At 45.3% G+C, this 47,472-nt stretch carries 55 protein-coding genes, 4 tRNA genes and 1 pseudogene; 19 read left to right on the forward strand and 41 right to left on the reverse strand.

All coding sequences use genetic code 11. The features are described 5' to 3' along the window. Nucleotides 1-174: 174 nt before the first annotated feature. Nucleotides 175-465, forward strand: a complete 291-nt coding sequence (locus HA494_03260) for a Retroviral aspartyl protease (protein NHV96791.1) — start codon at nucleotides 175-177, stop codon at nucleotides 463-465. Here HA494_03260 and HA494_03265 read toward each other — a convergent pair whose 3' ends face one another. From HA494_03265 to HA494_03290, 6 genes are all read right to left on the reverse strand, one after another. Next, nucleotides 466-2,289 carry an aldehyde ferredoxin oxidoreductase family protein gene (locus tag HA494_03265; GenBank protein NHV96792.1) on the reverse strand — a complete coding sequence of 608 codons (1,824 nt, stop codon included), beginning with the start codon at nucleotides 2,287-2,289 and terminating at the stop codon, nucleotides 466-468. Nucleotides 2,290-2,448: 159 nt separating this feature from the next. Next, nucleotides 2,449-3,477 carry a zinc-dependent alcohol dehydrogenase family protein gene (locus HA494_03270; protein ID NHV96793.1) on the reverse strand — a complete coding sequence of 343 codons (1,029 nt, stop codon included), beginning with the start codon at nucleotides 3,475-3,477 and terminating at the stop codon, nucleotides 2,449-2,451. Nucleotides 3,478-3,513: 36 nt separating this feature from the next. Beyond that, nucleotides 3,514-5,010 carry an ABC transporter ATP-binding protein gene (locus HA494_03275; GenBank protein ID NHV96794.1) on the reverse strand — a complete coding sequence of 499 codons (1,497 nt, stop codon included), beginning with the start codon at nucleotides 5,008-5,010 and terminating at the stop codon, nucleotides 3,514-3,516. 23 nt (nucleotides 5,011-5,033) lie between these two features. After that, nucleotides 5,034-5,978, reverse strand: coding sequence for an ABC transporter permease (locus tag HA494_03280; protein NHV96795.1), 945 nt, complete (start codon nucleotides 5,976-5,978; stop codon nucleotides 5,034-5,036). Nucleotides 5,979-5,985: 7 nt separating this feature from the next. Continuing rightward, nucleotides 5,986-7,062 carry an ABC transporter permease gene (locus HA494_03285; GenBank protein ID NHV96796.1) on the reverse strand — a complete coding sequence of 359 codons (1,077 nt, stop codon included), beginning with the start codon at nucleotides 7,060-7,062 and terminating at the stop codon, nucleotides 5,986-5,988. 88 nt (nucleotides 7,063-7,150) lie between these two features. Next, on the reverse strand, nucleotides 7,151-8,362 hold the full coding sequence (locus tag HA494_03290) for a BMP family ABC transporter substrate-binding protein (protein NHV96797.1): 1,212 nt from the start codon (nucleotides 8,360-8,362) through the stop codon (nucleotides 7,151-7,153). Between the two features lie 187 nt (nucleotides 8,363-8,549). Here HA494_03290 and HA494_03295 point away from each other — a divergent pair, with 187 nt between their 5' ends. Further along, nucleotides 8,550-9,290, forward strand: a complete 741-nt coding sequence (locus HA494_03295; protein NHV96798.1) for an amidohydrolase family protein — start codon at nucleotides 8,550-8,552, stop codon at nucleotides 9,288-9,290. A gap of 2 nt (nucleotides 9,291-9,292) precedes the next feature. Here HA494_03295 and HA494_03300 read toward each other — a convergent pair whose 3' ends face one another. Continuing rightward, nucleotides 9,293-10,375, reverse strand: a complete 1,083-nt coding sequence (locus HA494_03300; protein ID NHV96799.1) for an alanine--glyoxylate aminotransferase family protein — start codon at nucleotides 10,373-10,375, stop codon at nucleotides 9,293-9,295. Nucleotides 10,376-10,695: 320 nt separating this feature from the next. On the opposite strand from HA494_03300, the gene HA494_03305 reads away from it, so the two are divergent. Next, the gene (locus tag HA494_03305) at nucleotides 10,696-11,256 is read left to right on the forward strand and encodes a cysteine hydrolase (GenBank protein ID NHV96800.1); all 561 of its coding nucleotides are present in this window, start codon (nucleotides 10,696-10,698) and stop codon (nucleotides 11,254-11,256) included. Between the two features lie 334 nt (nucleotides 11,257-11,590). After that, nucleotides 11,591-12,658 (forward strand): ABC transporter substrate-binding protein, encoded by a 1,068-nt coding sequence (locus HA494_03310; protein ID NHV96801.1) that lies wholly within the window; start codon nucleotides 11,591-11,593, stop codon nucleotides 12,656-12,658. Nucleotides 12,659-12,695: 37 nt separating this feature from the next. On the opposite strand, the gene HA494_03315 is transcribed toward HA494_03310, so the two are convergent. The 6 genes from HA494_03315 to HA494_03340 form a co-directional block, all read right to left on the reverse strand. Beyond that, nucleotides 12,696-13,484, reverse strand: a complete 789-nt coding sequence (locus HA494_03315) for an ABC transporter permease subunit (GenBank protein NHV96802.1) — start codon at nucleotides 13,482-13,484, stop codon at nucleotides 12,696-12,698. Next, nucleotides 13,471-14,250 (reverse strand): ABC transporter permease, encoded by a 780-nt coding sequence (locus tag HA494_03320; protein NHV96803.1) that lies wholly within the window; start codon nucleotides 14,248-14,250, stop codon nucleotides 13,471-13,473. Before HA494_03320 ends, HA494_03315 begins: the two co-directional genes overlap by 14 nt. After that, complete coding sequence (locus tag HA494_03325) at nucleotides 14,251-15,003, reverse strand: ABC transporter ATP-binding protein (protein ID NHV96804.1); 753 nt, start codon at nucleotides 15,001-15,003, stop codon at nucleotides 14,251-14,253. It lies immediately after the preceding gene. Between the two features lie 95 nt (nucleotides 15,004-15,098). Then, nucleotides 15,099-15,239, reverse strand: a complete 141-nt coding sequence (locus tag HA494_03330; GenBank protein ID NHV96805.1) for a hypothetical protein — start codon at nucleotides 15,237-15,239, stop codon at nucleotides 15,099-15,101. 4 nt (nucleotides 15,240-15,243) lie between these two features. Continuing rightward, on the reverse strand, nucleotides 15,244-15,810 hold the full coding sequence (locus HA494_03335) for a hypothetical protein (GenBank protein ID NHV96806.1): 567 nt from the start codon (nucleotides 15,808-15,810) through the stop codon (nucleotides 15,244-15,246). Further along, nucleotides 15,807-16,340 (reverse strand): hypothetical protein, encoded by a 534-nt coding sequence (locus HA494_03340; GenBank protein NHV96807.1) that lies wholly within the window; start codon nucleotides 16,338-16,340, stop codon nucleotides 15,807-15,809. The genes HA494_03335 and HA494_03340 overlap by 4 nt, the downstream gene beginning before the upstream one ends. On the opposite strand from HA494_03340, the gene HA494_03345 reads away from it, so the two are divergent. Then, nucleotides 16,328-17,038, forward strand: coding sequence for a hypothetical protein (locus HA494_03345; GenBank protein NHV96808.1), 711 nt, complete (start codon nucleotides 16,328-16,330; stop codon nucleotides 17,036-17,038). The genes HA494_03340 and HA494_03345 overlap by 13 nt on opposite strands. A 12-nt stretch (nucleotides 17,039-17,050) precedes the next feature. Beyond that, the gene (locus HA494_03350; GenBank protein NHV96809.1) at nucleotides 17,051-17,452 is read left to right on the forward strand and encodes a hypothetical protein; all 402 of its coding nucleotides are present in this window, start codon (nucleotides 17,051-17,053) and stop codon (nucleotides 17,450-17,452) included. Nucleotides 17,453-17,637: 185 nt separating this feature from the next. Here HA494_03350 and HA494_03355 read toward each other — a convergent pair whose 3' ends face one another. The 7 genes from HA494_03355 to HA494_03385 all read right to left on the reverse strand — a co-directional run bounded on the left by HA494_03355 (nucleotide 17,638) and on the right by HA494_03385 (nucleotide 22,110). Continuing rightward, nucleotides 17,638-17,841 carry a hypothetical protein gene (locus tag HA494_03355; GenBank protein ID NHV96810.1) on the reverse strand — a complete coding sequence of 68 codons (204 nt, stop codon included), beginning with the start codon at nucleotides 17,839-17,841 and terminating at the stop codon, nucleotides 17,638-17,640. Nucleotides 17,842-18,059: 218 nt separating this feature from the next. Then, nucleotides 18,060-18,587 (reverse strand): metal-dependent hydrolase, encoded by a 528-nt coding sequence (locus HA494_03360; protein ID NHV96811.1) that lies wholly within the window; start codon nucleotides 18,585-18,587, stop codon nucleotides 18,060-18,062. 95 nt (nucleotides 18,588-18,682) lie between these two features. Continuing rightward, a complete protein-coding gene (locus HA494_03365; protein NHV96812.1) occupies nucleotides 18,683-19,300 on the reverse strand; it encodes a hypothetical protein in 618 nt (205 codons plus the stop codon). A 148-nt stretch (nucleotides 19,301-19,448) separates the two neighbouring features. Continuing rightward, nucleotides 19,449-19,558, reverse strand: a tRNA-Arg gene (locus HA494_03370). A 103-nt stretch (nucleotides 19,559-19,661) separates the two neighbouring features. Continuing rightward, nucleotides 19,662-20,471, reverse strand: a complete 810-nt coding sequence (locus HA494_03375) for a metal ABC transporter permease (GenBank protein NHV96813.1) — start codon at nucleotides 20,469-20,471, stop codon at nucleotides 19,662-19,664. Between the two features lie 6 nt (nucleotides 20,472-20,477). Next, complete coding sequence (locus HA494_03380) at nucleotides 20,478-21,230, reverse strand: ABC transporter ATP-binding protein (GenBank protein ID NHV96814.1); 753 nt, start codon at nucleotides 21,228-21,230, stop codon at nucleotides 20,478-20,480. A gap of 1 nt (nucleotide 21,231) precedes the next feature. Further along, nucleotides 21,232-22,110 (reverse strand): zinc ABC transporter solute-binding protein, encoded by an 879-nt coding sequence (locus HA494_03385; protein ID NHV96815.1) that lies wholly within the window; start codon nucleotides 22,108-22,110, stop codon nucleotides 21,232-21,234. 90 nt (nucleotides 22,111-22,200) lie between these two features. Between HA494_03385 and HA494_03390 the strand changes: the two genes are divergently transcribed. Both HA494_03390 and HA494_03395 read left to right on the forward strand, forming a co-directional pair. Continuing rightward, the gene (locus HA494_03390; GenBank protein NHV96816.1) at nucleotides 22,201-22,584 is read left to right on the forward strand and encodes a CopG family ribbon-helix-helix protein; all 384 of its coding nucleotides are present in this window, start codon (nucleotides 22,201-22,203) and stop codon (nucleotides 22,582-22,584) included. A gap of 110 nt (nucleotides 22,585-22,694) precedes the next feature. Next, nucleotides 22,695-23,822 (forward strand): MFS transporter, encoded by a 1,128-nt coding sequence (locus HA494_03395; GenBank protein ID NHV96817.1) that lies wholly within the window; start codon nucleotides 22,695-22,697, stop codon nucleotides 23,820-23,822. Between the two features lie 168 nt (nucleotides 23,823-23,990). On the opposite strand, the gene HA494_03400 is transcribed toward HA494_03395, so the two are convergent. The 4 genes from HA494_03400 to HA494_03415 are packed head-to-tail and all read right to left on the reverse strand — an operon-like array spanning nucleotide 23,991 to nucleotide 26,548. Next, on the reverse strand, nucleotides 23,991-24,854 hold the full coding sequence (locus tag HA494_03400; GenBank protein ID NHV96818.1) for an ABC transporter ATP-binding protein: 864 nt from the start codon (nucleotides 24,852-24,854) through the stop codon (nucleotides 23,991-23,993). Further along, nucleotides 24,851-25,645 carry a hypothetical protein gene (locus tag HA494_03405; protein NHV96819.1) on the reverse strand — a complete coding sequence of 265 codons (795 nt, stop codon included), beginning with the start codon at nucleotides 25,643-25,645 and terminating at the stop codon, nucleotides 24,851-24,853. The genes HA494_03400 and HA494_03405 overlap by 4 nt, the downstream gene beginning before the upstream one ends. A gap of 4 nt (nucleotides 25,646-25,649) precedes the next feature. Beyond that, nucleotides 25,650-25,916, reverse strand: coding sequence for a metal transporter (locus HA494_03410; protein ID NHV96820.1), 267 nt, complete (start codon nucleotides 25,914-25,916; stop codon nucleotides 25,650-25,652). After that, entirely contained in the window at nucleotides 25,913-26,548 is a 636-nt protein-coding gene (locus HA494_03415) for an energy-coupling factor ABC transporter permease (protein NHV96821.1), read from the reverse strand. Before HA494_03415 ends, HA494_03410 begins: the two co-directional genes overlap by 4 nt. A gap of 101 nt (nucleotides 26,549-26,649) precedes the next feature. Here HA494_03415 and HA494_03420 point away from each other — a divergent pair. Beyond that, a tRNA-Leu gene (locus HA494_03420) sits at nucleotides 26,650-26,810 on the forward strand. A 19-nt stretch (nucleotides 26,811-26,829) separates the two neighbouring features. Here the strand turns inward: HA494_03420 and HA494_03425 are convergent. The 9 genes from HA494_03425 to HA494_03465 all read right to left on the reverse strand — a co-directional run bounded on the left by HA494_03425 (nucleotide 26,830) and on the right by HA494_03465 (nucleotide 33,150). Then, complete coding sequence (locus HA494_03425; protein NHV96822.1) at nucleotides 26,830-28,134, reverse strand: nodulation protein NfeD; 1,305 nt, start codon at nucleotides 28,132-28,134, stop codon at nucleotides 26,830-26,832. 18 nt (nucleotides 28,135-28,152) lie between these two features. After that, nucleotides 28,153-28,935: a slipin family protein gene (locus tag HA494_03430; GenBank protein ID NHV96823.1), complete on the reverse strand. Its 783-nt coding sequence runs from the start codon at nucleotides 28,933-28,935 to the stop codon at nucleotides 28,153-28,155. A 59-nt stretch (nucleotides 28,936-28,994) separates the two neighbouring features. Further along, entirely contained in the window at nucleotides 28,995-30,056 is a 1,062-nt protein-coding gene (locus HA494_03435) for a bis-aminopropyl spermidine synthase family protein (GenBank protein NHV96824.1), read from the reverse strand. Further along, on the reverse strand, nucleotides 30,007-30,390 hold the full coding sequence (speD, locus tag HA494_03440; GenBank protein ID NHV96825.1) for an adenosylmethionine decarboxylase: 384 nt from the start codon (nucleotides 30,388-30,390) through the stop codon (nucleotides 30,007-30,009). The genes HA494_03435 and speD overlap by 50 nt, the downstream gene beginning before the upstream one ends. Before the next feature lie 280 nt (nucleotides 30,391-30,670). Then, a tRNA-Cys gene (locus HA494_03445) sits at nucleotides 30,671-30,742 on the reverse strand. Between the two features lie 50 nt (nucleotides 30,743-30,792). Next, nucleotides 30,793-31,152 carry a hypothetical protein gene (locus HA494_03450; GenBank protein ID NHV96826.1) on the reverse strand — a complete coding sequence of 120 codons (360 nt, stop codon included), beginning with the start codon at nucleotides 31,150-31,152 and terminating at the stop codon, nucleotides 30,793-30,795. Between the two features lie 45 nt (nucleotides 31,153-31,197). Continuing rightward, nucleotides 31,198-32,313, reverse strand: coding sequence for a mechanosensitive ion channel family protein (locus HA494_03455; protein ID NHV96827.1), 1,116 nt, complete (start codon nucleotides 32,311-32,313; stop codon nucleotides 31,198-31,200). Nucleotides 32,314-32,383: 70 nt separating this feature from the next. Further along, complete coding sequence (locus HA494_03460) at nucleotides 32,384-32,830, reverse strand: gamma-glutamylcyclotransferase (GenBank protein NHV96828.1); 447 nt, start codon at nucleotides 32,828-32,830, stop codon at nucleotides 32,384-32,386. A gap of 29 nt (nucleotides 32,831-32,859) precedes the next feature. Next, a complete protein-coding gene (locus HA494_03465) occupies nucleotides 32,860-33,150 on the reverse strand; it encodes an RNA-binding protein (GenBank protein ID NHV96829.1) in 291 nt (96 codons plus the stop codon). Nucleotides 33,151-33,346: 196 nt separating this feature from the next. On the opposite strand from HA494_03465, the gene HA494_03470 reads away from it, so the two are divergent. Genes HA494_03470 through HA494_03480 form a run of 3 tightly spaced genes read left to right on the forward strand, consistent with a single transcriptional unit; the run spans nucleotide 33,347 to nucleotide 34,110 of the window. Continuing rightward, nucleotides 33,347-33,487: a hypothetical protein gene (locus tag HA494_03470; GenBank protein ID NHV96830.1), complete on the forward strand. Its 141-nt coding sequence runs from the start codon at nucleotides 33,347-33,349 to the stop codon at nucleotides 33,485-33,487. Beyond that, nucleotides 33,477-33,899 carry a hypothetical protein gene (locus tag HA494_03475; GenBank protein NHV96831.1) on the forward strand — a complete coding sequence of 141 codons (423 nt, stop codon included), beginning with the start codon at nucleotides 33,477-33,479 and terminating at the stop codon, nucleotides 33,897-33,899. The genes HA494_03470 and HA494_03475 overlap by 11 nt, the downstream gene beginning before the upstream one ends. Nucleotides 33,900-33,939: 40 nt before the next feature. Continuing rightward, nucleotides 33,940-34,110, forward strand: a complete 171-nt coding sequence (locus tag HA494_03480; GenBank protein ID NHV96832.1) for a hypothetical protein — start codon at nucleotides 33,940-33,942, stop codon at nucleotides 34,108-34,110. A 244-nt stretch (nucleotides 34,111-34,354) separates the two neighbouring features. Here HA494_03480 and HA494_03485 read toward each other — a convergent pair whose 3' ends face one another. The 4 genes from HA494_03485 to lysS all read right to left on the reverse strand — a co-directional run bounded on the left by HA494_03485 (nucleotide 34,355) and on the right by lysS (nucleotide 38,240). Beyond that, entirely contained in the window at nucleotides 34,355-35,500 is a 1,146-nt protein-coding gene (locus HA494_03485; GenBank protein NHV96833.1) for a hypothetical protein, read from the reverse strand. A 3-nt stretch (nucleotides 35,501-35,503) separates the two neighbouring features. Further along, nucleotides 35,504-36,334, reverse strand: a complete 831-nt coding sequence (locus tag HA494_03490; protein ID NHV96834.1) for a site-specific DNA-methyltransferase — start codon at nucleotides 36,332-36,334, stop codon at nucleotides 35,504-35,506. 190 nt (nucleotides 36,335-36,524) lie between these two features. After that, nucleotides 36,525-36,599, reverse strand: a tRNA-Arg gene (locus tag HA494_03495). A 27-nt stretch (nucleotides 36,600-36,626) separates the two neighbouring features. Beyond that, nucleotides 36,627-38,240 (reverse strand): lysine--tRNA ligase, encoded by a 1,614-nt coding sequence (gene lysS / locus HA494_03500; protein NHV96835.1) that lies wholly within the window; start codon nucleotides 38,238-38,240, stop codon nucleotides 36,627-36,629. A gap of 157 nt (nucleotides 38,241-38,397) precedes the next feature. Here lysS and HA494_03505 point away from each other — a divergent pair, with 157 nt between their 5' ends. After that, nucleotides 38,398-39,156 carry a sulfide/dihydroorotate dehydrogenase-like FAD/NAD-binding protein gene (locus HA494_03505; protein NHV96836.1) on the forward strand — a complete coding sequence of 253 codons (759 nt, stop codon included), beginning with the start codon at nucleotides 38,398-38,400 and terminating at the stop codon, nucleotides 39,154-39,156. Nucleotides 39,157-39,188: 32 nt separating this feature from the next. Beyond that, nucleotides 39,189-40,550, forward strand: a complete 1,362-nt coding sequence (gltA, locus tag HA494_03510) for an NADPH-dependent glutamate synthase (protein NHV96837.1) — start codon at nucleotides 39,189-39,191, stop codon at nucleotides 40,548-40,550. On the opposite strand, the gene HA494_03515 is transcribed toward gltA, so the two are convergent. Continuing rightward, entirely contained in the window at nucleotides 40,529-42,154 is a 1,626-nt protein-coding gene (locus tag HA494_03515; GenBank protein NHV96838.1) for a tRNA uridine(34) 5-carboxymethylaminomethyl modification radical SAM/GNAT enzyme Elp3, read from the reverse strand. The genes gltA and HA494_03515 overlap by 22 nt on opposite strands. 96 nt (nucleotides 42,155-42,250) lie before the next feature. On the opposite strand from HA494_03515, the gene HA494_03520 reads away from it, so the two are divergent. From HA494_03520 to glyS, 4 genes and pseudogenes are all read left to right on the forward strand, one after another. After that, nucleotides 42,251-42,532 (forward strand): hypothetical protein, encoded by a 282-nt coding sequence (locus HA494_03520; protein NHV96839.1) that lies wholly within the window; start codon nucleotides 42,251-42,253, stop codon nucleotides 42,530-42,532. Nucleotides 42,533-42,608: 76 nt separating this feature from the next. Beyond that, nucleotides 42,609-42,686 (forward strand): annotated as a pseudogene (locus tag HA494_03525) (dUTPase). A 101-nt stretch (nucleotides 42,687-42,787) separates the two neighbouring features. Beyond that, on the forward strand, nucleotides 42,788-43,009 hold the full coding sequence (locus HA494_03530) for a hypothetical protein (protein NHV96840.1): 222 nt from the start codon (nucleotides 42,788-42,790) through the stop codon (nucleotides 43,007-43,009). Nucleotides 43,010-43,045: 36 nt separating this feature from the next. Continuing rightward, the gene (gene glyS, locus HA494_03535) at nucleotides 43,046-44,506 is read left to right on the forward strand and encodes a glycine--tRNA ligase (GenBank protein ID NHV96841.1); all 1,461 of its coding nucleotides are present in this window, start codon (nucleotides 43,046-43,048) and stop codon (nucleotides 44,504-44,506) included. On the opposite strand, the gene HA494_03540 is transcribed toward glyS, so the two are convergent. The 3 genes from HA494_03540 to HA494_03550 all read right to left on the reverse strand — a co-directional run bounded on the left by HA494_03540 (nucleotide 44,503) and on the right by HA494_03550 (nucleotide 46,793). After that, nucleotides 44,503-45,318, reverse strand: a complete 816-nt coding sequence (locus HA494_03540; GenBank protein ID NHV96842.1) for a DUF92 domain-containing protein — start codon at nucleotides 45,316-45,318, stop codon at nucleotides 44,503-44,505. The two genes, glyS and HA494_03540, sit on opposite strands and share 4 nt — an antisense overlap. A 152-nt stretch (nucleotides 45,319-45,470) precedes the next feature. Further along, nucleotides 45,471-45,917 carry a hypothetical protein gene (locus HA494_03545; protein NHV96843.1) on the reverse strand — a complete coding sequence of 149 codons (447 nt, stop codon included), beginning with the start codon at nucleotides 45,915-45,917 and terminating at the stop codon, nucleotides 45,471-45,473. 6 nt (nucleotides 45,918-45,923) lie between these two features. Then, complete coding sequence (locus HA494_03550; GenBank protein ID NHV96844.1) at nucleotides 45,924-46,793, reverse strand: molybdopterin-dependent oxidoreductase; 870 nt, start codon at nucleotides 46,791-46,793, stop codon at nucleotides 45,924-45,926. 53 nt (nucleotides 46,794-46,846) lie between these two features. Here HA494_03550 and HA494_03555 point away from each other — a divergent pair. Continuing rightward, a partial coding sequence (locus HA494_03555) for an urea transporter (GenBank protein NHV96845.1) occupies nucleotides 46,847-47,472 on the forward strand: 626 nt, incomplete at its 3' end.

Consider the following 47,472-nt stretch of genomic DNA (forward strand, 5'->3'; position numbering starts at 1 on the left):
CGATATGAGGCGGCTATTGACGCTTCTTCCACCCCTTGACCCTTCGTTGAGGTGAGATAGTTAACCTTAAGTTTAGGTGCAGCAACATATACGCTGAAGCCGAAGTTGGGTGTATTTGCTGTTAAAGGAGTTGTGTGGAACCCTCAGAACCCATTAAAGAAGATTGAGGTAGATATGCTTGTTGACACAGGGTCGACATACACGGTGCTGCCTGAGAACCTCTTGCGTAGTCTTGCTGTTACCCCTTTGAGAACCGCCAAGCTTAGATTAGCCGACGGTCGGCTCATCGAAAGACCGTTGGGAGAGGTTGGGGTAGAGTTAGAGGGTCTTAGAGCTACATCAACTCCAGTTGTCTTTGGGGAAGGAGAGGTAGCCCTACTAGGCTCGGTCACACTAGAGCAGCTAGGTTTAGCGCCAGATCCTGTGGCAAAGCGCTTAAAGACTGTTGAAGCTCTCCTTATGTAGCTAAGATTTGGCTTCCTGGTCTCTTGGAACGCCTTGGTCACTCCAGCCTCTAAGCCTATAGTACTCCTTCAGCATCTCTTTAAGCTTCTCTTCACTAACTAATTCGCCCTCAGCCCCCCTCCTTTTAAGAGGTTGAGTTAACCACACCCTTGGATACTCGGTGTCTGGTGGTACACCTTCTCTGAGGTTATAGAGGCGGATAAGGTTGTTTATCCTCACCGCGCACTCCCTAAAGGCATCCATCTCCAAGTTTAGACCAGTAACACCATTAAAGGCTTCGAGCATCTCATCCCAGAGTATAGGTCCAGCGATAGGTAGGCAGAGGAAGTGGCAGTAGATCATCGAATCAACCAGCGTGTAGAAGTCCTCCTGCTCCTTAACTATCTGCGGCTGATCCATATACGAAAACCTATTCACTTTAATTTCTGGTCTAAATGGATGCTTGCCTACGAGGTTAGGTCTATATGCCATATGCCTCAGGTGGCAAGCACCTCTACTACTAACAGCATACGCTAAAGCCATACCCTTAAGCGCCCTAGGATCGTAGCCAGGCGGCTCAAGACCTTTAACGTGAACAGCAAATTCTTCAGCCCCCCTACCTATTACACGCGCAGCCGCTCTCACACCCTCAGCTAGCACCGCACCAACCCCCTTTCTGTAAGCTATCTTAACTATGAGATTCAAAGCGGATTGAGCGTCGCCGAATTTAGGCTCCAAGCCGTCAAAATCCTCTCTGCCTAAAACGCCTCGTCTAAAGCACTCCATAGCGAAACCTACCAAATTACCAGCTGTAATGGTATCCAACCCAAGTTTGTCGCAAACATCACCAAGCTTAATTACCCAGTTAAGCTCAGTGATGCCACATAGTGAGCCAAAGGCGTATAGCGTCTCATACTCTGGTCCCTCGCTCTTCAGATGAGTCTCATCTTGCAGTTCAGAGGTCTGGCAGCAGGCTATAGAGCAGCCGTAGCAAGACCTCCTACTCTTATAAAACTTGCTCTTCAAGAGCTCTGGAGAAATCTTCTCATAATCGTCGAAAGGCTTCTCGCTCCAGTAGTAGGTTGGTAACGCACCAGCCTCATTTACGATAGGTAGAATTCCAGGCGTCCCATATGTCGATAGTGATTTATGCTTCTCCTTAACCTCAGCAAGAACCCTACTTCTAACCCTTTCCACGGCCTTAATGTCTGCAGGCTCATACTTTCTACTACCTCGAACCGCCATAGCCTTCAGCTTCTTAGAACCCATAACAGCACCCAAGCCACACCTCCCAAACTGCCTACCCTTCGAATGGTCTACGCAAGCGAACTTCACAAGGTTCTCACCAGCAGGCCCTATGGCTGCCACTTGAAGATCACTACCGTGATCCTTTATGATGATGTCTTGGGTTTCGAAGGAATCCTTGCCCCATAAATGATCTGCCTTCTTGATAGAAACTTTGCCATCATCGATAAGGAGGTAGATTGGTTCATCGCTTCTACCTGTTATCACTACGGCATCAAAGCCTGCTCTTTTGAACTGTGTAGCGATCTGCCCACCACAGTACGACTCACCCCAGATGCCTGTTAAAGGAGACTTAAAGAACGCACCCAACCTATTCGAACCAGGAACTAAGCTTGCATTCATAGGTCCAACAGCAAAGATCAGCAGACTCTCCTCACCTAGAGGATCAACACCTTTCTCGCTCCTTTGTAGGAGAATCTTCGCCGCAAAACCCTTACCGCCTACATAGCTCTTGCACCACGCTGCTTCCAATTCCTCTTCTACGATCTTCCTACTCTGAAGATTTATCGTCAGGATTCTGCCAGCATATCCCTGTACCATAGGATTTCATAATGTTTATCTACAATTCTAAAATTAAAGTTTTCCATTGACCACCACCATCCAAGTATTTGAAAGTGTTTTTGAGTCTTAGGAAGTTGTCAGCTTTTTGTAATAATAATAACCAAATTTTTCAAAACCATGTAAAAACAGACGACATTTTTAACGTGGTACTACCATTACTTTTATGCATTCTCCTTTTCTCATCAGATCCATTCCTTGGTGAATTTCTGGAAGGTTTATCCGGTGCGTTATAAAGTTTTCTACGTCGAACCTACCAGCATTGAGTAGTTGCAAAGCTGCGTGGAAGGTGTAGTTCGAAATGAAGCTGCCCACTATCTCTATTTGCCTAAACGTTATATCGAATGGTTCAATCGGAACCTCTTGTCCTTGTGGATTTATTCCAAATAGGACTACTCTACCTCCTCTTCCTATCAAGGAAAGAGCCTGCTTTGTGGCGGTGGGGGTACCAGCCGCTTCTATTACTACATCAGCTCCTCTCCCATCCGTTAAACTCTTAACCACTTCAGAAGGTTCCTCTTTTTTTACATCGATTACTATCTTCGCGCCGAATCGTTTGGCATCCTCGATACGCTTATCCTTAACTTCACATACAATAACTTTGGCTGCTTCACTCTCTTTGAGGAGCTGAAGGTAGAGTAAACCCATAGGACCAGCGCCGATTATGACAACCGTATCTCCGGGTTTTATCTGAGCTCTTTTCACCCCATTAATTACACAAGATATCGGACCAGCTAATATACCTGCTTCAAACGACATATTATCAGGAATCTTATAGAGCGTTGATGCTGGTGAAAGATTGTATTCTGCGTATCCGCCGTCCAAGTGTTCACCTAGTGTCTTAATATTCTGACATAAGTTCTCTCGCCCTGTTTTACAGTAGTAACATTCGCCACATTTAATATCCACGTCGACTGTTACACGGTCTCCTGGCTTAACATTTTTCACTTTTTCCCCTACTTTTAAGACTGTACCCACGTATTCGTGGCCAAGGATTACTCCAGGAACAACAGGATGCTCTCCAGCTATTATTTTTGGATCCGTCCCACATATACCACAACCATAGATTTCTAATAGCACATCAGTCGGATTTTTTATCTCTGGTACGGGTCTGTCCTCAACTACTAGATTATTTACTCCTCTAAAGACAGCAGCCTTCATGCTACGCAACTCTATCAAACTCTATGCCATACTTCTATTTAACTTCTAATCTCTCTTTACACCAATCATAAGATAGGCTATGTCTTCTCTTGTAGCACTTTGCCTATCTAAGATGCCAAGGATTTTACCCTCATATATTACAGCGATTGTGTTGGCGCAACTGAAGATTTCGTCTAAATCGTTGGAGATTAGTAGCACTGCAGCGCCTTTAGAAGCTTTTTCAACGAGCTTCTTTCTAATATATGCTGTTGTCTTAGCATCAACACCATGTGTAGGCTGGTTAGCTATTATAAGCGAGGCTTCTCCTCCTATTTCCCTAGCTACCAACAGCTTCTGTTGCGTTCCGCCTGAGAGTGTCTGAACTAGCGAATTTGGTTTAGCAGCAGCCAACTCATATTCCTTTATAACTTCCTTTGCTATCTTAGAAGCTTTCTTCCAATCTAGAAATAAGCTTCTCTTCATGTCGTTCTTTCTAAAGTCTTTCAACGTAATGTTCTCAGCCAAAGTAAAGTCTTGGATCAGGCCTTCACTTATTCTATCATCTGTTATATATGATATGCCTCTAACGTGAAGATCTCCTGCGCCAAGCCTTGTAACGTCCTCTCCTTTAAAGTATATTTTTCCAGATTTTATGCTTCTTATTCCAGATAGCGCCTCAGCTAACTCCTTCTGTCCGTTTCCATCTATACCCGCTAACCCCAAGATTTCGCCTTCTCTTATCGAGAAAGAAACACCTTTTACAGCGTCGACTCCCCTATCGCTCTGCACCACAAGATTCTCTACTTTTAGAACCTCCTTACCAAATGTTCTAGGAACTTCTGCTGCAAGGGCCGGCTCAGCTTCTACACCAAACATCATCCTGACAATTTCAAGCGTTGAAGTAATTTCACTTTTATCTAATGTGCCTATCTTCCTACCTGCTCTGAGTACCGTTATTCTATCACAAAGTTCCATCGCTTCGTTAAGCTTATGTGTGATGAAAACTATCGACTTACCTTGAGAGACGAGCTGCTTTAACACGTTGAATAAGCCAGCAACCTCTACTGGAGCTAAGACGGATGTAGGTTCATCCAAGATTATCACCTTTGCTCCGCGTAGTAAAACCTTTAAGATCTCTACGCGTTGCTGCTCGCCCAAAGAAAGATCAGCAACTTTACTCCAAGGGTTCACTGTAAAACCGAGCTGCTTTGCTTGCTCCTCTATCAGAGAAGCTGTTGCCTTTAGACCGATCTTTTGGCCTACTATATCCATGCCAAGCATCACATTCTCAACCACTTTGAATTCAGGCACAAGTGTGAAGTGTTGGTAAACCATGCCTATACCAAGCTTAAGAGCGTCTTTTGGTGAGCGCATCTTTACCCGCTTCCCCTCAATATATATTTCGCCTTCGTCTGGTCGGTAGAATCCGTATAGGATGTTCATGAGGGTTGTTTTACCGGCTCCGTTTTCACCCAGAAGCCCATGTATCTCCCCTTTTTTTAAATCAAAATCGACGTTTTTATTTGCAACCACTCCTGGAAAGCTCTTCGTTATACCTATCATTTGCACAACATAGTTTTTTTCACTCACCTCATTTCCCTCCTATATGGTCTGGCAAAAGCTGGTGGAAAACGTGCACGCCTAGCTAGTACAACTAACCCAAGAATAGTTATAATATAAGGCAGCATAAGAATAATCTCAGCAGGTACTGTGCGCAAGTAACCTAATGCTTGTATAGCGCCAGCAAAGGCTTCTGCTACACCATAAAGCAACGCTCCGCCTAAGATCTTTAGAGGGTTCCATCTTGCAAACATCACAATAGCTATAGCTACATAGCCTCTCCCTTGGATCAAGTTATCTTGGAAGAGCGAGACTTGGTAGAGTGATAGGTAAGCCCCACCTAACCCAGCTAGAAGCCCGCCTATTAACATAACTATGTAGCGATAAAGGAAGACGTTTACACCAGCTGTGTCTGCAACCATAGGATTCTCACCAAGTGTTCTGATCTTTAGTCCGAAGCGTGTCTTGTAAAGAACGTAGTAGAAAAAGGGTACCAGCGCTATGCTCACGTATACTAAGAAGGGCTGATTAAAGAACATTCTGCCTATGATCGGTATAGCGGCGAGTTCAGGTATGTTAATAACCCACTCTTTAACTGGAAGCTTTGGTAGCGTTGTACCATAGAGTAACCTAAAGTATAAGCTTGTGAAACCTATTGCTGATAATGAGAACGCTATTCCAACGACTATTTGATCAGATTTAAGAGTGACATATAAAACGGCTAAGAGGAAGCCTAAGAGTAGACCTGTACCCAATCCTGCGAGAAGCCCTATAAGGCTTGAATTCGTCGCTACGGCTGCTAGGAAGCCTGTAAAGGCTGAGAATAGCATTATTCCTTCTATGCCAAGGTTAAGTATTCCTGCGTTCTGAACATAGCATTCTCCTAAAGCCGCTAGTAAGATCGGTGTGGCAACTCTCAACATGCTAGCGGAGATAAATGTTATAAACATAGTTAGTATGGAGTCTATCAATTTAAATTTACACCTCCTTTCGCTTCCTCAGTCTAACATATCTAATAGATTCAGACGCAGCAAAGAGTATGAGCATCAATCCAAAGATTACGTCAACAAAGAACACTGGAAGCCCAACGATTCTATGCATCAGATCCCCACCTATAAGCAGTGATGCAAAGAAGAATGAAAATGGTATAAGCGCTAGAGCGTTCAACCTGGCTAAAAAGACTAAAGGCACAGCTTGAAATCCATACCAAGGCACCCAATCTGGATCAAGAAAACGCATTGTGCCAGCTAGCTGCACCCCACCAGCCAAGCCGCATAACGCACCGCTAATAACAAGTGAGTAAAAGATGAGCCAAGGTATACGAAGCCCAGCGTATCTCGCAGCCTTCAAGTTGCTACCTATAATTCTGAACTGAAAGCCTAGCATAGTTTTCGTAAAGAACACGTATGTAAATATGCTAAGTGCTAAGCCAATTATCAAACCTGTGTGAATAGGTGTTCCAGGAAGCATAGGAAGTTCTGCCGAAGGGTAGATTGGTTGTGTAATAGGGTGGTACTCTTTTGGGTATCTAAGCGGGCTCTTCACAAGATACATCAATAGATATATCCCAAGAAAGTTGAAAAGCATAGTCGTGACAACCTCGTTTATACCCCACTTGGCCTTCATCACCGCAGCAGGAAGAATCCAGATGACACCACCAACTATACTCGCTAATAATACAATCGGGATAAGAATAGGCGCAGGTAAAGGCCCAAAAGCGTAGCCAGCTATATTGGCGAAGAGGGCACCTATTATCATCTGCCCCTGAGCCCCTATATTCCAAGTTCCTGCTTTGAAGCAGAAAAGAAGCCCAACACCTATTATCAGAAGGGGCATCATCGTAATAGACATTTTACCTACACCGAAAGACGTACCCCACGCCTCCGCAAAGATTGTGTAATAGACATAGACTGGATCAAACCCAGTTAACCAAAGAACTATAGAACCAGCCACCATCCCGCCAACTATGCCTATGATCGTCGAGAGAGCATGTTTGGTCGAAGATATTAACAAGTTGATCAAACCGGATTTGCCCACTAACTTCTCTGCATCCAATCTGACTGACGATTTTTTAACCCCCTGTTATAAACTTTAATCACTTGTCCTCTAGACGCTATGTCGGATAAAAAATTTGGGTTCTCGGCTATTCGTAGCCGAGTTCCCTAAATATGGCGTGAAGGTCCTCGATACTATTTGGAACCTTCACTTTAATTTCTCCTGCTTGAACCTTCTTGCTGATTTCATTTACTTTTGCTGCTATGTCAGCAGGCACCTTGGGGTTTAGGGTTAAGAGGTAAATAGCTTGATTCGCGTGCGACATATAGTAGTTATGCTTACCGAACTCTCCGTTGTAAATGTCGATCACAGCCTGCTCATATGCCTTTGAGAAGTCCCATAGTACTGAGGTTAGGAGTATTCCTTTTTCATCTATGGCTCTTTTGTCGCCTATGACGTCAATAAACCATACCCCTGCGTCTCTGCAAGCATCCATTATACCGAATGAGGTGCCGTCGCCTTGGCCAAATATGACATCAGCCCCAAGCCCAATTTGGGCGGCAGTGTATTCTTTGCCTTTAGCAGGGTCTTCGTAGGAGCCTACAACCGTAAATAGCAGTTTAGCCCTAGGATTAGCCGCCTTAAGCCCTTGCGCGAACGCTGCACTCTGTCTTATCCAGTTTATATCTGTCTCAACAGACTGAACTATACCAACGATGTTAGATTTTGTCATAAGACCCGCAAGATATCCTGCTGGATATGACGCAGCCGTAACGACGAAAGAGTATGTTCCAAGCTTACCTGGTACGACATCTCGCTCCTCCATCCCTTCTTGAGCCTCACTTACAATAAGTACCTTGCTCTGACCTATCCTCCCAGTTCTGACGAGCTCAAGACAGAACTCTCTGTAGCCGCCTGCATGACCGACCACCAGATCATAGCCTTTTCTTATGTAGTCCTCAAGTGCCCTGAGAGGTGGTTCACCGTAACCTAGCCCCTCACTGAAAGAGAATTCTGCCCCGAACTTAGCAGCGACCTTTCTTAAGCCCTCAACACCCTCCTGATTCCAACCGTAATCGTTAGCTCTACCTGGAACTATTATCGCCACCTTAAGTTTCTTACCTAGTACTCCTTCACCAGCTACCGTTTGTGTTACTGTTTGAGTTACTGTTTGTACAGCAGCTGTTTGTGTAATAGTGGAAGTAATTGTGTGGTGCTCTGTTATTGTAGTTGTGGTAGCTTGAGAAGCACCCCCGAAGTAGCCTGCCACACCAGCTATAATCGCAATAATGACTATTGCCGCAACGGCTACAGTTGTAGAAACACCTCTCTTTTTCCCATGAAATCTTTCCGCCCGCATATCCAGATAATAAAAAATGGAGGAACTTAAACTTTATGCTTTAGGAAGCCTTTTGTTTGGGCATACATAATATCTCTTGATTTTTTACAAAAATATGAATTCTATTTCAGATGGTATTAGAATCGGGTTGTCAAAGTGACGGTATCTCAGTAAAGGTTAATTAATAATCGGATACTATAACGCTTGCTTGAAGATCGAAAGCATAACTAAAAGGTTCACAGTTATTGATATTCACAGTCATATAGGCAGCTACCCGCTCTTTAATGTTAAACTAAGTGCTGACGAACTAGTAAAACTTCTTAAGAAACATGGTATCAGCAGAGCTATCGTCTTCGCATATGACAATGAGAGTGTTAAGAACGCCATTGCTCTCCATAATGAGCTATATGGCATGATCTGGGTGAACCCCAAAGATCCTACAACAATAAGTTTTCTTAAGAAGCATATACATAATCCGAAGTTTCTAGGTGTCAAACTTCATCCACTACTTGATGGCTATCTTCCTACGCCAGAAGTGTTAGAAGAGATTATGTGTTTAGTAAAGGACGCAGGTTGGAGGGTTTTGGTTCACTGTGGTCATCCACCTTTTACGTTACCTTGGAGCTATGAACCCCTTGCAGAAAAGTTTAGTGATGTTCCTATTGTGCTAGGGCATATGGGGCACGGCAACATAGTATATATCAATGGTTGCTTTGAAGTCGCAGCTAGAAGAAAGAACATTTACCTTGAACCATCTGGTATGCCTATGCATGCTAAAATCCTTGAAGCTGTTAGAACATTAGGTGCTGAACGAGTCCTCTGGGGCTCTGATGTACCTTTCCACCATTATGCCGTAGAGCTCACTAAACTTGCTGTAGCTGGTTTATCAGAAAAAGAGTTAGAACTCGTAATAGGATTAAATGCTTTGAAGCTCTTTAATCTAGTGTAGATCTAGCGCAGCTCTTTTAGGGTTAGACGAAGTGTCTCCATTGTAGCAATGATGTTTGCTATTGTAGCTTGATACCCCATGTGCCCTATTCGCAGAACCTTACCCTTAGTTTCACCATAGCCCCCACCTATAAGCACACCGTACTTTTCAGCCATATGTTCAACTATGGTTTTGTCAGAATAGCTTGCTGGTACTTCCACAGCTGTGACCGTATTAGAAGCATATTCATCTTTCTTAGGCCAGAGAGTCAACCCCATCTCCTTGACATATTTTCTGCAAAGCTCGGCGACTGCACGGTGCCTGTTGAATGAATGCTCAAGTCCCTCTTCTAAAAGCTCGGATACAGCTTCGTTCAAAGCGTAGACTTCTGCTACGAAAGGTGTGAAGGGGAACCTCTTCTGCTTAAGCCATGTATCCTTATAATCTAGGATGCTGAGATAAGAATTTCTTAACGGCTTCTTCTTGGCTTCCATAGCTTTCCAAGCGTCTTCGCTTACGCTCATCAAGGTGAGACCAGCCGTCGAAGAGACACATTTCTGTGAAGCTGAAATGCAGATATCAACCCCCCACTCGTCAGGTCTAACATCAACTCCACCTAGAGATGCGACCGCATCTACGATAGTTATTAGCCCACGCTTTTTAGCTTCTTTGCATATTTCTCCGATTGGGTTTAGTGTGCCGCAAGGTGTTTCGCAGTGAACAATAGTTAGTGCTCTAAGATCTCTATGTTCGTCCATTACCTTCTTAACCAACTCAACATTCATCACTTCGCGTGGATCTACAGAAGCTTCGATCGCGACCCCGTCATAATTCTCTACGTATACACGGAACCACTTGCCGAAAGGTCCTGAATCACAGACTAAGACCTTATCTCCCGGGTTAAGTATGTTTGCTATTGCCGCCTCTAAGCCCAGCACACCCTCACCCTGCATCAATATAACATCGTGCTTTGTCTGAAATACCCGTTTAACCTTCTCTATAGTGTCCTGAAAGAACTCTATGAAACCGGGGTAGTAGTGGTAGATCTGTGGGGTAGCTAAAGCTGTTAACACGCGAGGAGAGACCTCTACCGGACCAGGCGTCATCAAAAGATTAATTTTATCTCTGGCACGATACGCCAACTCGATCACTACAACTACTTTTCTTATCTCTTACACTTAAATGTATACTTACTTGATTTCGTTAACTCTATAAACAAACTGGGTATAAGCTACGCTCACAATTTGAATCGAACATAAATAGGCCGCATGATCAAGATCTAACTACTATCAAATTAAAAGGTCTTAGGTCGAAAAGCTTTATAATCTACGTCTCTAGCAAGATTAAAAGTATGGGACAGTCTTCGCAAAAAACTTTGTTAACTCTTCCAGCGGTGACAAGTGTAAAGGTAGAGGCGCAGAAAACTTTGTTACAAATCACCGATATGCAGGATGACTTTGGAAACCCTAATAGTCCATTTTATTTGCCTATGTTTAAAAGCATCGTCCCTAACATAAAGATGCTCCTTGATAAGGCTAGAGAGCTTGATATGGTTGTAATACACACAAATTCATTTGCTTATCCAACACCAGGTGAACGAAGGTGGAAGTCGTTAAGAGGTAGTTTCAATGGTTGGTTTGGACCAGAGGTCGACGAACTTAAGCCTTTGGATAGAGCCAGAGAGTATGTCGTCCCTAAAACAACGCACGACCCCTTCTTCCGAACGTTTATGGACAAACTACTTGACACGTTCCCAATGATTGATACTGTTATAGTAACAGGGGTTGCCACTAATGTATGTGTAATGTATTCAATCGCTGGATATTGCATAAGAGGATTTAGGGTCATCGTACCAATCGATTGCGTAGGCGCTAGCACAGAAGAAATGCAGATAGCAGCCTTGAATGTAATCAAGGCAATCTGTCCAGCTTTTCCAGTTACTATAACTACATCATATACGCTAACACTCGAAAACTACTCTTTCTGATTTCCCTCCAATTTAGCTCGGACATTCTCCATTTCTTTTCAGCTGATAACTCCCTAACGTACAAGAATGTGCAAGAACTTTTCTGCTATGATTATAGTGAAGATACGAGAGGCTGTGGCAAAGTTATCTCACGAGCAAACATTTCAACTCCCACCGCACCCTTATGATGGCAGATCTTTAGGTTATTGAAACAGCAAGATAGGAAGCTCGCACCATGAATCAAACTTTTCTGCCACAGCCGATACGGAAGCAAGATTTAAATATATTCCAAGCCAAAATAAGTTCTATGTTAAGAAAAAAGGTGGGTGTATCTACAACATTAGCTGTAGGAGCGATGGTAATAATAGCCATAATTGCTGGTATAGTAGGCTATTATAGCGGTATTCAATCTATAGGTGAAGTTCGACCAACTACTGTAACCATCACAACTAAAGTGACTTTTACTGCAACTACCACTACAACTGCTACTACAACAAGTACTACTACAGCTATTCTTGCCTTTCAACCTGTTTTGGATAGATTTAAACTAGGATCAGCTCAGCCAAACACACCAGACTTTATAGTATGGCATATAGCGAAGGAAAGAGGTATATTTCAAAAATATTTACCTAATGTTGAGCTGGTTGAATTTGCAGGTGGAACGGGGGAATTAGTAAAAGCTTTATCTGATAATAGCATACAAGTAGGCTGGGGACTTACTGAAGGCATTCTGCTTGGCGTAGTGAAAGGTGCTAAGATTGGTATAGCGGCGACGATAATGGAATCTCCATTGAGATGGGTAATAGTTGTGAAACCAGACGCACCCTATAAGTCAATACAAGATCTTAAAGGGAAGACAGTTGCTACAAGTAGACCCGGAGGTGGTTCAAATATAGTTACACTGAAGACCTTTGCAGATCTTGGTTGGGTGGAGGGAAGAGATTATTATATTAATCCAATAGGTGACTTGAACGCTATGATAGCTGGGGTTAAAGCAGGCACACTTGATGCTTTAACATTTAGCAGAGGCGTATTAACAAGCCTCATAGAAAAGGGAGAGCTCAGAATATTAGCTGAAGTAAATTATCAGTGGCCCGAATTCAGTCTAGGAGTAACTAGAGACTTTGCATCAAAGAACCCAGAAGCGGTGAGAGCTGTGATCTTGGCGCTTAATGAGGCTATGAAGATCTTTAATCAAGAAAAGGACTATGCGAAAGGGCTCTTAAAGTCAATGTTTGGACTTTCTGATGCCGCTGCAGAAGAATTTTACACATTCGTTAGATACTCTCTAGATGGCGTGATTTTCATTTCACCGCTAGACAAAGCGCAAGACTTTATGATCCTAGGCGGAGTAATGAGTGAGAAAGAAAGAATTAAGCCTATAGAAGCAGTTATACCAGGTTTCGCTCCAATTAAACCATAAACGCAAGCCAATGAACGCTCTATCTAGCCAATCCTTTCTACAAGACTCTAACTGCTGTACGTAGGCCACGTCTAGTGATTATACGTCTCTCAAAACCTAGCAAAATAATATTAATTGATACACTAAAGGAAGCTAACAAATAAATTATTGCATAGAACTCCGGGATCTTAAAAGTGCTTGCGTATTGACGAAGAGCAAATCCTAGACCCGTTGTTCCTACGAACATTTCAGCTATTATCACACCTATTAAGCAGAGATTTAATGCCAATCTCAAAGAAGATAGTAAACCAAAAGTTATGGATGGCAGTATTATCTTTTGATATAGTTGTAAACGTGAGGCGCCATATAGTTTAGCTACCTTCAAATGGCTTTCTTCTGTCAAAGTTGTCATAGCTATCACATTAAGCAAGATTGGGGGTAAGCCATGTATAAATGAGTAGGCGACCTTGTACTCGAAGCTGAAGCCAAAGATGGACCAAAAAATAGGAATGAGAAGAACTTTTGGAATGCTAAAGAAGACTGCCACAAGTGGCTCCATCCCTTCTTTGAGTATTTTAACAGAACCTATGATCATACCGAAATAAACACCTATCACTATAGAAAGTACAAACGCTATGAATAGAGCTGATAATGTGCTCAAAAACAGTTGTGTTACGACCCCTCTACTAAATAAATTAAACAAAGTGACAATAGCGTCTGATGGCTTACTGAGGAAAATCGGGGATATCAGACCCAATCTAACACTCAGTTCAGCCGCTACAACGATTGCGATTACACTAGAAAATTGTACTAACAATATTAACAAAGTCTGTTTATCGAACTTCATTTTTAAACACCAATCTCTCAATGAACCTTATGGCCTCAACTATAACATAGGCGATGCTCAATGAGATTATTATCGCTGCGTATTCTGTTGGCGCATCTAGTTTATAGGTTGCGGTCGTTATTACAAAGCCTAGACCCATCGAAGAGGCTACTATCTCCCCAAAAATTACACCTATTATATTAAAACCTAAAGCTAGTCTTATACCTGAAATAATAAGCGGAAGAGAAGCCGGAAGTATAACTTTCAATAACAATTGTGTTGCTGTGCAACCAAATGAATGGGAGACTAGAACGTATGTAGGACGAACACTTCTTAATGCGGCTATAGTATTAAGTATCAAAGGAAAGAGTCCGAGAAAGAAACCAAATAATATTTTGGATGGAGGGCCAAATCCTAGTATAACAACAATTAACGGATAAAGGGCTACACTTGGAAAAGCATAAATAAAATAAAGGAGTGGTTCATATATTTGAGTAATAAGTCTGAAATACCCGAATAGGAAACCTACTGGTAAGCCGATGCATATTGTAATTAAGAAAGCTAGCCCTATTTCAAATAGAGTTACATACAGGTGGGCGTAGAATCCAGACGGGATAGTTGAGGCGGAAGTATACGGATCCAAGATTTCAACTGCTCTAAATAATACCTTTGAGAATCTTGGTACACTAAACTCGTTCACTACACCTACTATTGGTAATATCTCCCACACAATTAATAGCAACACGACTATAATTATTCTTATTAGAACGCCTGTTTTGAGAACCAATTACTCTCGCTCTCTACTAAGCAAGCTCCACATTTGTTTCCTTACTCCAACTAATGTTGGATCTTCTATTTCCCTCGGTCTAGGTAAATCTATGTCTATTATAGCTCTAACAGTTGCGGGACGGTGTGAGAGAACTATAACTCTATCCGAAAGGTAAGCTGCTTCAACAAGAGAGTGAGTTACAAATAGAATTGTAACACCAGTCTGCTGCCATATACGAACGAGCTCCATGGCCATTTTTTGTCTTGTCTGCTCATCTAAAGCGCCAAACGGTTCGTCCATCAATAATATCTGCGGTTGAGTTACTAATGCTCGAGCCAAGTTTACGCGCTGCTGCATACCACCTGAGAGTTGGTTGGGGTAGTAAGTTACAAAATCACTTAATCCTACTAAAGAAAGATATTTGTTTGCTGTCCTTCTTCTCTCAGTTTTATTAACACCTTTTAGCTCAAGCGGGAATTCTACATTTTGTAAAACATTTCTCCACGGAAAAAGCGCAGGGTCTTGGAAGACCATAGATATAATATCTGGTCTTGGTGAGTTAATTTCTTGACCATCTATAATCACTCTCCCCGTATCAGCCTTAATAATTCCCGCTACAATCTGTAAAAGTGTAGACTTACCGCATCCGCTCGGCCCGATGATCGTGGTGAAGGTGTTTGGATTAATAGATAAGTCAATATTATCTATAACCTTAAGTGTGTTTCCACTAATGTACTGTTTGGATACTCCTTCAATCTTTATACCTTTCATGGGTGCTTTAGCACCATCGATTTCTAATCGACTTGTGTCTTTCTATTTTATTTAAACGTTGCTAAGTTGAAGGATGTGGCTGTTTTATTATGAAATCATTCCACCCCCTTGAGCAGCAGTGATGGGTCTATAAGCATCTCCCTTTGGGGCATCCTTGCGTAAAACATCTTTATTGGTGTTTCGAGCTTTGTTATGTCGAATGCTCCGTGAGGCCTTATGCAGTTGTACCATTGCATGAATTCATCTATGGATGAGAAGTATCTTATCTTGCTTTAATGAATTTGAATACTCTCTTTCATACCTTACCCACTTCTTCCTTACACGCTTTCTTTCTTCAGTCAACGCCAAACCCTCCTGGACAAGTATCCTGTGAACCCTGTTGTGGTTGATGCTATAACCATGAGCAAGAAGCATCTTTTCGAGATAGCATGCATTAGCCTTGTATACACCATATAGCTTCCTGACAACAATTCTTTCCTCTTCTGTGATATCCTTTTTCTTTCTGCCTGCCTTTTTGAGTTTCGGAATGCTACCGCTTCTTTTGTATATTCTGTACAGCTGCTGAACCCTGCTGATTGATATAGAAACCGCATCTGCAATATCCCTGTTTGTAACTCTAGCTTGAGATTTGGACCTGATGATCCACACGATCTTATTATCATCAAGCTTTGCCATTCCATCGTATCCATAATTTCTACATACGCTCTTCCAAAAGTCGCTCAGTATACTCTTCCTTACTATCCAGTCTATTCTTGTTAAGGGGTGTAATAATTTCCGGATAACATAGAAACTTCTTGAACTTATCAAGAAGTTGCTGACCTATTCTTCGCAGGAGGGGGCGGATACTTTAGTTTGCTGTGAGAAAGGTTGAGGCGTACTAGGGCTTCGGCCATCATCAACGCCGCTGGCGCTGGATCTATTACAGGCACTCCTAAAGCCTTCTGAAGATCTCTTGCCATGCCAATCATTCCGGTGCAGCCTAGAATTATGGCTTCGGCTTTCTCCTCCTCTGCAGCTGCCCTTCCTTGAGTTTCTAGGGCTGCTTTAACCTCGTTCCACTTCTTCTCAAGATCCAGAACTGGGACCTCGATAGATCGAACAGAGACTACCTTATCTGCTGCCCCATACTTTTTAGCCAAGTCACGGAAAATGGGGATAACGTTTTTCAAAACGGTTATGATGGAGAAGCGTGAAGCTAGAAGCGAAGCCAAGGCTATGGAAGCTTGGCACGGACCCAGGACTGGGATCTCGGCTATCTCCCGGGCAGCGTCTAATCCTGGATCACCCATACAGTCTATTATGACCGCGTCGTAGCCTTCGTCCTCTGCTCTTCGCACCAGATATAACAAGATATTCAAGAAAACCCCACGACGGACCCTTGGCTTGGTTTATCCACGTAGTGGTGTTTATGCCGATAATTATGGCTGCCGGTGGCTTTCTGCAGCTCCTCGCACCCGGCGTAAACCTTGCAGCAGCGATGGTAAGTTTGGGTATGGTTTGGGCAGTACTATTGACAGGAGTGGTGGGGCAGTGGAGTACAAATGATAACAACCTCTATAGCGCCTCTCTGGCGTGGTGCAACGCTATACCAATCAAAAGGGTCTACTGGGTGGCCATCATGGGTATAATAGGCACGGTGGTAGCTGCTCTGATCGCCTTAGGATTTGGCGTTAGCTTAAATGCGTTACTCCTACTAGGCTCGTTTCTCGGCACATGGATACCACCGATGGCTGCAGTGATGATAGCAGACTTCTATATTGTAAAGCCGTTCCTACTAGGCGCAAAGGCTGTCGAGAAAAGATATGAATGGGGGCCTGGAACGGCATATCACCTAGTAAACTGGCCAGCGGTTGTTGCCATAATCGTCGGAGGCTTTCTTGCGTGGTGGATCCCCCAAGTCTATCCGACAGTACCAGGTGTTGTAGTAGGGTTCTGTGTATCCCTTATACTCTTCATACTTCTCATGGCTGCTTGTGTAAAGCTGGGCATCAAATACGGCATCGGCAAGTGGGTTGAAACCGAGAAGGGCTTCTAAAGGTGAGAAGATATGAGTGTTGAAACCAATACCGCCCGTTCCTTCTTCACAAAGCTGAACATGATAGCCTTAGTGCTGGCGATAATTATACTAGTTCTTTCCCTACTTTCATCACCAAAGGCGCAAACGCTCTTCTCAATCTACGCCATAATACTGATAATACTCATTCTTGTAGGTCAGCTCAGAGTTAACCGCGCAGGAGATCTAAAGCAGGTAGGTGAGAGGGCAGTTCAGACGCTATGGCTCTGGACCTCCCTCGGATTGGTAGCCCTAACTATGCCTCCAGCCCCCTACTTCGAGTTCAGCCAACCTATAATGGCCGCTCTGATAGTCATAGGCGCTATACTCATAATAGCTGGAGTATACGCTCTACTAAGGATCAGAAAGCTTACAGGAGTATACTTAAGCGTATAAGCAAACACAGGGACACGCAAAAATACCCCACTATCTTTTTTTCTCCGCTCTCACATGATAAATCGTGGTGAAAAGGATTCTTCTAAAAATCATTTTCACATCAACCAATATATGTAAGATCCCTCAACTCCCTTCGTATATTCTGCACCGCTGTTCTGAGAAACTCCTTGCCTCTAAGCATCTCTCTAACCTGATAAAGCTTTAAGAAGAGGGCGACTATACTTCTTCTGAAACTCAGCCAAGGCTTCGTCAAGCAGCTTCTGAAACTCCTCGAACTCTAGCTCACCGATATCAAGCCCGCGCTCCATAGCTATCTTCAGAGCCTTAAGTATAAGCCAGGTAGTAACATCATCGCCCACCTCCAAAAGATCTCTGAAGTCCGCAGCCAAACTCTCACCCTAGTCACTGCAATTTGATAACAGCAAATTAAACCTTCCTCTCAAGCGCACCATTAAGCCTTTGAGTAAGTTAGATTGCCGCTGCACTAATCTATACATAGAGACAGAAAGCCAAGGGGTAGTAGGCTGGATAAGCATGGGAAGCTATCAACTATACCTCTACAGCAGATACATAAAAGGCTCGGCACAAAACACCATTAGTAACATGTCTAACGCTGAGCACGTCTAACCCCCCTATCGAGCACCCTAGCAAGAACAGGGACAAGTATAACGAAAGATGCCACTAAACCACTGCCTGTGAAAAGAGGGGCATCAAGGCTTCTAGCGACCTCAAACACTATCGGTTCGGTTAATATATGAAGATCTAAGGCGAGGTTTAGTGCGCTCCCTATGTGCGCAGATAGCTCAGCCTGAACCCACACAGAGTTGTTGTAAAGGGGCCACAACAGCGGCGTGTAGCCCGCCGGGAGATCTAGGGCGATATGCGTAGCAACAGAAAAGAACCCCATAAACCCATACTTCAGAACCTTCGGCTTAAACTTGTAGATCACAAAAAAGATGGGTGTTGAAACAGCCAAGAGTGCGATGAGAGAATGCGTAAAGGATCTATGCACAAGAAATAAAGCATCCAAATCAGGGGTTAAGGCGAGGAGAGAGAGGAGAAAAGCCCTCCTTACATCCACACCCAAGAGCACCAAGGCGACAAAAGGTACCACAAAGTGAACTAAAGGCTCCAACCCACCATGCACTGCTGGCAAATGAGCCTATCAAGATTTCGGGCAAAAATTCTTGTTGTATACCACATTGTCCACTAACATCGAACCATTGCGGGCTACATTATGCCGGCTTTCTTTAACGCGCCTTCTATCTCACTGATCTTAGCGCGAATCTCACGCAAACTTTCATCTAAATACAGCCTAAGATCTCTTCTTAATGACCTCAATTCCTTTCTGGTCTTCCCAGACTCGTCAGTAACAACCCGTCTAGTCTTCTCAGACTCCAACCTAATCACTTCCCTACTCTTTTCTAACTCCAGCTTAATAACTTCCCTGGTCCTTCCAGACTCTATTCTAATAGCATCTCTGGTCTTTTCTGACTCCGCCTTAATCGTACTCATAGTCTTTTCATCAAGTTCAACGCTTCTTCCAGCTAGAGCAACACTCTTTTCTCCGAGAACAACATTTTTCTCACTCAGCTTCACAGTTCTTTCTCCCAGCTTTAAGTTCTTCTCACCTAACTCAACGCTTCTTTCACCAAATTCCACTGTCTTATGAAGTAATCTTTCGGTCGTATAAAGTCTCTCAAAGAGTTCCTCTTGCCATTCGCCACGTCTTATTTCGAAGTAACTGAATTCTCCGGTTGCGTCCTGCCAGCTCACATCGAGTTGCTCGACTAAGATTGGGTATCTTTGTATCTTAATGCTTTCTATAAATCGTGTAAGTTTGTCCACCCCCCCTTAGCTATAGCTACGATCCTCTTCATACACATAGTGTTGAAGATAGCTCAGCATATAAACTTGGAGAATGGAAATTTTATTGGTCCACGTTGCGCAGAAAGGCGGTTAGGAACTTCGTTTCTCATCAAGATAAAGATGCTAGCGGGCTCGGTGGGATTTGAACCCACGACCTACAGCTCTCTTCTCTCGGTTAGGAGGCTGCCGCGCTATCCATACTTCACTCACCTAGACAGTGATCTGCGCCACGAGCCCGATATTTAGCAGATAGATGCGTGCCTTTAATCTTTTTCCGTTCTTAGGGCGGCTGGTTTGCTGATGTGTTTGGTTTGTGTGAGATAGAGGCTGCTCGGCTCAGCTACTTTCGCTTCGCACATCTGTTGTATAGTAGGGTTGAGAAGTAGACCGCTGATGCTAGAAGGACTATGGTTGCGCCTGAAGGTAGATTTGTTAGATATGATAACCAGAGGCCGAGTAGTGTGAAGAGTAGACTTAAGGCTGCTGCCCCAAACATCATATGTACGAGCCTTTTCGTGAAGATTTCGCTTACAGCAGCCGGTATTGTAAGCAGCGCCATAACTAGTATTACACCAACAACTCTAATCAGCATAACCACAGTGAGAGCTACGAGTGTCAATAAGATGTAATAGATCAGATTAACCGGTAGTCTGAGCGTTTGAGCGAATTCTCTGTCGAATGAAATGGCAAGAAGCTCCTTGAAAAGTAGTGCGACCGTTAAGACGAGGATAAGGTCTAAAACCAGCATCACGATTAAGTCGGATCTGGGCACCGTGAGGATGTTACCGAATAGGTAGGAGAACAGGTCTGGCACATAACCTGGTGTAAGTTTTACGAAGATTATACCAACCGCCATACCTAACGCCCAGATTACACCTATCACGGTGTCTTCTCGCGCCCCAAGTTTCTTTGACGTAGCACCAACCCCTACCGCTACCGCTACTGCGAAAGTGATCGCAGCGTATATCGGGTTTAAGCCTAGAAAGTATCCTAAACCTATTCCTCCAAATGCTGCGTGCGAGATCCCGTCGCTTAAAAAGACGATTCTATTGACGACAACATATACGCCGATTATGCCGCATGCTACGCTTGCTATGAGAGCTGTGAAGACAGCGTTTCTGATGAACTCGTATTGTAGGACCTCAAGCAAATCAGATCAGTGTTCTTCAACTACTCTGTGTGGCAGACCGTGTGCTATGATGTCTACTGGACATTGGTAGGCTTCCATCCACATCTCCCGTGTTATCTGCTTCGACTCGTTGTAGTAGAGTTTTTTGTTTAAGCAAGCGATCTTATCCACATATTTTGAAAGGGCGGATATGTCGTGTGTAACGACTATTATCGTCATCCTGCTTTTAAGCTCGTTAAGATATTCCCAGAATTTCGTGTCAAGCCTCCTGTCAACGCTTAGCGTCGGTTCATCTAGTAAGAGGAGCTTCGGCTCTGTTGCTAGGGCTCTTGCTATGAAGACCCTCTGCCTCTGCCCGCCTGAAAGTTTACCTATGGGTTCATCCTTCAGCCCTTCTAGCTCCACAGCCTTTAGTGCTTCCAAAGCGGCTCTTTTGTCCGCTTCACTATATGGTTTAATTAAGTTACTTCGGTTGAGTCTACCTGTTAGGACTACATCCCAGACCGTAGCTGGGAAGGATAGGTCTGGTTGGTTCAGCTGAGGTACGTAGCCGATCAACTTCTCAGATTTATGAGGAGGCTTCCCATAGACCTTTACGAAGCCTTTGGTCGGCTTCAGTAACCCAGCTATAACTTTGAGTAAGGTTGTCTTACCGCCTCCATTAGGCCCGATTATGCCAAGGAAGTCGTTTTCAAGAACCTTAAGGTTGATACCTTCGAGCACGCATTTTGAGTTGAAGTAGACTGAAACTTCCTCAATCTCCACCGCTAGGTTAGGCAATCTAGCTCAGCGCCTCCTTTAGGGATAGGGCGAAGCCCTTTATGTGTGTAACATAGTCTGTGAAGGAATGTGTGTCAACCAAGATAATCTCTACGCCCAGTTCCTTTGTTATAACTTCTAGCTGCCGTGGGTCAAACTGTGGTTGGGCGAAGACCGCTTTTACGCCTGCTGCTTTGGCCGCTTCGACTACTTTAACCATCTCCTCGACCGTCGGTTCTTTGCCCTCTTCTTCTAGAGCGATCTGTTTTAAGTTGTAGTCTCTGGCAAAGTATGCCCAAGCTGAGTGATAGACCACGAAGACCCTTGTTCTGAGGTCTGAGAGGATCTCCTTAACCTCATAATCGAGTTTCTGCAGGTCGTTTACGTATGTGTCTCGATTCTCCTTATAGATCTTCGCACCGTCTGGGTCTATCTGCACAAGCCCCTGGTATATTGAGTCGACTATTTTAATGGCGTTTCTTGGTGAGAGCCAGACGTGCGGGTCAGAATGTCCCTGAGAGCCTATCAACTCTATTTCAGCGCTTGTGTCAACTATAAGCATATTTGGGTTTAGCTCAGCCAACTTATCTAACCAGTTGACTTCAAACTCAAGACCAGCACCGACTTTAAAGTAGATTCTAGCACCGCTCACAGCCCTGATAGCGGATGGTGTTAGATCAAAGGTGTGTGGGTCGGCGTTAGGCGGCACCAGAACCGCAACGTCCACCCTATCTCCACCCACTCTTCTAACAAACTCGGCATACGGGTTTATTGTTACACCAACCCTAATCTTTTGAGATCCGGTGTTTTGTGGCTCCGAATTTGGGGCTAATAGAGCCGAAACACTTGCTCCTACGGCTACGAGCAGAATTAGGATTAGGGATGCGGTCCATCGGTTCATCATTAGTTTTCTTAGTTTTATTAACTTTATAAGCCTTTCTTAATAATCTGACTATATGCTTTTAAACGAGTATTAATAATGATCTGTGGGTTGGCTGTAATCAGCGTTTCGATTAACGATCACTTGTTAGCAGAGCTCGACAGAATACGGAGTGAAGTAGGTTTTTCAGGAAGATCTGAAGCGCTGAGGGCTGCGATAAGGCTGCTAGCCTCAGAGTACCCACGCAAAGTGGAGCTTGATGAAAGGACCGTCGGGGTTCTTCTGCTCATACACGGTCATGAGGCTGAAGATCTTGTTACTGAGGCGAAGCATAGATTTCTCGACATAGTGCATACCCAAGTTCATAATAGGTTTAAGGTAGATAAGTGTCTAGAGCTCTTCATACTAAACGGTCTATTGAGTAGGATGCTTGAATTCAAGAGCATCTTCCAGAGAAGCGACAAAATCGATTACGTTAAACTGATCACAATCTGAGCTTTGAGGTGAGTATAGCAAACTCTTAAATTGGTAGCAATGGTAGTGGTTGAGTGTTGAGATTAAGTAGCGGCGGCATAGTTTTGGCGGCTTGTTTCTCGGGTGCATTTATGGCTTACGGTATTAGGTACACGTTCGGTATGGTGTTACCTGAGATGATGCGTGATCTGAATCTTACAAACGCACAAGCTGCTCTCATATATACCACTTTTTTGACAACATATACCGTCTCATCACTATTCGTCGGTTTTCTGATCGATTCTATCGGCATTAAAAGAATCGTGCTCGCTTTCCTACCCTTATTTGGTATCGGGACAGCTCTTATGAGCTTGGTTTCTAGTCAGCTTTGGGGTATACTGTTTTTCTCAGTCGCCGGAGTGGGCGCTTCTGTGGGATGGGTTCCACTTGTTGTTTGGGTTCAGAAAGCCTACCCAACTAAACGCGGTTGGTCGCTAGGCATTCTCCAGATAGGGGTTAATTCAGGGTTTTCTACATTAGGTTTGGTAACACCTTTAATGTTGCCCCATTTAGGTTGGCGGGGCATCTGGGCCTTTTTAGGCGGTTTAGCGCTGATCTGGCTGCTCCCTCTAACCGCCGTAGCCAAGGAGCCAGAAGCTAACCCGGCTTCACATAAGACCGTATCTGTGCAGATGAGAGAATGCGGAGGCGTGCTAAGGGACATAAAGTTCTGGCTGGGGGGCATATCTTATGCGCTCGGAGGATTCGCCATAATGGTTCCGATGACCTTCTCAAAAGCTTATGCAAACCTAGAGCTCGGGCTGAACCTAGCCGAAGCCACTTCGATCTTTAGCATAATAGGTTTCACAGGCATCTTTAGCGCCTTGTCCATCTCGATAATCTCAGATAAGATCGGAAGGAAGCGTTCAATAGTAATATCAAATCTTGCGTTAGCCGCTGGATTAGTCGGTTCAGCCTTCTTTTCAAAGTCTTTCCTAGAAATCGCCGCCTGGAGCGTAATTGTAGGAGTAGGCTACAGTACTATATGGCCGCTCTACGCAGCGCTGGTAAAAGATATGTATAGCTGGAACGTCGCGGGCTCAATAACCGGGTTCTGGACCTTGCTCTGCGGCGTCGGGCTCCTAACTTCACCCTACGTCTGCGGCGTCTTAATAGACTATACTGGGAGCTACAGACCAGCATACCTACTGGGCTCGGTTGTGGCGATCATCGCCATACTTCTCATATTAAAGATAAGAACACAGAGTACAAGATGCTAGCCTAGCAACACCGGTTCCTAGTAAAAGTAACCAACTTCCATCTGCCACACATTTTTACCACATTCTGAAGGCTTTGAGACACTGCTATAGAGGCTGTTGCGGTCTTCTTTGGTGTGCAACTTTATCCTTTGGCGTCGATTCAGCGCCTATTTTGTAGATGATTTACTACTAGATTGAGTAAAAGCCTTCTGATCCGCTCTTTAACTTATTATAGGTGAAGAGCTTAGTTAATGCTTCAACACCTTCCTCGACCGTTAGAGGCGGTTCTCTGAAGCCTAGATATAAGAAGAGCCTTGTTATATCTGGTGGTTCCAGTTCGCAGGCCTGAAGTAGTTGAGTATCCTTCAGTATGGTTCTTGCGCCTCCTTCTGCTGCGATTCTTTTGCTTCTATTCATAAGGATGACCTTGCTGGCTAAGTAGGGTACGAGATTCAGATCGTGAGTTGTGAAGATAACACTCTTTCCCTCAGCTTTTAGCTCATTTAAGATGCGGAGAATTATTCTTTTAGAGTTGAGGTCGACTTGTGCAGTCGGTTCATCTAGTAGCAAAAGGTCTGGTTCTGTGACTAGTATGCACGCTAATGCCGCACGCTGCTTTTCACCTTCGCTAAGCCTATATGGCGGCTTATTGAGTAGCCTTTCGAGCCCAAGCCTCTTAGCTACTTTATCGACTAGTGTTGCAGCTTCATCTTTAGGTACATCAAGCTGAGCTAAGCCGAATTCCAAGTCTTCTTGCACAGTGCTGCTAAAGAGCATATCATCGGGGTTCTGCATCAAGAGCCCTATGCGCCTTCTAAGCTTCTTGGCGTTTCTTTCAGCCATAAGTTCGCCGAAGACGTAGACTCTGCCTTTGGTTGGTTTGAGAAGCCCGTCTATGAGCAGTAGGAGTGTGGATTTTCCTGAGCCGTTTGGCCCTACTATTGCAGCACATTCACCTTCGTAGATAGTTAGGTTTGCATACTCCACACCAACGGTGCCGTCTTGGTAGACATAGTGTAGGTCCTCTGCCTTGACTACTAGTTTGTTCGTCAAATGCTGATCACCAAACCGAAGAGGATGAGCGCTGCGACAAGTAGTGTGAACAGCAACTCCTCAGCACCAACTTTAAACGTGGGGTAATAGAGTTTCATGTTTGCCTCGCCGTTTCTTGATAGCGCTGCCATCTGTACTCTTTCGCCTCTTTCAACACTCTTTATTAGAAAGACTCCCAGTATCTTCCCACCCTCTCTCCAGACGCGGCGGAGGCTCAGATCTTTGTGAACTCTGCTTTCCCTTGCGAGCGTTAGTCGGTAAAGCTCGCTCGCCAAGAGGATTAGATAGCGGTGTGTCATAGCCATAACCCATAGCAGCACGTTAGGCACCTTGAACCACCTTAAGCTTGCTAGGATCTTGGAGAAGCCGGTGCTCGAGATTAGAAGGATGAGTGTAGTAGATGCTGCGGCTATGCGGAGTATAAAGGATAGCAGATAACCGAAGTCATCTGAAAACGGTTGAAAACTTAATGGATTAGTTGAAAACGGACTTAAAGAGAGGATGGCTCTGGGCAAGGCTATTACTAGTGCCGGTAAGGTAACGGCCAAGCTCCTAAAGAACAGTCTGCGGAGAGGTATCTTAGAAATGTAGGTTAGGGTGTAGCAAGTCAGTAGAACAGCAACCTCAACTACGACGCTATGCGTAAAGATTGTTAACGTAATCAAAGCTGCTAGCCCTAATAGCTTAATACGCGGATCAAGTTTCTGCATAAAGCCTAAAGTGTGTTGGTAACCTTCATTCGCAAGTAAATCTCTAAAAGCATCTAAGCCCACTCTAACGAGGTTGACCAACCGCTCACCTACGCATGATATGTGAAACGCCGTAGACCAGCAGAAAGACTAGGGCTGAGCCTATAACTGCAGATATTAATGTGCCGATATATGGGTCTAAGCCTCCAATAGTATAGTCTGGTAGGATACCCTTGTAGAAGGGGGTTTCCTCCACACCCAGATTTGACGCGATATTTTCAAGCGGCTCTGAGTATCCAACCAGCTCAGCAGCATAAGCGAATAGCGGCGTAAGAATTATCAAAGCAGCAACGATGAAGAATGCCCTCTTCAACCAATCTTCACCTCGCCAACCAAGAGCTCGGGTCTACTCTTTAGGAGGAAGGCTACGGTGGCTGAGGTTACGAATCCCTCCACTATGCCTAAAAGTGCGTGCCAAATGAACATAACCGGAACCGTAACCCAGAGATTGTAGGCGAAGATCGAAGACGAACCTATCTCTAAGCCGCAGGCTAAAGCTGCTGAAACCGCGCCGAACCAACCAGCTAGAAATGCTGCGGCTACTCTGCTTCTGCGTGCTAACAGGGTATAAATTAGGTAGGCTGCTATAACCCCAACTACACCCATGTTGAGTATGTTGGCGCCGAGTGCTGTGAGCCCACCATCCCCAAAAACGAGGGTCTGGACAGCTAGGATGGAGGTCATTACGAGTATAGCTTGTAGTGGACCTAAGAGGATGGCTGCGACCCCTGAGCCTACGAAGTGGGCTGATGTGCCTCCTGGTATGGGCCAGTTGAGCATCTGTGCTGCGAAGATGGCTGCCGCTAACACACCCAGCAAAGGGATTCTGGATTCGTTGACACCTTTCTTCTCTAACAAGTAGACTGCTAAGCCTATGGATGCTGCTGCTAGGGCGTAGGTTAGTGCTGAAAGCGGTAGGTCGAGGAAGCCATCTGGAATGTGCATAGCACATATCTCTTCGCAACATTGGTATTAAAACTTTACCTTCTAGTAATACTAAAGCGCGGTAAGGATTTAAACCAAACGCAAGTAGGTGAGTATGGTGCGCGGGGGTTGCCGAGCCTGGCCAAAGGCGCGGGACTTAAGATCCTAAATAAGTGGTTAGGGCTGGATTTGAAATCCCGTCCCGCAGAGGTTCATAGGACATAGTAACATTGTCCCATGGCCGCAGATGGGTTCGTGGGTTCAAATCCCACCCCCCGCACCAAATCTGATGTTGAAACGAGTTATTCGGGTTTAACCTTGAGTATAGGTCCGTCTTTTTGGATTACCCTAACCTTCTGCCCTTTCGCTATGTCTTGGTCTGATGTGGCTTGCCAATATTCTGCTCCATATCTCACAAGCCCGACGCGCCCCCTTGGTATGTCTTCTACTGCGATGCATAGTTCTCCCACTATTCCTTTTAGTGCTGGTGGTCTTCTTCTGGCTTGTATGACCTTATAGGCTGCGAAGATAAAGAAGACACCTATTGTTAGCGGTATTATTAAGGTGGTTAAGAGAAGGCTGTTCAAAAGATCGGAAGAAATCAACCAAGGACCAGTAGGTAGAGAGGGGAATAATAGCAGCCCACCTATTATGATGCAAGCAAACCCAGCTCCACCCATCAGCCCAAACCCTGGTGTTAGCAACTCAGCGAGCAGTAGAATAGCGCCCAGTGCTATTAAGATTAACCCCCCAATAAATATCCCTGTCAACCCAAGCCCTATAAGTCCAAGGATGAGGCAGATTCCACCTACAACTTCGCTGCCGTAGCCTGGTGACGCTACACCGAAGATTAGAGCATAAAGCCCGAAGATGAAGAGTATATATGAGATCAGAGGGTCTGAGAGCACCTTCAGGATCTGTAGCCTTAAAGACGTTTCCCAGAATACAACTGTAACTCCAGTGGTCTTGATGCGATAGGGTCCTGTGAACGTCTGCACCTCAACCCCATCTACCATCTTAAGCAGATCTTCTATGGATTCTGCTACGAATTCGATGATGCCCATTTTCTTCGCCTCTTCTGCTGACAGGTTTAGATTTTCTTTTATAAAACGCGCAGCAGCGGTTTCGTTTCTCCCGTGCATCCTAGCTCTTTCTACTAAGAAAGTGGTTAGGGCGTTGATCGTCTTTGTGTCATTTACCGGCTGTGTGCCACCCAACGGGTTATACGCTACTGGTTGGGCTGAGCCGATTATGGTGTGCGGAGCCATGGCTGCTATATGTGTTGAGAGCAGTATGTATGTGCCTGCTGACCAAGCCTTAGCGCCTTGAGGGTAAACGTAACCGATTACAGGCACAGTCGCTCTTTCTACGAGCTCGATTATCTTCATCGTCGCATCCAGGTTTCCACCGGGTGTGTCGATTAGTAGTAAGAGTGGTGTGTTTAAGGATTCGGCTTCCTTAAGAGCCTCCCCTACAACCTCGCTCGACATACTCGTTATAGTACCCTCTAGCTTTACAGCGATCATATTTTCAGCATATGATTCGGCTGGGTAGAGTAGTAGGGGGAGGTAGAAAAGAATCAAGATTAGGAGAAGGATCTTTTTCAACGCCTTTAGATTTCCCCTCTATTCACTCTTTGCCTTCTCTCCCTTGAGTAGACCTATTAATGTTGCTAGGTCTGCGGATGCGCCTGTTGTTGTAACGACGATTAGGTTCTTTTCTCGAGCGATCTCGGCTAATGTCTGAAGCTCTCGCAGCCTAAGGGCGGTAGGCGTCTTCTCATACATAGCAGCTGCTTCAGCCATCTTGCTCGCCGCTTGGTATTCACCATCCGCTACTATGATCCTTGACCTCCGTTCACGCTCAGCTTCTGCTTGCTTAGCGATAGCTCTCTGCATAACCTCAGGTAGTGTGACATCCTTTATGGCTACAGCCTGCACCTTTATCCCCCAGTTGTCTGTTGCTGCATCAAGTATCTCTGTCAACTTTTTGCTGAGCTCCTCCCTCTTTGAGAGTAGCTCGTCTAATTCAACTTGCCCAAGCACATCTCTTAGTGTAGTTTGCGCCAAAAGGTTTGTCGCTAATATGTAATTCTCTACTGAGACTACTGCCTTCTGTGGATCAAATACGCGGTAGTAGACTACGGCATCCACATCTACACTCACGTTATCTCTGGTTATCACCCTCTGCTTAGGAACGTCAAAGGTTATTACCCTAAGATCCACCACCCTTAACACATCTACTATCGGGATTCTGAAGAATAGCCCAGGCCCTTTAGCTCCTATCAGCCTACCCAATCTGAACATCACTGCCCTCTCATACTCCTTAACGATTCTTATTGAAGCCCTGAGGAAAGAGAGGATGATTATTAGCGCAATTATTCCGAGGAATATTTCGACTTCAGCCATCTAACAACCCACGATCGTATTCGGATTGCGTAGTAGATAAAAGTTGCTAGATCCTCTGCTCAGCCGCTTTCATCCTTGATGTTTAACTGCCGCAGCAACTTCGGATACAGTGTTGGGTGGGTTAAGTCCTCCTTCGTATCTACAATTTTAACCTTCATCCTTTTGTTATAAGCAAGCTTAGGTGCGCTAAGAACCTCGAATCTTATTAGAGCGGATTTATACCAGTTCACACCAGGATTATTCTCTGTTCTGAAGCCTAGGTTGTATGCGAACTTCTCATAATTTACTGTGTTGTAATCCATAGGATAGGATGAGAAGCCTTGGATAATGTCTGTTATCACGCAGTTCATCTTTGAGAGGAGCCTTTGTGTTTCGAGCCATTTTCTTAAAGAGGCTTCGTGTAAAGTTAGACCGAAATAACCTACACTACCCTCTTTCAGGCAGGTTATGCCCCGTATGAGAAAGGCTTTAAGCCCCGAGAGTGTTTCAAGAGGCTCTGATGAGAAGACATCGAACCTACCTGCGAGCGTCTTAGGTAGAGGGTTGGCTACATCGTATTCAATATACTCTATGTTGAAGCCGTATATGCTGTTAACCCTACTTATGAACTCTCCAATCCTCCTATCTATGTCTAGAACCGTTATCCTTGAAGGTAGCTGTGTTAAAGCAAGAGCCACACTTAGGAGGTCATCATCTCCTATTAGGACTATGTTCTTACCGCATAGATCTCCGTAATGGTGCATGAGGGCAACCCTCGCTAACACATCTTCTCCTACCATATAGCCTTGGAAGTATTCGAGTGTTGGCTGTGGGCGCTCCTTAACGATCTCCTTAAACTTCTCCGCAAGGTCTTTGAAGCCCGCTTCACCTACTATCCGCTTGCCACCACATACTTCACACATTCTAGTCTTATATTGCAGCTCCTTTGGGTTGACGCTCTGTTTGCCCTTCCCCGTTAAATAGAATACACCTTTCTCTTCGCCGATAAGCCCCTCCTTATAGAGATGCCTTAGGGCGCCTATCGACTCTCTTAAGGTGCGGTCGGATCTCTCAAGTAGCTCCCACACCGTCTTATTTGAGTACGCTAACTCTCGCAAGATTTTGGCTTCTAATCTCTCCAAAGTCCACCCTCCTGATGAACCTCTCCTCTACAGAGGTTGGTTTAAACTCCTCTAAGAGCAGTTGGTAGGCTGTTAGAGCTGGCTCATCAGCGCCGCAAGTAAATATATCTAGAGCAATATATGAGTATTCGGGCCAAGTGTGCACGCTGATGTGCGATTCCCGTAGAAGATAGACGGCTGATACGCCGAAAGGCTCAAACTGGTGGAAGCAAGAGGAGACTACGTGTAAACCGGATTTAGCAACTACCCTATCCAAGACCGCCCGAAGGTGTTCAACCCGGGAGATCTTCCCAGAATCCACACCCCAAAATTCGGCGATAATGTGAATGCCCATTTCTGAACACCCACATTATCGTCGAACGGTATAGAGTATGGCTTCATCCATATTTATATTTTCCTATTTTTCCACCTCCTTGTTGGGAAAATTGTAGTGTTGTGATGTGAGGTGGTGGATGGGTTGGCTTACGAGAAGTGTAGCGAATGTGGGAAGGAGTTCTATGATTGGAGCGAGTATCGAGCGGAGCTTAGGCTTAAGCAGCATATGAGGGACAAGCATGGTTTAGCTGTTGAACAAAAGTGAGGCGCTACAGAGAGTATTTAGAGGGTTTGCGGAGAGGAGGGGGTGGGATTTGAACCCACGTGTATCCGCTCTGCAGGCGGACGCGTAGCCGCTCCGCCACCCCTCCCAATCATCTAATATTTAGAAAAGGGGTTATAAAGGCTTAGTTTCTACTTCTCAACCTACTTTTGTGTGTTGGGTGTAGACTTCTATCGCCTTTTCAACTGCTGCTAGTGGTGCTAGTCTTTCTATGCTCAGTAGGATGATCTTGTTCAGCCAGTAGAAGACGAGTATGCAGAGCTTTTTTCTTATGGTGAGTACGCATTCGACTTCACCCATCTTTTCATTCCAGCTCTCCCGCTCTCTCTTCCTTGCCGCGATCTGCTTCGCGTATCTTTGAAGCTCCTCTTTCGTAAGGATCATATCTATATCAGGTTTGCAGGCAAACTTTATCACTTCACCACCCTCTCCTATGAGCATTACGCACCTAACTTTCCTATGGCAGTTCAGCATCTTATCGACTATATCTTCACTCAACAGCATAGTAAACGTTAAAGGTGGTGATAAGTTTAATGGTGCGAATTAAGAGAAAGTCGGGTCAAGGCTCTTTTCCTCTTCTTCTTGGGTGGCAATGGGTTTTGTTCTTGAACGCTCCGATATGATGTATCTTCTAGGATAGGGAATCTCTATCCCGTTTTCATCGAACGCTTTCTTGATACGCTCTCTGAGCTCAGCAGCGGTTACGAAGGCGGTGGGTTGATCTTTGCACATAAATATGAGCCTAAGCTTTAAACCGTTTTCGCCGAATTCGAGTAGGTGTACTCGAGGCGGCATATCTGGTAAAACATTAGGGTGCTCCGAGGCTATCTTGATCATAAGGTTCTTCGCCAACTCGTAGTTAGATTCATAGGATATGTCAACGAAGACCGAGCCTATCATTCTCGGGTCCTTGAGGTGGTAGTTGACGACGACTTCGCTGTCAAAGACCGAGTTAGGTACGACAAGCCTCCTGTTATCCCAAGTCCTTATTATGGTGTGGGTGATCTTTATCTCTTCAACCACACCATAATCTCCTCTGAATAGTAGGGCGTCTCCAAGCCTAAATGGTCTCACAAAGTAGATTAATAGTCCAGAGAGCCAGTTTCCAACGACCTTCTGCGCAGCTAAACCAACTACTATTGCTGCGAACCCCATGCCTGAGACGAGGCTGAGGAGGGCTGGTAGGCTTGGTGGGAAGATGATCGAAAGGGCTATTAGTATCGCCAAGATCCATATTATGTAGGTTATGATCTTCTGCAGACCTACGAGAGCGGTTTCCTTATCCGCTTCACCAGCAGCAACCCTTCGACCGAATCTGGTGATCGCGGACTGTATGATGACGACTAGCACAGATGTTATGGAGAGGACGATCGCAGCCTGCATAAGGTAATCCGCACCAGTAGAGAGGTATTCGGGTAGTGGCAGACGCATCTTATCAGAAAAATAGTTAAGAAGCGTAGAAACACTCAGCAAAAAGATCGTAATAAAGAGGGGCCACTTTGAGACCACAACCAAATAATCATCGAGCTTAGATTTAGTTCGCGCAGCTAGATTGGCAATATGTTTGTAAACGTAGTATACGATGGCAAGTGGGATTGCTGAGACGATTACCGCCGCTACAACCTCAGCTACGAACAGCAGGTCATTAGGAGTTGTCATAACCTTCTACCATCCCTCCCTCTAGACCTCAGCTGTGTAATATTTAATCTATCTCTGCAATATGGTCTGCTTAATCTAGTGTTGGGGTATTACGTAGCTTTTCGCAGTACTCTTTTGATAGAAGGTCGCATCCTTTTAAGAGGTGGTTAAGGTATCCTCTGCTCGGCTTTAACCCTTCGGCAGTCATCTTTCGATTAGCGATATACGCAACTGCATCTACCACCTCGCCGCTCTGTAACCTTACCTCCACTTTCCGTCTATCGTAGTGGTGTGGGTAGCCTTCAAACCTATCTAACCTCTCTATATCTTTGTCTGCGATCTCGTAGAGGATGCCCTCGACCACACCGCCTTCGTCTTTTACGATGTTCGCATAACCTTCTCCAGGGTTTCTTGTGGAGCGTTTGTTGAACACCAGCCTATACCCTTCCAGCACAGCCTTCTCCCTTCTAGAGAACCTAACCCCTCTCTCCCTTAGCCTATCACAATCCATGTTTGAGCCGTATGCGAAGTATTTCATCGCCTTAAAACACGTCTTCTGAACAGCTGTCAGCTCTTCTTGCTGAGCTTGATTTCGATTGCTGAAACGTATCTGGTCTGCTCACCTGAGCCAACCTGCTCCGTATCCGTCTTGATGCTCTTGACCTCGTAGTTGTTGAAGCCGAACCTTTTCGTCACAAAAACCGCCACATCAACCGCCTTCGACACATACTTTCCACGCGCCTTCACCACTACCTCACCTCGACGCAGTAGGCTGCTGAAGGCTGAGGCGACATAGATCATGAGCGGCTTCTGGCCTATGAATATGATGTTGTTTGATGCGGGCTTCTCTCCACTCATCTATCCATCACCTCCTGAACCCTCTAGAGTTCAAACCATCCAGAGTAGTTAGAACCTTTGATTTTATTCTCCGCTCATCTTAATATCCTTATCGTTCGATTAAACTCCTTATTCGCATTGCGTCCAAAGTTGTTTTGTTTGAAAGCGATATATCGACATATTTAAATATGAATTAAGGAGAATAACAACATGGAGTATGAGTAAGCACTTTCCGACGGAGCACGGAGTCAAGATATTTCTGCGAGCTAACCCTAACTACGAAGAAAGCTCAAGCAGCTGCTCCAAAAACTTTGGGACACTGAATAGGAGAGTTGAGGGGGCTAGGATTGGATTATGACGTGATAGTAAATGCGATATTAGGAGGGTTATACGCACTCGAAGACTACGTAGCCTATCACGTCTTAACCTGCCTCATCCCAGCCTTCTTGTTAGCTGGGGCTATAACAGTCTTCCTATCCCGTGAAGCCATACTCAAGTATCTAGGCTCGGCGGGCAAGAAGTCGATATCGTTTCCCTTGGCGGCTGTGAGCAGCATGGGGCTGGCGGTCTGCTCCTGCACAGTAATACCGATCGCGGCTGGGCTCTATCGCAGGGGCAGTAGTATAGGCCCGGCGTTCATAATCTTGTGGACAGCTCCTGCATCAAGCCTGCTAGCCCTGGTTTACACCGGAGCCATACTTGGCTTGGATATGGCACTGGCGAGAATAGTCACCGCCTTATCCACTACCGAATTATGTAGGTGTTGGTAGGCCTTATTTTCCCGATAAGGTAGTGTTGTTTCTAATACCTATGGCAGTAACTTCTCTATATGCTTGGCGAGCCTTCGACAGCGTATCGATTAAGGAGTGGTTAAGCGAGACCCTCTGGTTCGTCAGACTGATATTTCCGCTGATGCTGATCGGCGTCTTCGTAGTCGGCATAATCACAGCCTACATAGTCGGGAACATCGTTTGGAGGTAACGAGCTTCTTTGCTGGATGCGAGGCTGCTCGCATCTTAAGAACGGTTCGCTAAGGGAAGTGGTTGGAAAAAGGAACTATTCGTAGATTCAAGAGCTTGTCAAACCCAACCCCTTTTGGAAAAACATCGTTTCAATAACGCGAAGCCACACACCCTCTATTATCCCCTGCGCATCAATAAAAACCAAAGAATAAGGAGAAAAAAGCAGAGGTAAATTCCCATTTGGTCGGTTAGGAAACAGTTCATTACCAATATTCTGTTTGGAGAATTGTTGTTATTTTGCCCCAGTCTGGGACCAGCCCGAATCCTTTGAAGTAGTAGCTGTGTTTTCTGGTCTTTAAGATTTTGAAACCTCCTCCCCATAGGGATATCATCGCTTGAAGGTTTCTTCTTACGCCTCTGTGGGCTCTGCCGAATCCTCTTTTCATAAGCTCATCTGCCACTTTGCTCAAATATTCGTTCTGCGTTTGGTGTTTTTTATCGCTATTTAACATGTTTATCTGAATATCCCAAATATATTTTAGTAAAAGCAAGTGTCTTCCGTTAATCAAATATGCTTTCGCCAGAGCGTTTCTAAATTCCTCTGAGTCCCAGCCGTAGGTATCACCTATAGATAAGATTCTTGTGCCTATAATAGTTGGTTTCCCATCTAAGCTCCATAGCCCACAGTGAAGAAAAGGTAGTCGATAGTTTAAGAACCATGAAGAAAATTTCAAACGTCTGCCTAGCCGTCTAGGCGTGCCATCGTTCGCGTATGTTTTTCCTTGCTGCATCAGCGTAAAGAAATCTTTGAACACCTTTTCCTTGATGTCATCTGGTTGGTTTCTCAATTCATAGGATCGTTTCAACATAAGATAAAATTCGTGTATTGACTCATCCATCCAGAATGCCCAGAAAACCTTCCCCACAGCTGCCTTCTTCTCTAACGGTCCTGCGGGTTGTGATGGGTATGGAACCAAGACCTTTAGCTGCCTTACATCAGTAGGTTCATATGCTATAACAGCTATCTTTAGTGGTAAACTGCGAACAATGCTGCTAATGTATTCGGCTATGTTGAAGTTTTCAGCGGTTTGTGGCAGAATCAGCGTTGAGTGGGAAAAGTGTGTTAGGTAGGCTACGGCTTGACCCAAACCTAGTAAATATTCTCGCCTAACTTGCTCTGGAGGTTTAAACTCAAAGCTGTAGGTCATTCCTCTTCTATCATCAAAAACGAAGTCTGGTTCTGGCCACTCCGATGAGGATGTGATGACTACTGTTGGCCTATATAATGTTCTCCACGGGTCCACACCCTTAAGGACCAGGTCTCTGATTGTACGAGCGATTTCAAATGCCATCTCATCATGCGAAAGGATGCTTGCAACTTCTCTGCTCGGAGCTGACTGTGTGCCCAATCTTTAGACCACTTCTTTCCTGAAGATTAGGCAATATTGATGGGCTCTGTTTCCTATCCAAACGTTATAGATGCCTAGTGGAAGAAGTGGTTTATCATCCTGTAACCAAATCTTCTCATCTTTAGGAACCCAAGCGTAGGGTTCTTCGCTTAAAATTTTAAGCGTATCAAAGGCAAGCGGATATAATCTCTCATTATAAAAGACGTTATTTGTTATAACCGTCAAATAACCACCGTTCTTCGTTACTTTGTAAACTTCGTTAAATATTTGCTTCAAGGCTTTTAAGAATTCGTTATAGTCATCGATATTGCCTATATCATTTGAGTCCTCGCTGTATTTAGTTTCAAAACCACGCTCCTTCCTTCCCTTTTGCCTAAGGTAATCTCTTTTTAGTTGATTCCAGTAAGGAGGGCTTGTAATACAATAATCTACAGGGGGGAAATTATTTTCCTTCCATATTTCGCTTAACCTTCTGGAATCACCGTGAATCACTTTTATGAGCAGTTTCTCTGGGGTCAACCCCATAGAACTTAGGAGAAACTCTGAGCCTTTTCTCTGGCTTAATAGGTTCTTAACTCTCATTTCCGCAATTTCAGCCCATTTTTTCACAACCTCAATACCTATACCAGATCTTTCACTTTCAATGCAAGCGATAAGCGTGCTACCCGTCCCCAAAAAAGGATCTAGAACCAGCTGGCCTCTTTTCGTGAAGAACTCAATGAACTCTTTCACAAGAGATTCAGGAAAAGCTGCTGGATGTAAGAGTTTGGCGTTTTCTCTTGGAGTATTCAGGAATAAACCACGTTTTGGTAAACTTGATCCACTCTTTACCACTTAATTCATTAAGTCTATTGACAATCTTCTTGTTCTGAACCGCTCTCATCACTTCTCTAACTTATTACCAGCAAGTTAGTAATTAAGTATTACTGCAGATAGAGGGCAAACAACGAGTAAGATAGTTTATGCCTACCATCATTTTTATATACCTCTTTGCTTCTGTGCTGAATTTGCAAGGTAAACAAGGCGGGACCGAGGGGACTTGAACCCCTGACCCCCAGCTCCGCAGGCTGGTGTCCTATCCAAGCTAGACGACGGCCCCGCACTTGTACAGATAGTAGATTCTGCTTTATAATTTGCTACCTCCCCCAGCTTCAACTAAGGCTTCTTCGATAAGTTGGGCTGCCTTCTCCCTACCTATATCAACTACGTATGGCCCTAGCCTAGGTCCGTGGTCTGATAAGATGAGTATCTGGTAGAGTCTCTTAAAGAGGGCTGGTGCTCTGAGATTGTTTCGCTTAGCCGCCTCAAAGACGCTGTTCTGTATCTGCTGGGCATCCTCTAACCTTCTTATGGCTTCCGCGACTTCAGCCAACGCCTTTCTCTCCTCTAAGCTCAGCTCGAGTTTAACTGGCTCGAACTTTACAAAGTCATCAGCCCAGTTGGATGCGAGAGCTATCTTCACTTTTAAGAGTTCATCAGCCTCCTTCACGAAGCCGTATGCTGCGAGCTTCTTCAGCACAAATTCAACTCTAGCCTCCCTAGGTGCTACAGCAGCGAGCTGAGTTAGAAGCCTGTATGGTACGTGTGTTGATGGTTTAGGAGGTGGTTTAAGGTGGTTCACATATTCGTAGAGCCCCCGCATCTTCCTCAACTCAGCTGGGTTATCGAGCTTCTTGACACCAAAGTATACATCTTCCAGCTGGTCGTATTCATCCATATAGTTTGGCACATCCTCTACAGATAGCGTCCTCGTCCCCACTATCCTCTTGTACATTAAGAGGAGGAGTGATTGAGGTGTACCGTATCTGAGCCACATCTGAGGTGTGAAAACATTCCCAACTGACTTGGAAATCTTCCTACCAGACTTATCTAAGAAGAGCTCGTATCTGATGTGATACGGGTGAGGATAGTTCAGAACAGTCTCTGAAACCCAGTCATTAACCTTAACCGAGTCAGCAATATCCTTACCGTACGCCTCAAACCTTATGTCTAATGCAGCCCATCTAGCAGCCATCTCACCCTTCCAACTTAACTTACCTCTACCCGCTAGAACATCCACCTCTCCCTCGTAGCCACAACCCTCGACCCACCGTCCAGCTATCTCAGCACCCCTACATCTATACGCAACCGCATGCCTCTCCTTATCATACGCATAGGCCTCAGCCACATAAAGCCTACCACACTTCGCGCAGAGAGGGTAGTAGGGCAGCACTTCCTCAAACTTCCTCTGCCCTATAGTCTCAGCAATATACTGCCCTATCATCTGAGCATTATTCAATATTTGTTGGATCTGGGCGTTCAAGAGACCCTTTCGATAAGCCTCAGCTCCGCTCTGAAACCTATATTCGATGCTCAACCTATCTAAGGCATCCAGCAGCATGCCACTCATATGCGCGCCATAAGAGTCGTGGCAGCCGAATGGATCTTGAATCAAGGCTACTGGTTTGCCTATCTCACTCTCAAGCCACTTGGGCAGCCCAGCAGGCACCTTGCGCAACCCGTCGAAGTCGTCTGAATAGGCTATTAACTCAGATCTGAAGCCTTGGTCCTCTAGAGCAAGCTTAACACCATACGCCCTAACAGCATCCCCAAGACTCCCTACGTGAGGTATGCCAGAGGCACCTAAACCACTCTCCACTCTAAGAAGCGTTAGAGGTCTCCCCAGCTGCTTCTCTCTCTCAATGATCTTATAGGCTACCTTATCGAGCCAGGTTCCGCGCCCTATTACGTCTCTCTTCATGTCGCTATCTTCTTACCACTTGCAACCTTAAAAAATATTTTCTATATACTACTCATTTTTTTACCGCTAACCATACAGTATTTAATAGGAATTGCACAGCGGTAAAGTAACCAATGAGATCGTAGTAAAGAAGGAGTTGGCCCCATCCATCAAGCTTATGGTAGTCTATAATCCACTGGTAGCGAGGAAGTTTAAGCCAGGGCAGTTTGTAATAGTGAGGGTGTGTGAGGAAGGAGAAAGAATACCCTTAACAATAGCGGATGCCGATGACGAAAGTATAACAATTGTGTTTCAAGAGGTGGGGAAGACCACTAAGATGCTCGGTCAACTGAATGTGGGAGATAGAATCCTAAATCTGCTGGGTCCGCTCGGGAGACCGACTCACATCGAGAACTATGGGCATGTTTGCTGCATAGGAGGGGGCGTAGGTGTAGCAGCACTATACCCAGTAGCAAAAGCTCTAAAGGAAGCGGGAAACAGAGTTACATCGATAATCGGCGCTAAAACGAAAGATCTTATAATATTTGAGGATGAGATGAGAAGGGTATCAGACGAACTATACATAACTACTGATGATGGATCAAAGGGTGAGAAAGGATTTGTGACCGATGTGTTAAAGAGGCTTCTAGAAAAGAACATCTTTGATAGGGTCTTTGCCGTAGGACCTGCTATAATGATGAAAGTAGTCAGCGATGTAACCAAAACAAAAAATGTTAAGACGATAGTAAGCCTTAACCCAATAATGATCGATGGAACCGGAATGTGTGGCGGCTGTAGGGTTATAGTAGGCGGTGAACCGAAATTTGCCTGTGTTGACGGACCAGACTTTGAGGGACATCTTGTTGATTTCAACCACCTTCTCTCACGCTTAAAGATGTATGAAAAGCAGGAAAAGGAGGTTATGCAGGCAGCTTGAGCACCAGAGTAATCAAAAAGAATAGGGTACCAATGCCTAAGCAAGAGCCATCTGTGAGGATTAGAAACTTTGATGAAGTCGCACTCGGGTACACACCTGAGCAAGCGATGGAAGAGGCAAGTAGATGTTTGCAGTGTAAAGATGCAAAGTGTATTGAAGGATGTCCAGTTGGGGTCGACATTCCCACATTCATCAAATACATCAAGGAAGGAAACTTCCTCGACGCGGTTAAAAAGATTAAGGAGAGGAATAGCCTACCAGCTATATGCGGAAGGGTCTGCCCACAAGAAAATCAGTGTGAAAAACTTTGTGTAATGGGGAGAAGATGGGAGCCTATAGCTATCGGGCGGTTAGAAAGGTTTGCAGCAGATTATGAGCGGCAGAGCGGCTCAAGGTTTGTTGTAGCATCATCCGGAGAAAAGGGCAGAGTTGCCTGTGTCGGTTCTGGTCCTGCAAGTCTCACCTGCGCAGCCGATCTCGCGCTTATGGGTTACGATGTCACTATATTCGAATCTTTACACGTGCCTGGGGGGGTGCTTATGTACGGTATACCCGAATTTAGGCTGCCTAAAAAGGTTGTGCAAGATGAGGTGGAATACGTCAAGTCTCTAGGTGTCAAGATAGTTACTGATGTAATCGTAGGTAAAACAGTGACCATTGACGAGCTCTTCAAAGAAGGGTATCAAGCTGTCTTTATTGGAAGCGGCGCTGGTTTACCAAAGTTCCTTGGCATCCCAGGTGAAAGCTTAAATGGTGTGTATTCTGCTAACGAGTTTCTTATAAGAGTGAATCTGATGAAGGCGTACCTCTTTCCCAAATATCATACCCCTATTTATGTCGGGAAGAGGGTTGCTGTGATCGGTGGGGGGAATGTTGCGATGGATGCTGCGAGGGTTGCTTTAAGGCTGGGTGCAGAGGAAGTCTACGTAGTTTATAGAAGAGTGGAAGCTGAGATGCCCGCAAGAAGAGAAGAAGTTGAAAACGCAAAGGAGGAGGGGGTCAAATTTGTGTTTTACTCAAATCCGATTAGAGTTCTTGGTGAAGGGTGGGTTAAAGGTTTGGAGTGCTTAAGGATGGAACTAGGAGAACCAGATGAGACCGGGAGGAGGAGACCTATCCCGATACCTAACTCAAACTTCATACTTGAATGTGATAGTGTTGTTGTAGCGATAGGTCAAAGCCCCAACCCGCTTATTCCAATGACCACAGAAGGGCTAAAGATCGGTGAACACGGAAATATCATAGTTGACTCCGAAGGTAGAACCTCAAGAAAAGGTGTATTTGCTGGAGGCGATATTACTAGCGGCGAAGCAACTGTTATAGCTGCTATGGGTGCGGGCAAGAGGGCTGCGAAAGCCATAGACCAGTATATTCAGCTAGGCGTCGGATGGTGATGCATCGAGATGTGTTTAGCCATATATGGTCCCTCTAGCTTATACCCAAGTTTCGCGTAGTATTGGCGAACACCTACCGCGCTTGTTATAAGAATCTTATCGCGGTCGAAATCCTCTATAGCAATCTTCTCCGCTTCGTATAAAAGATTCTTGCCGAACCCTTTATGCTGCCAAGCTTCGTCTTTCCTCGTACCTAAAGGTAGCGCCTCCCCATAAACGTGGAGCTCTCTGATCAATGCTGTCCTATGCCCCTTTACTTCAGGTCTATGAGCTTTTTCAGACGGTATGCGTAGCCTCAGGAAGCCGATGAGGGTTTCTGATCTTGGGTGCTCGTAGGAGAGAAAGATCTCCGTGCCTTGAGCTGCTTCATAAACCTCCTTCATCAACCTAACCTCTTCCTCATCTATCTTGAGGTTTTTGAGCCCTACTTCTCTACATCTGATGCATCTGCACCTTGAGCCCCTCCTCGTTAACTCCTGATGCACCAGCTCCCTTAGATTGCCGTGCTTGACCCCTGCGACGATGTGTTCAGCAGGGATCTCTCTCTGGATGCGCATAATCCTAACCCACCTTGGTACGATTTCTTTAACATCTGCGAGCAACTTTACAGCTGTTTCGAGTGGGTAAGGCTCGTATCTGCCAGCAAGATAGAGTTTATGAAGCGCTGTGCCCTCTGTGACTAGAGTAGGGTAGACCTTTACCATGTCGGGCTTAAAACAGGGGTCTTCAAACAGCCTTCTGAATGATTCAAAATCAGCATCAACGCTGGAACCTGGTAGCCCGGGCATCATATGCGCAACTATCTTAAGCCCAGCGTCTCTCGCAAGTTGGAAGGCTTCGATAACGTCTTTGACCGTGTGACCCCGATTCACAAGCTTGTAGATTTCGTCAGATAATGTTTGAACACCTAACTCAACTCTTGTAACACCGTAGCTGAGCATAAGGTCGATCTGCTTCTCTTTACAGTAATCTGGTCTTGTTTCGACCGTGAAGCCGACGTTTCTGATCTTAGCGTGCTCAGCCTCCTTTAGCGCCTCCTCAAGCGTTTCAGAAACTTTGCCGTTTAACGCATCGAAGCAACCCTTAACAAATTTGGTCTGCTCATCTTCTGGTAGAGACGTAAATGTGCCGCCTATGATGATGAGCTCAACCTTCTCCACGCTATGCCCGATCTGCTCAAGCTGCCTCAGCCTAGCCTTAACCTGAAGATAGGGGTCGTAAAGGTTCTCTTTAGCTCTCTTGGATGACGGTTCAAATCCTGTGTAGCTTTGAGGGGTACCCATAGCCACGCCACCAGGGCAGTAGAGGCAGGTGCCGTGTGGGCAGGGGTGGGGTGCGTGCATCACCGCGACAACAGCTATTCCACTAGCTGTCCTTACTGGTTTGATCTTTAGCCCAAGGGTCTTTTTCAGATCATCGGGTAGGGTGTTCAGTAGCTGTTTCAGCCCAATCAGCTTGTTTAACCCGTATCTTTTTGAGATCACCCTTTGGTAGTAGATGAGCCCCTTTTTTGTTAGATTTGGTTCTGAAGATATTATCTGGGCTAGCTCTTTGAGCGCTTTCTCTTGCGCATTCTCCTCATGGGTGGTAGAGTTTTGCTGCAAGATGATCTATTCAGCTCTTCGCTTTATCTGAGCTTCTTGAGCTGCTTAAGTTAAGTTTATCGGTATGCGTAGGAGAAGGATTAGTGTTGAGGAGAGTTGAGCGAGGATATAGAATTTGAGCTGCTTGAGAGCAAGCCTGTGGGAAGCGACACTGTGGTCTTTAGGCTGGAGGATGGTGCCATAGTGAAGATTCGGGTTGATATAGATAGGGCTGGTGTTGCGATCAACTACAAGAACCCAGATGGCTCGCCGCACTATAATATAGCTGTCTCAAATAAGATCATAATAATCCCGCCTAACAAAAGATACCGCCTACCAAAGGAGCACATCCATCCAACGACACAACAAAAAGAAGGGAAGAGTGAACCCTACGGCTAGAAGGCGGCTACAGATGAGCGATACATTAGAAGAGATCTTTAGGCTACAGAAAGAATATGTTTCAACTTGCACATTTGAACGCTATCCTAAGAGCCTGGAGGAGCGTATCTCAGCCCTCTGCACCGCTATAATTCATGAGGCTGTTGAGCTGCAAGATCTGGGAAGGTTACTAGAGTGTCACCCGCCATCATTTAACCGAGGTAACATAACTTTAAGTGACACGTAAACACATATGCTGGGGTGAGCATATATCATATGATGCCTTTCGAAATAGTTTGCGGTAGTTGCGGTGAAACATTATACTGGGGAATGGATCTTATCCCACCTAGGGAAGTTTTAAGGGCAAAGCGGGGTATCTGCTACAACTGTGGCGCTAAACTTTCACTCGACTTCGTACTCGAAGTTATAAAATGTGAGGCATATAAACCACCTATAAAGAGTGTGCTACTTAAGAATAAGGCGCGTGAAGTTGAATAGATAGCCTTAAGAAAGCTTCCTTCAGCACCTCTGCTGATGAACTACGAGCAGACCCTTAGGCTGATGCTTGAGCGGGGCTTCCTTCTGCCTAGCTCAGAGATATATCCAGATGCGTTGGCTGGTTTCTGGGATTACGGGCCGTTGGGTGTCGCGCTGAAGAATAGGTATATCGATGTTTGGCGAAGATACCTTGTAAGACGGGACGGTATGATTGAAATAGATGGCTGCCAAATAATGCCTAAAAGCGTCTTCGTAGCGTCGGGGCACCTAGAAGGGTTTGAGGACCCCATTGTAAGCTGCACAAAATGTAATCTCACGCTTAGAGCTGATAGGCTTATTCAAGAGAAGACAGGCAAGATCGTACCAGAGCGGTTGCCCAACGAGGAACTGGAAGCGTTAATCGCCTCAAATAACATCGTCTGCCCCAGCTGTGGTGCAAGATTGGGGAGCGTACGCAGATTTAACATGATGTTCAGAGTGAATGTAGGCCCCTCAGGCGATGAGGCTTATCTTAGACCAGAAACCTGCCAGAGCATTTTCGTAGACTTCCCAAGGCTCTTTAAGGTTATGCGTTGCAAACTACCCGTGGCCTTTGCGCAATATGGTAAAAGTTTCCGTAACGAGATCTCTCCTAGGCAGAGTCTTATGAGGCTTAGGGAGTTTTATCAGGCTGAGATAGAGGTCTTCTTTAACCCGGCTAAAGCTAATGAATTTGAAAAGTTCGATGAGGTTAAACGTGAGGTTTTGAGGCTGGCGATGAAAGGTGAGGAGGTGGAGGAGCTTACAGTAGTAGAAGCGTTTGAGAAGGGGTACTTACCGAACAAGCTCATCGCCTACTATTTAGCCATCCTCCAACAATTCTATAGATATGTTGGGTTGGATATTAAGAGAACCCGCTTTAGGAGGCTCGGTGACGATGAGAAGGCCTTCTACGCAACCTCAGCCTTTGATTTTGAGGTGGAAACCAGTCTAGGTTGGGTTGAGCTGGTAGCTTGTAATCACAGAGGTGACTATGATCTATCGGGGCACGCTAAAGTTAGCAAGAAGGATATGATGGTATTGGATGGTGATAAAGATGTTCTGCCGAATGTCTTTGAGCTTTCGATGGGTGTTGATAGAAGCGTCTACGCCGTAGTAGAACATTCGCTTACGGTTGAAGGGGAGCGTACAGTCATGCGCCTTAAACCATACCTCGCGCCTGTTCAAGTTGGGGTCTTCCCGCTTGTAACTAGAGATGGGCTACCAGAAGTCGCTAAGCAGATCCACTCTAAACTAAAGCTGGGTTTCGACGCCTTCTATGACGAATCGGGCAGCATAGGAAGGAGGTATAGGAGAATGGATGAAATCGGCACACCTATTTGTGTCACAGTCGACTACCAGACCCTTCAAGATAACACCGTCACAATAAGAGACAGAGACACGATGGCTCAGGAGAGGGTAAAGGTAAGTGAGTTAGAACAGATTCTCTACCAAAAGATCTACAGCTATCCCGCCTAACTCATAAGCAGAAAGACAGCCATAGCGGCAAACGCGCCTATGAATGTAGAGGTTAGATTAACGAGGTTATTATCAAACCTAGGTATGCCTGATACGAAGGAGCCTTTAACACCGTGGTGCGTAGGCTGTTCAACAACTCTACCGCAGACTGCGCATTTGTACTTTTCTTGCAGAAGAGCGCCCAGTAAACTATCGCCTATCGAGCCTAGTGTACCGCCCGCGGCGGCGACAGCAACCACCTTAAACAGAGAGCCGCTAAAGAAACCAAGCATATATGCAGAGAAGCCGATGATCAAAGCGCCCACAACAGCCATGCTGGTGCCTAGAGGCGTTACACCACCGGAGGTGCCTGGTTCGACTTGGCGGCGAAGATCCACTATAAGTCGAGGCTTCGTCTTACTCAGTAACCCTACTTCGGTTGCAAGCGTATCCGATGCTGCTGTAGCCACAACACCGAGAAACGCTGCTGCAAAGATGTCCCCACCAAAGAGATATTCGGCTGCGGCGAACAAAGCTGCTGCCCCGCCGTTTGATACTGCATTGACCCAGCTTCTGGCGCCTCCTTTGGCTTCTGCTGCGCCAAGGCAGCGTTTGTATGCATATTTGTAGCGTGTGAAGAATGAGGCTGTTACGAAGAAGATTATCATTACGAGCAGCCAACCCCAACAACCGGAGCCAACAAAAATTATCATACCTATCGCTGTGGAGGCTATTGCGCCGCTTAGACTAAGGGCTCGTAGTCTGAATGCTAGGTAAGAGAGGAGCGTTATAAACACGAACCCTACTACTATATCGGATAGCGGCAGTGGCATAAACCCCGGATATGGCGTGATAGAGATTTTTAAAAACATTTCCCTCTCTGCTACCACGTACTGCTATGGTTTTGCGAGGAAACCATCCAGTATTTGCTGTACCTTGTGGAGTACGTGGTTTCAGGCACTCTTGGGTAGATGAAAGGTGTGGTCTAGTATGGGACGAATGTTAAGGGTATGTATTTTCTAGGCAACACTTCCGAGGGTTTGGGCAGCTGATTCTCAACATCCGATGGAATTTTCCCGAGGAAGTAGGCTCTTGGCTTATCTGTTTCGTAGGGAAGGGGTTTAACCCTCCCTTCCGCTACCAGTTTTCCAGCTGGATCGGTAGAGCTGTCTAAATCTCCATAAATTCTGCCGCCGCCTGGGCAGTTTCTTACGCAAGGTGGCGATTTAGATGCTTCGCCGCAAGCAGGATCCCTCATTTGCGTGCAGACATAAGGTATCCATATAACCCTCTTTTCACTGCGTGAGTTAAGTTCAAGCACGGTATTCCAGCAGTCCTCGTTTTTATCATAGGTCCACACTCTACACGCTAGTGTACACGTGTGACATCCGATGCATCTATCCAGGTTTAGAACAAAGCCGAACCTAGCCATAACAGTTTACACCTCCTTGTAGACTTGGCAAAGCGCCGCCTTATATGTGGGGAAACCCGAGATAGGATCGAAAAGCCTTGGTATAAGCACATTAGCGTGTGCTTCGGGAACCATCGCCCAGCCGTGGAAGACGTCAACAACACCTGGGGGTACGATGTAGGTTAAATGGGCTTTCACCTTAATCTTTCCGTGGCTATTCTCGACTACGACAAGATCACCCTCTTCGATATTCCTTTTCTCCGCATCCTCAGGGTTTATATTGAGTATTGGGTAAGGCATAAGGTCTCTAAGCCACGAAAGCTCCCTCCACTTACTATGCGTATACATAGGAACCCTAGAGCCCGTGATTAAGATAAGCGGATACTTCTGAGCTAAATCCGGCCTGCTTATGGGCGATTCTTCTGGCTCTTTGAAGACTGGGAGCGGGTCATAACCATGCTTCTCCAAGATTGTGGACCATATTTCAACCTTGCCAGTTGGTGTCGGGAAACCAGGCTTCTTATCCCTTCGCAGCAACCCCTTCTCGTATTTCTTATATTCCTCTGAGCCAGGTGGAGGTATCTCCTTGCCTTCTGGGATGGGTATTTCGTCTGTGGTTACACCAGCCTTCTGCAGAATATAGTCAAGCCCTTTCTTGGTATCGCCATCCCAAAACTCCTTTGCATAGCCCAGTCGGACAGCTAAATCAAATACTATTTGCCAATCGGTTTTTGCCTCCAAGTAAGGCTTTACAACAGGCTTCCTAACGTAAATCTTCCTCCCAAACCAGATGAAGGGTTCAAACCTCTCATAGTTGGTTGCCGCTGGCAAAACTACGTCGACATAATTATGCGTCCAAGGCCTAAGGAAGTAGTCAACCGCCACAACAAACTCCATCTTTTTCAAGGCTTCTTGGTACTCTTGAAACTGTGGCCACATTGTAGCATTTCATGGGGATACATAAACTACCGGCACTAACCGCACCCTTCGTCCTAACAGCGTGGGTCTTCTTGTTTGCGGCAAGAACACTTTTCAAAGGAATAAGCCCAAGCGTGGGATGGTGGGAACGTTGGCCAACTTATGGTGCTGAGGATAAGATGGAAGTTGGAGAATTTATAAAAGCTGTATTCAGAGGTAACGCCCAAGTAATGTTCAGCGATAGCTGGATTACAGGCGTAATCTTCTTTGTAGGCTACACACTAGGAGGAATAAGATACTATTGGGCATATGGTCCTGAATTTGGCTTAGAACCATTAACAACTGGAACCGGTGGACCGTTCCTCCTAGGTGGTGTAATAGGATTTGTAGGCTCACTTTGCGGGACTTTGATGGCATTAGCATGTGGGGCTGATAAACAAAGCATTAAACATGGACTTTATGGATTTAATGGGTCGTTATGTGCGCATGCTCTAGCAGCTGGTGCTTTGCCTGGCTTTGGATTATTCCCAATGATGACTCCAGCCTCTATCTTGTTCGGCGCGATAGTAGCGGCAGCTATATCATCAATAGTCATGGCATTTGTGACAGAGATGTGGAAGCCTTACAGCTGTCTCTTATACACATCTGACGCTGACGA

This window comes from Nitrososphaerota archaeon (assembly GCA_011605775.1).
Taxonomy (GTDB): domain Archaea; phylum Thermoproteota; class Nitrososphaeria; order Nitrososphaerales; family JAAOZN01; genus JAAOZN01.

Bases quoted from the DNA above. Each gene is read 5' to 3' on its own strand.
- HA494_03300 (NHV96799.1), bottom strand. From the start codon at position 10,375: ATGACGCCTGGTCCGGTAGAGGTCTCTCCTCGCGTGTTAACAGCTTTA.
- glyS (NHV96841.1), top strand. From the start codon at position 43,046: ATGAACTACGAGCAGACCCTTAGGCTGATGCTTGAGCGGGGCTTCCTT.
- HA494_03455 (NHV96827.1), bottom strand. From the start codon at position 32,313: ATGACAACTCCTAATGACCTGCTGTTCGTAGCTGAGGTTGTAGCGGCG.
- HA494_03470 (NHV96830.1), top strand. From the start codon at position 33,347: ATGAGTAAGCACTTTCCGACGGAGCACGGAGTCAAGATATTTCTGCGA.
- HA494_03325 (NHV96804.1), bottom strand. From the start codon at position 15,003: ATGAAAGGTATAAAGATTGAAGGAGTATCCAAACAGTACATTAGTGGA.
- HA494_03275 (NHV96794.1), bottom strand. From the start codon at position 5,010: ATGATAGGTATAACGAAGAGCTTTCCAGGAGTGGTTGCAAATAAAAAC.
- HA494_03350 (NHV96809.1), top strand. From the start codon at position 17,051: ATGAGTGTTGAAACCAATACCGCCCGTTCCTTCTTCACAAAGCTGAAC.
- HA494_03540 (NHV96842.1), bottom strand. From the start codon at position 45,318: ATGCCACTGCCGCTATCCGATATAGTAGTAGGGTTCGTGTTTATAACG.
- HA494_03430 (NHV96823.1), bottom strand. From the start codon at position 28,935: ATGGCTGAAGTCGAAATATTCCTCGGAATAATTGCGCTAATAATCATC.
- HA494_03530 (NHV96840.1), top strand. From the start codon at position 42,788: ATGATGCCTTTCGAAATAGTTTGCGGTAGTTGCGGTGAAACATTATAC.
- gltA (NHV96837.1), top strand. From the start codon at position 39,189: ATGCCTAAGCAAGAGCCATCTGTGAGGATTAGAAACTTTGATGAAGTC.
- HA494_03265 (NHV96792.1), bottom strand. From the start codon at position 2,289: ATGGTACAGGGATATGCTGGCAGAATCCTGACGATAAATCTTCAGAGT.
- HA494_03260 (NHV96791.1), top strand. From the start codon at position 175: ATGCTTGTTGACACAGGGTCGACATACACGGTGCTGCCTGAGAACCTC.
- HA494_03550 (NHV96844.1), bottom strand. From the start codon at position 46,793: ATGGAGTTTGTTGTGGCGGTTGACTACTTCCTTAGGCCTTGGACGCAT.
- HA494_03290 (NHV96797.1), bottom strand. From the start codon at position 8,362: ATGCGGGCGGAAAGATTTCATGGGAAAAAGAGAGGTGTTTCTACAACT.
- HA494_03395 (NHV96817.1), top strand. From the start codon at position 22,695: ATGGCTTACGGTATTAGGTACACGTTCGGTATGGTGTTACCTGAGATG.
- HA494_03545 (NHV96843.1), bottom strand. From the start codon at position 45,917: ATGGCTAGGTTCGGCTTTGTTCTAAACCTGGATAGATGCATCGGATGT.
- HA494_03315 (NHV96802.1), bottom strand. From the start codon at position 13,484: ATGAAGTTCGATAAACAGACTTTGTTAATATTGTTAGTACAATTTTCT.
- HA494_03330 (NHV96805.1), bottom strand. From the start codon at position 15,239: ATGCAATGGTACAACTGCATAAGGCCTCACGGAGCATTCGACATAACA.
- HA494_03415 (NHV96821.1), bottom strand. From the start codon at position 26,548: ATGCACATTCCAGATGGCTTCCTCGACCTACCGCTTTCAGCACTAACC.
- HA494_03505 (NHV96836.1), top strand. From the start codon at position 38,398: ATGGTAGTCTATAATCCACTGGTAGCGAGGAAGTTTAAGCCAGGGCAG.
- speD (NHV96825.1), bottom strand. From the start codon at position 30,390: ATGGGCATTCACATTATCGCCGAATTTTGGGGTGTGGATTCTGGGAAG.
- HA494_03385 (NHV96815.1), bottom strand. From the start codon at position 22,110: ATGAACCGATGGACCGCATCCCTAATCCTAATTCTGCTCGTAGCCGTA.
- HA494_03480 (NHV96832.1), top strand. From the start codon at position 33,940: ATGGCAGTAACTTCTCTATATGCTTGGCGAGCCTTCGACAGCGTATCG.
- lysS (NHV96835.1), bottom strand. From the start codon at position 38,240: ATGAAGAGAGACGTAATAGGGCGCGGAACCTGGCTCGATAAGGTAGCC.
- HA494_03310 (NHV96801.1), top strand. From the start codon at position 11,591: ATGGTAATAATAGCCATAATTGCTGGTATAGTAGGCTATTATAGCGGT.
- HA494_03465 (NHV96829.1), bottom strand. From the start codon at position 33,150: ATGAGTGGAGAGAAGCCCGCATCAAACAACATCATATTCATAGGCCAG.
- HA494_03460 (NHV96828.1), bottom strand. From the start codon at position 32,830: ATGAAATACTTCGCATACGGCTCAAACATGGATTGTGATAGGCTAAGG.